The organism is Streptomyces tyrfis (genome assembly GCF_037034285.1).
Classification (GTDB): Bacteria; Actinomycetota; Actinomycetes; order Streptomycetales; family Streptomycetaceae; genus Streptomyces.
Map to the genome: position 1 here is coordinate 1 of NZ_JBAGJZ010000024.1, position 57671 is coordinate 57671.

A 57671-nucleotide genomic window follows, 5' to 3' on the forward strand; every position below is an offset into this window, starting at 1 on the left:
GGGGGCTCGCCCGCAGCTCAATACGACTTACTACCGCCCTCGAAGCGCTCTCAATCGTCATGATCATCACACTGTGTTCACCGAACGTATGAGCTAGCGTTCCGGGGCATGATCAACATCTCGCCCCCTCTCGACCAGGCCGCTCCCACCGCGGCGGCACTGACACGGGCGCTCTTCGGCGAACAGCTGGAGGGTCTCCACGAGCCCTGGCGCAAACTCTTCGGCACGGAGCCGTTCCGGTTCCGAGAAGGCCTCTCGCCCGACGAACGGGCCGCGCTCTCCTACGAGCGGCTGCGCCTGATCAACGAGGCCCTCGACAGCCCCGAGGAGTTCGTGGCCGACGTGGAGCGGCTCACGGCCCTGCACGAGTGGGTCGGGCCGGTGGACGCGGGGCTGGGGACCGTGGCGAGCATCCACTACAACCTCTTCCTCGGCAGCCTCCTCGACCACGCCGCGGGGCCCGAGCGCGATCTGCGCGAGTTCGCCGGATTAAGGCGTATCGGCACCTTCCTGTGCACGGAGGCCGGTCACGGCAACAGCGCCGGGCAGCTGGAGACCACCGCGGTCTACGACCCCGCCGCGCGGGAGTTCGTGCTGCACACCCCCCATCCGGGCGCCCGCAAGTTCATGCCGAACACCAGCCCCGCCGGCGGCCCCAAGACCGCCGTCGTCGCGGCCCGCCTCATCACGGACGGCGAGGACCGGGGCGTCTTCCTCTTCCTCACCCCGCTCGGCGACGAGAACGGCGTTCCCACGCCGGGCGTGGGGATACGCAGGCTGCCGCAGACGGCCACCGCGCCCGTCGACCACTGCGTCACCTCCTTCGACCGGGTCCGGCTGCCCTACGAGGCGCTGCTGCAGTCCGATCACGGCCGGCTCACCCCGGAGGGCGACTTCAGCAGCTCGGTGGGCAGTCCCCGCAAGCGGTTCCTGCACTCCATCGGCCGGGTCACCCCCGGCAAGCTCTGCATGAGCGGCTACAGCCTCGGGGTCACGCGCCACGCCCTCGCCGTGGCCGTACGGCACTCCCACACCAGGCGGACCTCCGGCGTGACGGCCGGCGGGAGCGTCCCGCTGTTCGCCCACCGCAGCCACCACACCCCGCTCGTCGACGCCATCGCCACCACCTACGCCGCGACGTTCCTGCACCGCGCCGCGGTGCGGCGGTGGGCGCGGGCGACGGAGTCCGAGCAGGAGAACGCCGAGCGGTTCGCGGCGGTGGCCAAGGGGTGGATCACCTGGCGGGCCCGCGAGGTGATGACCGAGTGCCGCGAACGCTGCGGCGCGCAGGGCCTGTTCCTGGCCAACGGGATCGCGGGGCAGCTGGCGGCCAACGAGGGGACCATCACGGCGGAGGGCGACAACCTCGTCGTCTGGGTCAAGGCAGCCGGCGAGATGCTCCTCGGCCACTTCACCCCGGAGGAACGGAGTGACGCGCCGCCGGAGTCCCGCGACCTCGATGACCCGGCCTTCCTCCAGGAGCTGCTGGCGGACATCGAGCGCGTCTGGCACCTGCGCGCCCGTACCCGCCTGCGCGGCGCGGCGGCCGGCAATCCCCTCAACCGGTGGAACGCCGCCGTCACCCCGGCGCTGGAGCTGGTCGACGCCTACGCGCACCGCCAGGCCGCCCAGGCCCTCCTGGACGCGGCGGCCGACACCGACCACCCCGAGGCCCGGCGTCAGCTGACCCTGCTGCACCGTCTGTTCGCCCTGCGGCGCGTCGTGGCTCACGGCGGGGACCTGCTCGCGGAGGGATATCTCACCGGTGACCAGGTGAGGCGGCTGCCCGACGCGGCCGAGGACGCCGTCGAGGACCTCGTCCCCGAGGCCGTGACCCTCGTCGACGGATTCGCCGCGATGGACGAGGTCCTCCTCGACCACCCGATCAACCGGCCCGAGGCCTTCGAGGGCGTCCTGCCGCCGCGCTGAGAGCCCGGCCGACCGGCCCGGGGTCGTGCCGTCACGCCGCCGTCCGGCCGCACCGCAGGCGGCGGCGTGACGGCACGGCCCCGGGACCGCCCGCGAGGGGAGGGGCGCCCGCCGGCGAGGACGGACCGGCCCTCAGCGCGGATCGTCGCCGTCCGCCTCCTGCGGGGACACGTCGTGACGGGCCATCTGGGCGGCGATGTCCTCCAGGTTCCGGATCAGCGCCTGTGCCGAGGGGCCCAGCGCGCGGGCGGCCGACAGGGTCAGTCCGACGCTGTGGCCGATCGGGTCCAGCGGCACCGCCAGACGCGTGATCCGGGGGTCGTCGCGCACGATCAGTCCGGGAAGCGCCGCCACGACGTCCGTCTCCAAAAGGAGTTGACGTACCGTCAGGAACGAGGTGGTCTCGACCCGGTTCATCGGCAGCGGCATCCCGTGCCGGGCGAAGAACTCCTCCATCTCCCGCCGCAGCGCGGTCTCGGCGCCCGGCAGGATCCATGGGTAGTCCGCCAGGTCGGCCAGTTCCACGGTGTCCCGCCCGGCGAGCGGGTGCGCGGCGGAGACCACGAGCTCGACCGACTCGTCGTAGAGCTTGCGCCGCACGATCCGCTCGTCGGAGGGGACGGTGAGCCGGCCGACGACGAAGTCGATGCGGCCGGCCTCCAGGTCCAGGAGCAGCGCCTCCGGCGACGCCTCCCGGACGATCACCGTGAGACAGGGGCGCTCCTTCTTGATCTCGGCGATGGCCCTCGGGAGGAGCACGTTGGACCCGGCCAGGTGGGTGCCGACGATCACGGTGCCGCGGTCGGCGTCGGCGAGCTCCACCACATGGCGCCCGGCCTGCGCCAGCTGGGCCAGCACCGCCCGGGCGTGCTCGGTGAACGCCTCGCCGAAGACGGTGGCGGTGACGCCCCGGGGGCCGCGCTCGTACAGCGGGACGCCGAGGATGTCCTCCAGCTCGTGCAGGCTGCGGGTTGCGGCCGGCTGGGTGACGTGCAGCTCCGCGGCGGCCCCGACGACGCTGCCCTGCCGGGACAGCGCGTCGACGAGGACCAGGTGGCGGAACTTCAGCCGCCCGTCGAGGAGGCGCGGAATCTTCACGCCCCGACTCTATCCGCGCCGTCCGCCGGTTCACCGGACGGGAGGCTTCCGACGAATCGGGCCGGGGCCGCCGCGGTCACGGACCGAGCCGGGCCCGCCCGGGAACCGGACAGCACGGCGCTGCGGCGGCGGGAAACGGCCCGGCCGCGGCCGGGAACGGCACGGCGGACCGGCGGCCCGCACCGGCGACGCGCTCCGCGCCCCGTACCGCTCATCCCGCGCGCCCCGTACCGCTCATCCCGCGCGCCCCGTACCGCTCATCCCGCGCGCCCCGCGCCCCGCCGGGCTCCGGCGGGGCCCGCTATCCGACGGCCTTCGCCGCCGCCCGTCCCGCGGCCCGGCCGGAGAACATGCAGCCGCCGAGGAAGGTCCCCTCCAGCGAGCGGTAGCCGTGCACCCCGCCGCCGCCGAACCCGGCCGCCTCCCCCGCCGCGTACACGCCGGGCAGCGGGTCGCCGTCCTCGGTGAGGACCCGGGAGGACAGGTCCGTCTCCAGCCCGCCGAGCGATTTGCGGGTCAGGATGTTCAGCCGCACGGCGATCAGCGGACCGGCCGCAGGGTCGAGGATGCGGTGCGGCGCGGCCGTCCGGATCAACCGGTCGCCGAGGTACGCCCGGGCCCCGCGGATCGCGGTGACCTGGAGGTCCTTGGTGAAGGGGTTGGCGATCTCGCGGTCGCGGGCGATGATCTCGCGGCGCAGCGCGGCCTCGTCGATCAGCGGCTCGCCGGTGAGCGCGTTCATCCCGCGGACCAGCGCGGACAGGTCCTTCTCGACGACGAAGTCCACCCCGTGGTCCATGAACGCCTTCACCGGCGCCGGTACGTCCGCACGCGCCCGGCCGATCACGCCGCGGATCGACTTCCCGGTCAGGTCGGGGTTCTGCTCGGAGCCGGAGAGCGCGAACTCCTTGCCGATGATCTTCCGGTCGAGGACGAACCAGGTGTGCTCGTAGCCGGTCCTCATGATGTGTTCGAGGGTGCCCAGCGTGTCGAAGCCCGGGAAGAGCGGAACGGGCAGCCGCTTGCCGCGGGCGTCCAGCCAGAGCGAGGACGGGCCGGGCAGGATCCGGATGGCGTGCTTGTCCCAGATCGGGTTCCAGTTCTCGATGCCCTCGGTGTAGTGCCACATCCGGTCGCGGTTGATGTGGTGGGCTCCCGCCTTCTCCGCGACGCCGAGCATCAGCCCGTCCACATGGGCGGGAACGCCGGAGATCAGCTTCGCGGGCGGGGAGCCGAGCCGCCGCGGCCACTGCTCGCGCACCAGGTCGTGGTTGCCGCCGATGCCCCCGGAGGTGATGATCACCGCCTGGGCCCGCAGTTCGAACGCGCCGGTCGCGGTCCGGCTGCTCGCGGTGCCGCGGACCGCAGCGCTGGGCTCCAGGATCTCGCCGGTCACCGTGTCGACGACGCCCCCGGTGCGGCCCAGTCCGGTGACCCGGTGGCGGAAGCGGAACCGGACGAGGCCCCGGGCCGCGCCCGCGCGGACGCGGCGCTCGAAGGGGGCGACGACGCCGGGGCCGGTGCCCCAGGTGATGTGGAAGCGGGGCACGGAGTTCCCGTGGCCGTTCGCGTCGTAGCCGCCGCGCTCCGCCCAGCCGACGACCGGGAAGAGCCGCAGCCCCTGGGCATGGAGCCAGGACCGCTTCTCACCGGCCGCGAAGTCGACGTACGCCTCGGCCCAGCGGCGCGGCCAGCGGTCCTCCTCGCGGTCGAAGCCGGCCGTGCCGAGCCAGTCCTGGAGGGCCAGCTCATGGCTGTCCCTGACCCGCAGCCGACGCTGTTCGGGCGAGTCGACGAGGAAGAGCCCGCCGAAGGACCAGTGCGCCTGGCCGCCGATCGACTGCTCGGGCTCCTGGTCGAGCAGGATCACCGACCGGCCCGCGTCGACCAGTTCGGCGGTGGCGACCAGACCCGCGAGTCCCGCCCCGATCACGATCACGTCAGCGTCGTACGCCATGGGTTCCGTCCTTGTCGGAGAGCTCCGGCCTGGCAGGGTGGCGGTCCGGCGCGAGGGCCGGAAGTTACCCGCGCGTCAGATCCTCCGCACCGGCCGCCGCGACGTCAACCGCCCGGTCGGCGGCGCTTCGGCCGCGTCCGCCGGAGGCAGGCGCTATCGTCGGAACACATCACCCACTTCTGGCCTGTCTCGAGGTAGAAGCGTGTCGGTGCTGGTCGTCGTACTCGCCGTGAGTGCCGCCTGCTGCCTGGGATTCGGCTTCGTCCTCCAGCAGGCCGCCGCTTCGCACGCCCCGAGGAGCGACTACCTCTCCCCCAGGCTGCTGCTCGACCTGATGCGGGTGCGCAGCTGGCTGGCCGGGATCGGGCTGATGGTCTGCGGCATGGTGCTGGGGGCGCTGGCCCTGGGCCGGGGGGAGTTGTCCGTCGTCGAGCCGCTGCTCGCCACCAATCTGCTCTTCGCTCTGGCCCTGTCGCGCCACCGCACCGGGCAGCGGCTGGGCCGGCAGGGCTGGGCCGGGCTCTGGCTGCTGGCCGGCGGGGTCACCGCCTTCCTGGTGGCGGGCGAGCCCCGGGGCGGCGAGGCGGTCACGGACCCGCTGCGGCACTGGCTGGTCATCGGCGTGGTCGTGGGCGTCGCCCTGCTGCTCACCGCGTTCGCCAAGCGTCACAGATCCGGGGCGGCCCCGGCGCTGCTCGCGGTGGCCGCCGGACTGCTGTACGGCCTGCAGGACGCGCTCACCCGGCTCACCGGTCAGCGGATCTCCGCCGACGGGGTCATGGCCGCGGCGACGACGTGGCAGCCGTACGGGGTGGTGGTGCTGGGCGTGACGGGGCTGCTGCTGGTGCAGAGCGCGTTCGAGACGGGCCCGCTGCGGGTCTCGCTCCCGCCGCTGACCGCCGCCCAGCCGCTGGCCGGGATCGCCTGCGGGGTGGGCTTCCTCGGCGACCGGCTGCGGACCGACGCGGTCGCGCTGGCCTGGCAGGCGTCGGGGCTCGCGGCGATCGTCGTCGGGATCGTGCTGCTGGGGCTGCATCCGGCCATGCCGGAGGGGCGGGTGGGCAGGCACCGGCACAGACGCCTCCAGCCGAACTGACCGGCGGCCCTCGGAGAACGGCGGCTCGGTCGTCAACATCTCCTCGGCCGCCGGGCCGATGGGCCTGGCCATGACCTCCAGCTACGGCGCGTCGAAGTGGGGCGTGCGCGGACTGACCAAGATCGGCGCGGTGGAACTGGGCACGGCCGGAATACGGGTGAACTCCGTCCACCCCGGCATGACCTACACGCCGATGACCGCGACCACGGGCATCCGGCCGGGCGCGGGCGACTACCCGAACACCCCGATGGGCCGGGTCGGCGAGGCCCGGGAGATCGGGGAGGCGGTGGTCTTCCTGCTGTCGGACGCCGCCTCGTACATCACCGGCGCCGAGCTGGCCGTGGACGGCGGCTGGACGACGGGACCGACCGTGAAGTACGTCATGGGCCAGTGATCACCGAGGTACGTCACGGGTCGGTGATCACCGAGGTACGTCACGGGTCGGTGATCACCGAAGTACGTCACGGGCCCGGTCGCCGTCGCCGTCGGCGGCGGCGGCGGTCCGCGGCCGGACGGCCTGTTGTTGGATGAGGGGCATGACTCCTTCTGACGAGATCCTGGACGTCGTCGACGAGAACGACGTGGTCGTGGGGCAGGCCCCGCGCGGTGAGGCGACCGCGCGGGGCCTGCGCCATCGCTGTGTGTTCATCGAGGTCAGGGACGCGGCGGGCCGGCTGTTCGTGCACCGCAGGACCCCGGCCAAGCTGGTCTTCCCGTCCCACTACGACATGTTCGTCGGCGGGGTCGTCGGGGCGGGCGAGTCCTACGACGAGGCGGCGCTGCGGGAGGCCGAGGAGGAGCTGGGGGTACGCGGGCTGCCGCGCCCCGAGCCGCTGTTCAAGTTCCTCTACGCCGACGCCGAGCATTCCTGGTGGAGCCGGGTGTACCGGGTACGGTGCGAACTGCCGGTGGATCCGCAGGCGGAGGAGGTCGCCTGGCACGCCTTCCTCACCGACGCGGAGGTGGAACGCCGGCTCGGCGAGTGGGAGTGGGTGCCGGACGGCCTGGAGGCGTACCACCGGCTGCGCGCCCTCCGCGCGGGCGACGCGGCCCGCTGAGCCCGGCCGACGGCCGGCACGGCCTCGGCGGAGGGACCGGTGACCGGTGACCGGTGACCGGATGCCCCGGCGGAGGAGGGGCGAGCGGCGGAACGGCGATGGACGGAAGAACGGCGAACGGGTTTCAGGCGTGAACGATTTCGTACGGGCGCTGCGGCTTTGGTTCGCGCCGCAGCGCGTCCGCGAGGAGGGCGAGACCCCCGACTACCGGTTCTCGCTCGCCAACGAGCGGACCTTCCTCGCCTGGCTCCGGACGGCCCTCGCGCTGATCGGAGGCGGTTTCGCGGTCGACCAGTTCCTCCCGGAGCTGGCGTGGGCCGTCCGGGCGGGTCTGGCGCTGGCGCTGCTGGCGGCGGGGGTCCTGTGCGCGCTGCGGGCGGTCAACCACTGGGTGCGGTGCGAGCGGGCGATGCGGCGCGGTGAGGACCTGCCGGTCTCCCGGTTCCCGACGCTGCTCGGACTCGCGGTCGCCGTGGTCGCGGTGGCGATGGTGCTGGTGGTCCTCTTCGGCTGGGAGAGCCGGTGACGACCGGTGCGCGCGACCCCGGCCTGCAACCGGAGCGGACCAGGCTGGCGTGGCGGCGCACCACCCTCTCCTGCACGGTGGCGGCGCTGCTGGCGGTCCGCCAGGCCGTGCACGGCGGGAAGCCGGGACCGGCGGCGCTCGTCGCCGTGGCGCTGAGCGCGCTGGCCTGGCTGGGCTTCCTGCTGGTGGCGCAGCGGCGGGTGACCGGGATGGCGGCGGCCCGGCCGGGCCCGCTGTCGGCGCGGGGCGCGCTGGCCGCGTCGGCGTGCGTGATCGCCCTGGCGGTGTTCGCCGCGGCCATGATCTTCTGAGATCTTCCGAGCCCCCGGCCGCCGCCCTCGTGAGCCCGGCCGCCACGTTCGTAGAGCCCGGCCACCGGGCTCGTGAGCCCCGGCCGCCGCTCGCGCGCCACGCCTTCGCGTCCGCGCACCGCGCACCGCGTACGCGCGGCGCGCTCGTACACCGCCTCGTCCGCATCGGCCGGGCCGGGCCGGTGACGCGGCGCGCCCGCTCGACCGTCTTCCTCCCCTCCCCCGGGCCGACGTCACTCCGTGACCGTCGGCCCGCACCGGTCCCCCGCGCACCGGATTCCGGCGGCCCACTGGACGACATACCGACTGGTCGGCATCATGAGACACCGATCGTCTCTCACCCGGAGGTGCGCACCATGAGCCCAGTCCACCCGCCCGGCCTCGACCTCGAACGGCTGCGCGGACACCTCGACCGCGAGCGGCCGGGGCTGGTGAGCGGGCCGCTCGAAGCCCGGCTGGTGGAGGGCGGCCGGTCGAATCTGACGTATCTCGTGACGGACGGCGCCGGCCGCTGGGTCGTGCGCAGGCCCCCACTGGGGCACGTGCTGGCGACGGCGCACGACATGAGGCGCGAGCACCGGGTGATCAGCGCCCTGCACCCGACCGCCGTCCCGGTGCCCGGACCGCTGCTGCTCTGCGAGGACGACGCGGTGATCGGCGCGCCCTTCTATGTGATGGAGTACGTCGAGGGCACCCCGTACCGCACCGCCGAACAGCTCGCTCCGCTGGGCCCCGAGCGCACCCGGGCGGCCGTGCTCGGCCTGGTGGACACCCTCGTCGAACTCCACGCGGTGGCCCCGGAGGCCGTGGGGCTCGGCGACTTCGGACGGCCCGACGGCTTCCTCGACCGGCAGCTGCGCCGCTGGGGCAAGCAGTTGGCGGCCTCCCGCGACCGCGAGCTGCCCGGCGTCGACGAACTGCACTCCGCGCTCGGCCGCGCGCTGCCCGACTCCCCCGCGCCCACCGTCGTGCACGGCGACTACCGGCTGGACAACGTGCTGATCGGCGCCGACGACCGGATCACGGCCGTGCTCGACTGGGAGATGTCGACGCTCGGAGACCCGCTGACCGATCTCGGTCTGCTGGTGATGTACAGCTCCGACCTCGGCCTCGCGGACTCCCCGGTCTCCACCACCAGCGGCGCCCCGGGCCACCCCGCCCCCGCCGAGCTGATCGAGCGGTACGCCGCCCGGTCGGGACGGGACGTCTCCGCCCTCTCCTGGTACACCGCGTTCGCCTGGTTCAAGCTCGCCGTGATCCTGGAGGGCATCCACTACCGCTACACCCTGGGCCAGACGGTCGGCGCCGGTTTCGACCGGATCGGCGACCTCGTGCCCGTCTTCATCGAGCACGGCCTCACCACCCTCCAGGAAGGCTGACCCATGGACTTCGCGTTCGACGCGCGCACCGAGGAACTGCGCGGCAGGCTGCTCGCCTTCATGGACGAGCACGTGTACCCGGCCGAGCGGACCGCCGAGGAGCAGCGCGCGCTCCTGTCGTCCCCCTGGGAGACTCCGCGGGTCGTCGAGGAGCTGAAGGCCGAGGCGCGCAGGCAGGGGCTGTGGAACCTCTTCCTGCCCGACGCCGCGTACGGAGCCGGGCTGACCAACCTCCAGTACGCGCCGCTCGCCGAGATCACCGGCCGCTCGCCGCAGTTGGCGCCGACCGCGCTCAACTGCGCGGCCCCGGACACCGGGAACATGGAGGTGCTGCACCAGTTCGGCTCCGACGAGCAGAAGAAGCGCTGGCTGGAACCGCTGCTCGCCGGGGAGATCCGCTCGGCGTTCGCGATGACCGAGCCCGAGGTCGCCTCGTCGGACGCGACGAACATCGAGACGCGGATCGACCGGGACGGCGACCACTACGTCGTCAACGGCCGCAAGTGGTACATCTCCGGGGCGATGAACCCGGACTGCGCGATCTTCATCGTGATGGGCAAGACCGATCCCGACGGCTCCGACGTGCGCCGCCAGCAGTCCATGGTCCTGGTCCCGCGCGACGCCCCCGGCCTCGACGTGCGGCGCGCCATGCGGGTGTACGGCTACGAGGACCACTCCCACGGCGGGCACGCCGAGGTCGTGTTCGAGAACGTGCGGGTGCCCGTGGCGAACCTGATCGGCGAGGAGGGCGGCGGCTTCGCGATCGCCCAGGCGCGGCTGGGTCCGGGCCGCATCCACCACTGCATGCGGCTGATCGGCATGGCCGAGCGGGCGATCGAGCTGATGTGCCGGCGGGCGGTGTCCCGTACGGCCTTCGGCAAGCCGCTGGCCCGGCAGGGCGTCGTGCAGAACTGGATCGCGGACGCCCGGGTGACGGTGGAGCAGTTGCGGCTGCTGGTGCTGAAGACGGCGTGGCTGATGGACACGGTGGGCAACCGGGGCGCGCACACGGAGATCCAGGCCATCAAGATCGCCACCCCGCGCGCGGTGACCGGGATCCTCGACCAGGCGGTGCAGCTGTTCGGCGCCGGCGGGGTCGGCCAGGACTTCCCGCTGGCCGAGCTGTGGGCGGCGGCGCGGACGTTGCGCCTGGCGGACGGGCCGGACGAGGTGCACCAGCGGTCGCTGGCGCGGCGGGAGATCAAGCGGTACCTGTAGGTCCGCGGGACCGCGCGCTCCGGTGCGGGACCCGTCGGGACACGCGGTCCGCCGCCGTCGCGCCCTCAGGGGCCGGGCCGCTCCGCCGCCCGGCCGGCGGTGATCCGGTCGAGCACCGAGGTGTAGCGGGCGCGCCGGTCGGGGCGGGCGTGGTCGGCGGCCCGGCGGAGGGCCGGGACCGCCGCCGGGCCCAGCGCGACGAGCCCCTCGGCGGCGGCCCCGCGCACGAGGGGGTGGGCGTGCGCGAGCAGCGCGGTCACGGCCGGGACCGCGGGCGTCCAGCCCGCCCGGCAGAGCGTGCGGACGGCCATCCGCACCACGTCGGGCCGGGGGTCGTCCAACAGGAGCGCGGTGTGGTGCAGATGGGCGGCGCGGTCCAGCGTCGCGCGTGAGGTCCGGTGGGCGCGCAGCCGGACCTCGCCCCGGGGGTGGAGCAGCAGTTCGCCGAGCAGGGCGCGCAGGGCCGGGTCCCGGTCGGGCTCCGGGCCCGGGTGCGTCTCGGCGAGTTCCTTCAGGGCCCGGCAGGCCTGGTCCGGTGTCCCGGTGCGGGCCAGGTCCAGCAGCGCGGGCCGGGACGGGCGGTGCGGAGCCGCGGCGGGGGTACGGGCGCGCAGGTCCTCCCGTGCCGCGTCCCGCCGTACCGCGTCGGGGCCGCGCAGCGGGCCGTCGACGAGGACGAGCCGGTCGGCGAGCGCGTCGCGTCCTTCGGCGCGCAGCCGCTCACGGGCGCGGGTCAGCGCGGGGGTGCGCAGCAGCCTGCGGCCGAGGAGCAGGTCGAGGCAGCCCAGGGACCCGGCGTCGAGCCGGTCCTCGACGGCCCTCGCGAGGGCGTCGGCGGGATGGGCGCGCAGGGCGTCGGCGAGCGCGGGCCGCTCCGCGGGCGAGGCCTGCTCCCACCACTCCAACAGCAGCGGCAGCAGCGCTTCCCGTGCGGTCGGGTCGAGCTTCCGGGCCGCGCGGGCCACCCGCTCGCGCAGGATGCCGTCGCCGCGCAGTTCCGCCGGGTCCATGGCGGTCAGCGCGTGGGCGAGATCGCCGTCGACGGGGAGGTCGACGCGTCCGCGGAGGAACGCGTGGAGCACCGCGAGCCGCTCCCCGGGGCCGGGCCAGGTCGCCAGGGCGCGGGCGGCGGTGTCCCTGCGGTCGGCGGCGGGCGACTCCAGCATGGCCAGCAGACGTTCCCGCAGCGGCGCGGAGCGGGGCTGGTCGAGGTCGTCGGGGCGGACGCGCCGGGGCTCCGGGACCGGGGCGCGGGCGGCCTCGGCGAGGGTCCACGGCGGCGCGTCGAGCGGCTGGAGCTCCTCCATCCAGTCGAGCAGGGCGTCCCGGACCCCGGGGCCGGCGCCGCGGTGGGCGTCGATCAGCGCGGTCAGCCGTTCCCGCGAGCCGACCGTGCCGTCGTCCCGTCGGCGGAAGTCCGCCAGCGCGCCCGCGGCGCCGACCGCGTCGCGCAGCGCCTCCCGCCAGGCCCGGCCCCCGGCGGACGGGGGCGCGGCGGGGTCCGGGGCTCCGAACGCCTCGTGCAGCACCGCGGTCACGGCCCGCCAGGGGTCGGCGCCGAGCCGGGCCGACGCGAGTGCCCGGTCGAGGTCGGCGCGGAGCAGCACGGCCCCGAGGCGGCGCAGCAGCGTCAGGGTGGACCGGTGCGGCGTCGAGGGTGCGGGGCGCAGGGCCCGTACCGCGGCGACGGCGGCCGGCCCGCCGACCGCCGGCAGTGCCGGGGCGGCCTCTTCGAGCAGCGCGATCAGGTCGTGCCGGTCCCGGTCCCGCGCGGCGGCCAGGGCGTCGAGCAGGACCGGCACGGACCGGGCGCACGCCGTCAGCTCGTCGGCCGTCCGGGGCGCGGGGCAGACCCGGAGCACCAGCCGCACCACCCGCGTCCGGGACGCGGGGCGCTCGGCGGCCAGGCGGAGCCAGTCGCCGAGCAGGGGGCGCAGCCGTTCCGCCTGTCCGGGGCCGAGCGGACCGGGGCGCGCGGCGACGCGCGACGCGGTCTCGGGGTCCCAGCCGCGCACCGCGAGGGACTCGACGTCGCGTGCGGCCTCGTCGTCCGCCGACCGCCCCTCGGCGTCGGCCGGGGGCGCGATCCCGTGCCGGGCCAGGGCCGGCGCCAGATCCGCCGCCGTACCGGAGGCCAGGGCCACCCGGCGGGCCGCGATCAGTTCGAGCAGCGGCGCCGCCGCCGGGGACGCCTGGTCGTCCAGGGCGAGGACGGCGCGCGCCGCGAGGATGCCGTGGAGCCCCTCCAGGAGCCGTGCGCGGGTCCGGTCGTCCGGGGACCGCTCGGCGGCGGCGAGGAGGGTCGCGGCGTACGCGTCGCCGAGGACGGCGCGCAGGGCGGCGACGAGGGAGTCGCGCAGCCCGGGGTTGTCGTGGCGCCCGAGCTGGAACAGCAGACGGGGCACGGCGTCCGGGGCGCCCGCGCGGACCAGGGCCCGGGCGGCCGTCTTGCGGACGTTCATGTTGGGGTGGTCGAGGCGGGCGGCGATCGCCCCGGACGCCCAGTGCGCCCCGGCATGGTCCAGGGCGAGCAGGGCCTGCCGGACGGTCTGGATGTCCGGGGCGGCGGTCAGGGCGATCAGGGTGGCCGACAGCGCCTGGGCGTCCTCGCCGCCGGCGTCGCGGGCGAGCAGGGCGATGACGTGCTTGCGCACGTGCCGGTCGCGGTGGCGCAGCAGTCGGTGGACCCGGGACCGGGTGCCGGGCCAGGGCGCCCTGAGCAGTGCTTCGAGCAGGATCGCCCGCTCCTCGTCGGCGAGCCCGGGCCGGTCCAGCAGGTCGAGGACCGTGGTCGCGACGAGGGCGTGGCCCGCCTGCTCCGCGTCCTCCGCGTCGAGCAGGCAGACCGGCCGGATCGCGCCCCGTTCGTACAGTCGGCGCCCCAGGCCGTGGAGGGAGTCCAGGACCGGCCGGGGCACCACCGGCTCGGCGCCCCGCCCGTCCGCGACGTGCGCTCCGGCCGGGCCACCGGGCCACGCGTCCTCCCGCCGCCCGGCGCCGGGGGCCGAAGGACGCTCCCGGGCGTCCGCCAGGTCGGCCACCACGCGCAGCAGCAGGTCGGCGATGGCGGGCAGGGAGTCCGCGGCGCCGTGGGCGGCCGTGCGGCACAGGGTCGCCACCGGGTCGCCCGGGTCCGCACGGGCGCCCAGCACGGCCAGTTCCCGCGCGTCCGGGGCGCCGAGCCCGGCCGCCAGGCGGGGCGGCAGATCGAGCGGGTCGAGCCGGGCCAGCAGGTCCTGCCGCTGCTGCGGATCGGTCGTCAGCTGCCAGAGCAGGTCGAGCGCGCGGTGTCGTACGGCGTACAGGTGGGGGGCGGCCGGGGCCCCGGTCAGGCCCAGCCCGGCGCGCAGGGCGCGTGCCGTCCGTTCCCCGCCGACGGCCTCCAGGGCGTCCAGGGCCGGGGCGGGGGCCGAGGGCAGCAGCGCGAGCACGGCCTCCTCCGCCCCGGTGGGGCGCAGTGCGCGGATCGCGCGCAGGAACGGGCCGGGGGCGGGGGCCGACGGGAGCAGCCGGATGACCGCCGCCCCGATCGGGAGTCCGCCCACCCCCTGCCGGGCCAGCGACACCAGCAGGTCGAGCCGTCGCGGCCAGGAAGGGGCGTCGGGGGCCGCGTCCGTCAGTTCCCGCAGCGCCTCCTCCCGGCAGGTGTACAGGACCGTCGTGACCTCGTCGGCCGGTATCGCGTGGTCGGCCAGGGCCAGGCCGACGACGGCCGGCACGTGCGGTCCGGTCACGAAGTGCCCGCGGCGGTGGAGGCCGCGCAGGCAGGTCACCGCGGGTCCGCCGAGGAGCAGCGGATCGCTCGCGGCGAGCGTCGTCAGGGCGCCGACGGCGTCGCGGTCCGCCGACTCGCCGAGCAGTTCCATCGCCCGTCGGCGTGTGTCCGGCGCGAGTTCCGGGGTGTCGAGGGCTCGCCACAGCAGCTCCTGGTGGCCGTGGCGGGCGGCCGCCGTCAGTGCGGCCTCGGCCGTGCCGGGCCCGTGCGACGGGTCGGCGGCGAGGAACGGGGCCAGGCGTTCCGGCGGCAGGGGTTCCGTCGCCGCCCAGGGCTCGCCGAGTTCGCGCAGGGCGTCGGCGACGACCGGGTCGCCGTCCGCGCCGAGCAGGGCGGTGAGCGTCCGCCGCACCCGGGCGGGCGCCAGGAAGCCGGCGCGCAGTCCCTGGCGGGCGAGCCGGAGTGCCTCGGCCCGGAGCACCGGGTCGCCGCTCCCGGCGAGTTCCTCCACGAGCCGGGCGGGCCGGGGCGCGCGGGTGAGCTCGGTGTCCCGTATCGCCTGGTAGAGGAGTTCGCCGCGCGGTTCGTGGCGGATCACGGACGGTTCGTGGAGGAGGTCCGCGCGCAGCCAGGCGATCCTCACCCGGGCCGGCAGGGCGGCCGTGCGCCATGCCGGACGGGGGCGGTCGCGCAGATACGGGGCGAGGCGCTCGTACAGCCCGGCGAGCAGCAGATCCGGCTCCGCCCGCCCCGTCAGCGTCCCGGGCAGCAGGGCGGCGAGCCGCCCGCCCTCCGCGTCGTCGAACGGGCCGCCGGACGCGAGGTGCTCGTCGAGCAGCACCAGCCCGGTCCCCCGGAGGTCCGGGTCCTCGTGCCGGATCAGGCGTCCCAGCACGGCGGGTTCGCGGCGCCCGGCGTCCAGGAGTCCGGTCAGGCGGTCGGTGTCGCCACGCCGTACGGCGTCGTGGATCTGTGCGTCGGTCAGCGTCCTCACCGTCGGATGCTAACGACGGTGTTTCCGGGGCTGCCATTGGATTGGCGCGGGGCGGGAGCCGGTGCGGCCCGTGCCCCTCGCCGACGTCGTCGGTTCCCGCCGCGCCCCCGCGGTCCGGCGGCCGGGGCCCTCGCCGAACGGCCGGCCGCCGCTCCCGGACGGCACGGTGCGGACGTCCGGGCCTCTCCCGGGGCGCCCGCTCAGACGACGACCAGCCTGATCAGCGCCCAGATGATGACCAGGTCCAGCGTCATCACGCTGATCGCCCACAGCGGGTAGTACGGAATGAACATGAACTGGGTGACCAGGCTGATCGCGGCGAGCCCCACACCGGCCGAACGGCCCCAGCTCCTGGCCCCCAGCACGCCGAGGCCGCCGACCAGCAGCGCGATCCCCACGACCAGGTGGATCCAGCCCCAGGTGGTGAGGTCGAACCGGTACTCGTAGTGCCTCGGCACGCCGTAGAGGGTGTCGCGGGCGATGCCGGTGATGCCCTGGAGAACGCTCAGCACCCCGCTGAGGACCAGTGCCACGCCCACGAACCTCGCCGCCGCGGCCGGCACTCCGCCGTGCCTGGACCCTGTCACATCGCGTCGCGCACCACTGGGAATGTCCGCCATGGCTGTCACCTTTCGTCCTGGTGCGGGCCGTCGCCGCACCGCGCGGCGCGGTGGCGGAAACCGGCGGCGTCTCCGCCACGGTGTACAGCGTGGGCCCCGGGCCCGCGCGGGGCGACCGCACCGGGGCCATCCGGGTGCGCGGGACGCCCGGGACGGCGGGCGGGGGCGGCGGACGCGGGCGGCGGGCGTTCAGGGACGCAGGGCGCGGAGCAGCAGGTCGGCCAGGTGGTCCGCGACCTCCTGCTTGCCGAGCGGACCGTCGGGCCGGTACCAGGTGGACAGGTGGTGGACCGACCCGAAGTGGTAGTCGACTATCAGGTCGGCGGGGGTGGCCGTGGAGAACACGCCTGCACGCTGCCCCTCCTCGACCAGGGCGCGGAAGCGCTCGTGGTAACGGCGCCGTTCGGCCCGTACCCGCTTGTTCTTCTCGGGGCTCAGGTGGTGCATGGAGCGGAAGAAGATCGCGGCGTCGTCGAGATTCTCGATGGTGGTGACGACCACGTCCGCGGCGGCGTCGCGCAGGCGCTTCTCCACCGGGGCGTCGGCGTCCGCGAAGGCGTCGAGGCGCTCCTGCTGGAGCCGGAGCACCCGGGCGTACACCTCCTGGAGGAGGTCCTCCTTGGAGCCGAAGTAGTGGTAGAGCGCGCCCTTGGTGACGCCCGCGGCCTCGACGATCTCCTGGACGGAGGTGCGGTCGTAGCCCCGCTCGGCGAAGAGCCGGGTGGCGGCGGCGAGCAGCCGCTGGGGCACGGGGGCCGGCTCCTCCGGTTCCCCGTCCGTCACCTTGGCCATGACCGCCACCTTCCTTTCCGTGCCGTGCGCGGGTCCGCGCCGCGCGTGAAGCGGTCTACCGGAGGGAACGCGGTTCCCGCCCGAGGATCTTCCCACCCGCCGCCCCGGGGCCCCGCCCGGACCCCCGACGGGGCCGGCCCGTGGTATAGGAGGCGCCGAACGGCCCTCAGGCGCCGCCGGTCTCCTCCCACTTCCGTTGCAGGTGGTTCATGCTGCCGAGCCAGCGGTCGGGGTCCCCGGCACGAGCCTGGTGGAAGCCGGCCACCTCGGGGTGCGGCAGCACGAGGAAGCGGTCCTCGGCCATGGCGGCGAAGAGCGCGTCGGCGACTGCCTCCGGCTCGATGGCGGTGGGCGCCAGCACGAGTTCGCCGGCCGATCCGGCGGCGGTCAGCATGTCCGTGCGCACGCCCTGCGGGCAGATGGCGTGGACCTTGACGCCGCGGTGGCGGTAGGTGAGCGAGAGCCACTCCGCGAAGGCGACGGCGCCGTGCTTGGTCACGCTGTACGGCGCGGCGCCGATCATCGTCAGCAGCCCGGCCGCGGAGGCCGTCGAGACGAACCGGCCGCCGCCGCGTTCCAACCAGTCGGGCAGCAGCGCCCGGGCCGCGCGGACCTGGGCCATGACGTTGACGTCCCAGGCGGCGGCCCAGACCTCCTCGTCGGCGAAGGCGTCGCCGGGCGAGGCCAGGCCCGCGTTGGCGCAGTAGACGTCGACGACGCCGTCCAGCGCGTCGCGGGCGGCGTCCAGGGTCAGCGAGGCGTCGCCGGCGACCGCGACGGCCCCGGTCTCCTCGGCCAGCTTCGCGATCCGGGCCCCGTCCAGGTCGTTGACCACGACCCGCGCGCCCTCCGCGGCGAAACGGCGGGCCAGCGCTGCCCCGATGCCTCCTCCGGCCCCCGTGACCACCACGCCCGCGCCCCGCACCGTGCCGCCCATCGGTCCCCGCCTCTCTCCACCGGTCGCCCCGACAGACTAACCAGTCGGTATGCCGGAGCGAAAGAGGGCCGTCCCCATGCGGGGGCGCCCCCGCCCCGTCACGTCGCGTCGCGTCGCGTGGGGGGAACGCCACCGCAGCCCCGCCGGTCGTACGGGGCCGTCGCCGCCGTCTCCCCCTCGTCCCCGTCGCCCGAGGGCCGCCGTCGTCACACCCGTCACGTCCGACTCGTTCCGTACGGCCTGATCGCGCGCTAGCGTGCGTGCCCATGACAGTGGTCGCGATCATGGAGGTAGCCGAATGAGCCTGTCCAGACGTGGTTTGCTGGCCGCCGGCGGCGCGGTGGGCGCCCTCACGGCGACGGGCGCCGGCAGCGGGGCCGCGGCCGCCGCCCCCGCGCCCGGCAAGGGGCACGGCAACGGCCGCGGGCCGGTCCGCACCGGTTTCGACCGGCTGGCGGCGGACGGCTACGCCCTGCTGAAGGGCCGCCGCGTCGGGGTCGTCACCAACCCGACCGGGATCACCATGGACGCCCCCTCCCGGAACGGCTCCGGGGCACGGGCGGTGCGCCACATCGTCGACGTGATGCACGCGGACCGCCGGGTGGACCTGGTCGCGGTCTTCGGCCCCGAGCACGGCTTCCGCGGCACCGCGCAGGCGGGCGGCTCGGAGGGGCGGTACGACGACCCGGCGACCGGACTGCCCGTCTACGACACGTATCTGAAGAGCGGGCAGCCGCTCGCGGACGTCTTCACCGCGTCCGGCGTGGACACGGTCGTCTTCGACATCCAGGACGCGGGCGCCCGCTTCTACACGTACATCTGGACCCTGTACGACTGCATGGAGGCGGCGGCCCTCGCGGGCAAGCGGTTCGTGGTGCTGGACCGGCCGAACCCGGTGACCGGGCGGGCGGCGCTGGGCCCGGTCCTGGACCGGGCGTTCGCCACCTTCGTGGGCCGCCGGGAGATCGCGCAGGCGCACGGCATGACCGTCGCCGAGCTGGCGCTGCTGTTCAACGCGGAGTTCCTGGACCGGCCGGTGGACCTGCGGATCGTGAAGATGTCGGGGTGGGAGCGCTCGGACTTCTTCGACGCCACCGGCCTGCCGTGGGTGCCGCCGAGCCCCAACATGCCGACGCCGGACACCGCGCTGGTCTACTCGGGCACCTGCCTGTTCGAGGGCACGAACCTCTCCGAGGGGCGGGGCACGACCCGGCCGTTCGAGCTGCTGGGCGCGGAGGGCGTCGACCACCGCTGGGCGGACGCGGCGAACGCGCTGGAGCTGCCGGGGGTCGCGTTCCGCGAGGCGTACTTCGCGCCGACCTTCTCCAAGTTCGAGGGGCGGACGGTCGGCGGGGTGCAGCTGCACGTGCACGACCGCGCCGCCTTCGACCCGGTGCGCACCGGCATCGGGCTGCTGGTGACGGCGAAGCGGGTCTGGAGCGGCTTCGAGTGGCGCTCCGACAACTGGATCGACAAGCTCACCGGCAACACCCGGGTGCGCACCATGATCGACGCGGGGGCCGGGACCGACGAGGTGGTGGCGGCCTGGTCGGCGGACCTCGCCGCGTTCCGGGCCGTCCGCGGGCGGTACCTCCAGTACCGGTGAGGTACCGCTGACCGCGTGCCGGGGCGGGTCCGTGACCGCGGGACCCGTCCCGGCACGCCGGTCCGGTCGCCCGGGGGCCGGGCGGAGGTGCCGGTGACGCCCCGGCCGGCGCTCGCCGGCCGGGGCGGGGGCTCACCGGTGGGAGGGGAACTCCACGACCTGCTGGTACGTCGGCCGGTTCTGCCAGTGGAGGGACTTCTGGGAGATCCCGCCGAGCGGCCGGTGCACGATCGAGTCCGCGCACCACTGGTCGCCGGCCTTGCAGGTGTCGTCGCCGGGGTAGACCTCCGCGGCCGGCTTCGCCGCCGCCTGCTTCAGCGAGCTCAGCAGCACGTCGCGGCAGCCGTCGAGGTCGCCGCCGCCGCAGTAGGTCTTCGCCAGCGGACCCTTGACCGGCTGTCCCAGCACCTGGCGCAGGTCCTTGTCCACGAAGCCCCACCAGCCGTACTGGAACGCCGATCCGCTGTGCGCGCCGCTGGCGCCGTGCGCGGCCGACGGCGACTCGTCGGTGGCGAGGCTCGCGGTCAGCGCCTGGTACAGGCCGTCGCCGAGGCCGGGCCGGAACTCGGCCTCGACCAGCGCGGGCCACCACGCGTCCATGATCCGTACGGCGTCGGCGTGCGGGTAGGCGTGCGAGCCGGCGGCGCCCTCCCGGCGCTGCGAGCCCGACGCCCGCCAGGACTCCAGCTGCTGGACCACGCCGTTCAGTTCGGGATCGGTGACCGGCCGGGACCGGATCACCTTCAGCAGCTCCGGCAGCAGCTGCTCGCCGCGCAGGTCGGTGACCGCCGCCTCGGCCATGGCCCGGGTCAGGGAGGCCCGGGTCACCCCGCCCTGGTCGACCAGCTTCGCCACCCGGTCGTCCAGCAGATCGCCCCGGTGCACCGCGCTGAGCCCGAAGCCCGCCGCGGCGTAGCCCTCGGCCTGCTTGTTGTTCCAGGAGACGTAGTAGTCCTGGCCGCTGGAGTTCGGGTGCTCGGCGAAGGGGGTGTACGCGGCGGTGTTGGCCGCCGGGTCGAAGTCCTTCCACTCGTAGGCCCGCTCGGCCCGCACCGGCAGCGCCGGGTCGACGCCCGCCGCGCGCACCGGGTTCATGCCGCTGTTGTAGTAGGCGGCGGTGCGGGAGTCGGCGTAGAACCAGTTGAACGCGTAGTCGATGTTGCTCGCCGCGCGCTGGAACGAGGCGGCGTCCTTGACGTAGTCCGGATCGTTGAGCATCTGGAAGCCGATGATCGAGTCGGCCTCGTGGCGGTAGGTGCTGCGCAGCGAGGTGTACGCGACGGGCTTGCCGCCGACGGTGGCGCGGTGGGTGACGATGCCGTAGTGGGTGCGCCGGACCTGCATCCGGTAGGACCCCTTCGCCGTCGAGTCGGCGACGGTCGGCGTCCAGGAGTTGGCGCGCTCCAGCGTCTCCATGACGGTGCAGGCGCCGCGGTAGAGGTAGTGCGTGGAGTCCTTGGCGGGCGTCGAGCCGTCGGGCTCGCACAGCTCGACGGCGTAGGTGTCGGTGATGTCCTGGCCGGCCGAGGTGGCGCTCCAGGCATAATCCTGGCCGCGGCCCATCTGGACGTACATGCCGACGCCCGCGAAGGAGACGCCGCGGGCGCTGATGCCCGGCCCCTGGAGCTCCTGGAGCATCATCAGCTGCGGGGCGAAGTATCCGGTCTGCGGGCCGAAGACGGCGATCGGGTTCCCGCTCGCGGTGTGCGCGCCGGAGACCAGCAGGGCGTTGGACATCCCGCGCTTCTGGGCGCCGGGGCCGGAGCCGGGCAGCGAGCCCTCGGGGATGACGCCGTCGTCGAAGATCCCCTGGGCCTTCTCGAGGTTCGCGGGTGCCTTGACGGGAGCCTTGCGGTCGGTGCCGGCGGAGCCGGTGCGGTCGTGGATCAGCTGCTCGGCCGTGACGGAACCGGCGTCGGGCAGTGCGGTGCCGCGCGCCTGGTCGGGCTTCCCGGCGTACGGGAACCTGGTGCCGTCGTGGACGGTGAGGACCGCCTCGGGGTCCTCGCGCTGGCGGAACGACTCCCAGACCCTGGTTCCCTCGGCCACCCCGTACTTCTGCTGGGCGGCGAGCAGCGAGAGCGCCGCCTGCACCTCGCCGCCGCCACCGCCGCCGAACTGCCCGCCGACCACGGAGGCGATCGAGATCAGGTCGGTCAGCTTGAACGGCTGTATCTCGCCGACGTTGGTGATGGCGTCGATCTTCCCGGTGAGCACGTACTCGCCGGGGAAGTAGCGGCCGTTCTTGGACTTCTCGCGGTAGGCGTTGATGCCGTCGACGTACGCCTGGGCATCGGCCATGGCCTGCTCGCCGCGGGCGCCCTCGTGCGTGCGGATGTGGTCGACCTGGGCTTCGAGGTCGGCCTCGGTGTACGGGGCCTGCGGCCAGAACTGCTGCTCCAGGCCCTGGTTGGCGAGCGCGCCACCGGCGAAGGAGGTCAGTTCGCCGCGCCCGATGTGCCGGAAGAGGTCCATCAGCCAGAGCCGGTCCTGGCCGGCGGCGTATCCGGCGCCGAACTCGGTCCCGTAGCGGGTGGTGCCCTTGATGTGCGGGACGCCGGTCGCCTTGTCGCGGGTGATGGTGACGTCGTCGCGCGGCGAGGTGACGGATTCGACCTGGTCCTTCGGGACGCCGAACGAGGCGTCGCCGAAGAAGTCGGTCAGCTTCTTGTCGGTGAGACCGCCGTAGCCGGCCACCAGGCCGTTGTAGCGGTCGAGTTGGTCGTCGCTGTGGGCGGGATGCGTGCCGAACGCCTTGTTGCCGAGGATCTCGACGAGCGTGGCGTTGCCGTTCTCGCCGGGCGGCAGGATGTCGTCGCACTGCCCCTGGCAGTGGTCGGTGACGGGCGTAGGTTCCGCCGCCGCGGCGCCGGACTGCGGCGCCGCGGCCAGCAGAGTGGTGCCGAGAGCGAGGACCGCCGCCGCCGCGGCGGCTCTGGACATGACGGTGCGTGGGGGCATACGGGCTCCTCCGAGTGGCCGATGCGCCGGAGGTTACCGGCGGTACGACCCGTCGGTAAGGTGAACAACGGTCACCTTCTCCGAATCGTCACATGTCCTGGATCGGCCGCCCGCCTGACTGCCAGTCATCTCACTTTCCGGACACTCTTGCGCGTCCCGGGATCGGAATCGGGTGCCCGTTCGTCTATCTCTTGACGCCGAAGTACGAGCGACGGAGGTGGTGGCGCAGTGGCCGGATTCCGGAGTCTTGCGAGACAGGTCCGCGATCCGCTGGGAGACCTGGCGCTGCGGCGGTATTCGCTGCGCAAGTGCCTGGAGCGGTTCGCCCCGTACGGGCACCGGGCGACCTGGGATCATCTGTGCACGCGGCACGGCATCGAGCCGGAGGACAGGTCCCCGGATCCGGCGCGGCTGGTGGGCGCGCTGGAGGAGCTGGAGGCGGCGCGGGCCGTCTGGCTCGACTACGAGGCGTCCTTCGCGGAGCGCCGCAGGCGGGAGAAGCACGACGGGCTGCGCAGACCTGGTGCTTTCGACGACTGGCACCGGCGCGCCTGGGGCGGTTACGGGGTCGCGCGGTGCGCGGATCCGGCCGTGCACCCCTCGGCGCCGCTGGCCGAGGTCGTCGGCAGGCTGATCGCGGCCCTGGAGTCGGGGCCGGGCACGGGCTGCCCGGTGTGCGGGTGCGCGGACATCGTGTGGCGGCCGGACCCGGTGTGCGAGCAGTGGACCGGCCCGGTCTGCGCGGGGTGCGGCATCCTGGTGCCCCGGCCGGTGCTCACGCCGGGCACGCTGGCGCGGGCCCGGAGCTCGCGGCCCCGGGACCTCGCGTCGGCGGCGTGACCGGCGCGGGGCGACCCGCCGCGGGCCCGGCCCCTACGCCCCGCCGTCCTTCCGCGGCTCTCCGGTCCGCCGGCCTCCGGCCGCCGGGCGCTCCGGCATCAGGCGCGAGCCGCTGATCCGCCGGCCGGAGACGTCGTCCGGGTTGGAGAGCACACAGGTCTCCAGGGACAGGCAGCCGCAGGCGATGCAGTCGGTGAGATGATCCCGCAGCCGCCCCAACTGCTCGATTCTTTCGTCGAGTTCGGAGCGCCAGGCCGCCGAGAGCCGCGCCCAGTCGTCACGGGTCGGGGTGCGTTCGTCCGGCAGCTCGGCGAGGGCGGCCCTGATCGTGGCGAGCGGAATGCCCACCCGCTGCGCCGCGCGGACGAACGCCACCCTGCGCAGCGCGTCCCTGGTGTAGCGGCGCTGATTGCCACTGGTGCGGCGGCTCCTGATCAGGCCCTTGGCCTCGTAGAAATGCAGGGCCGAGACGGCGGCGCCGCTGCGCGCGGAGAGCTGGCCGACCGTGAGTTCCTGAAGTGTGTGTGGGATCTGGGGCACCCCTCCAACCCTAAGGGCTGTCGCACCCCTGGGCCCCGACGCCGAGCACGCACCCGGGACCGGCCGCCGAACCGCCGCCGCCGGGGCGGACGCGGGCCGCGCGGCGCTCGGTGCACGAGGGGTCTCCCGGGAAGGGCCGCGGCGCCGGACCGTCGCGCCGGACCGTCGTTGACAGGAACGCACCCGCCAACGATGCTGAGCAAGCGCTTGGACAGGCCGGGCCGGAGGGCGCCGCCCGTCGGGCCGGTTCCCCTCCGCGGGCGCGCGACGGCGGACGACCGAGAGCGGGAAGGGCAGGTACCAGGGACATGGCAGAGCCGAGGATCTTCACGTCCGCGCAGGAGCTGCGCGAGGCGGTGGACGAGCAGCTGGGGTACAGCGACTGGCTGGCGGTCGACCAGAAGAGGATCGACCTGTTCGCCGACGCGACCGGCGACCACCAGTGGATCCACGTGGACCCGGAGCGAGCCGCGGCCGGGCCGTTCGGCACGACGATCGCGCACGGCTACCTCACACTCTCGCTGCTGCCGGCCCTGGTGCCGCAGGTCATGCGGGTCGAGGGCATGAAGATGGGGATCAACTACGGCACCGACAAGGTCCGCTTCCCGGCCATCGTGCCCGTCGGCTCCCGGCTGCGCGCGACGGCCGTGCTGAAGCGCGTCGAGGAGGCCGGGGGCGGGGTCCAGGTCACGGCACTCGTCACGGTCGAGCGCGAGGGCGGCGACAAGCCGGTGTGCGTGGCCGAATCGGTGTCGCGCTACTACTTCTGACCGGCGCGTTCGTCCCGGCCGGACGGGCGCCGGATCCGCGCCGGTTCCGGCGCGCCCGTTCCCGGCCGGGTCCCGCCCGCCGCCAGGCCCTGCCCTCGAAGTGCCGTCGTTCGGCCGGAGACCGGGCGGTGCGGCGTCTGACGCTTCCCGGGCGCCGCACGGCAGGCGGCAGCCCGGAGACAGGCCCTAGCTAGGGGGTGTCTGACACATACCTGCGGTGTCGCGGGGTCCGGCACGCACGCTCGCGGCGTTGCCGAACCGCCCACATGGCTCCGCCACGCAGACGCTCCGGCGCCTGCGATCGCACGCACCGGCCCCCGCTCCTTCTCCCGCACTCATTCATCAGACACCCCTAGCGCTCGGCGCCGACCATGCGCAGCACGAGACCGGCGTAGAGTTCGCCGACCTCGTCCGGCGTCCGGCTGCCGCGCGTGTTGAACCAGCGCGCCACGTCGATGCAGAGCGAGAGCACCGCGAGCGTGGTGCCGGGGACGTCGGCGACGTCGAACTCCCCCGCTCGTACGCCCTCGTTGATGATCCGCCGCACCACCGCGTCGGTCCTGCGGCGCAGTTCGACGATCTCGGTTCGGTGCTCCTCGCCGAGCGCGTCGAGTTCGTACTGCACCACGCGGGCCGTGGTGTGCCGCTCGGCGTGCCAGCGGACGAAGGACCGCACGGCCTCCGCGAGCCGTTCCGCGGCGGTGCCGTCCGCGTCGGCGGCGGCCTCCAGGACGGCGAGGGCGCGGTCGTGGCCGATCCGGCTGATCCGGTGGAGGAGCTCTTCCTTCGTCTTGAAGTGGATGTAGAGCGCGGCGGGGCTCATCCCCGCCCGGCCCGCGATGTCGCGCGTGGTGGTGGCGTGGTAGCCGCGCTCGGCGAAGGCGTCCACGGCGGCGACGAGGAGCCGCCGGGCCGCCTCGGGCGTCACCTCGGCCCACGGCGCGCCGTCGCCGTCGGTCTCCTCCGCCGTGCTCATGATCACTCGCCCCTCTCGTCAGCAGGACGAACACCATACCGCGAACCTGAGCAAGCGCTTAGGCCGACTTCGGGGGCGCCCCCGGCCCCCTTCTTCCGGCCGCGCCCGTACCGTCCCCGGTGCGCGGGAACGTTTCGGCGGCCGTCGAAGCGTCCCGGGCGCATCCTGGAGGACATGGCACGCATGGCACATCCCGATCCGGCCGCGCCCCTGCTCGCCGCCCTGGCCGCCCTCCTCGCCGACGAGACCCGGGCGGCCTTCTGCCTGGCCCTGCTCGACGGCCGCGCCTGGACCGCGGGCGAGCTGGCCCGGTACGCCTCGGTGGCGCCGTCCACCGCCAGCGAGCATCTCGGCAAGCTCGTCGCGGGCGGGCTGCTGGCCGAGGAGCGGCAGGGCCGCCACCGCTATCTGCGGCTCGCCGACGAGCGCGCCGCGCACCTGGTCGAGGACCTGGCGGCCCGGGTCGCCCCCGACGCGGCGGCCGGCCGGCCGCGCACCCTGGGCGCGGCGAGCGCCGGCAGCGCGCTGGCCCGCGGCCGCACCTGCTACGACCATCTCGCCGGGCGGATCGGCATCGCGATCGCGGACGCGATGACCGCGCGGGGGCTGCTGGAGCAGGACACGGGTTTCGCCCTGACCGCCGACGGCGTCCGCTGGTTCGGATCGCTGGGCATCGCGCTGGACGCCCGGTCACGGCGTCCGCTCGTCCGCGGCTGTCTGGACTGGACCGAGCGCAGGCCGCATCTGGCGGGCCTCGCGGGCGCGGCGCTGTGCCGGCACGCGCTGGACGCCGGGTGGTGCGTACGGATCGGGTCCGGCCGCGCGGTGCGGGCGACGGCCGAGGGGGAACGGGCGCTGCGCGAGTGCCTCGGCATCGAGCCGTCCATCCTTCGGTAGAGGCCGAACGGTCACGATCCTAGGGTCGGATCCATGACCGCTTCCCCCTCCCCCTCGGCGCGCCCCGCGCCCCTCCGTGACTGGCGGGCGCCCGCCGCGGCCTGCGTGACCGTGCTGCTGTGGGCCTCCGCCTTCGTCTCCATCCGCAGCGCCGGCGCGGCCTACTCCCCCGGCGCGCTGGCGCTCGGCCGGCTGCTGGCCGGTTCCCTGGCGCTGGGCGCGCTTCTGCTGCTGCGGCGCGAGGGGCTGCCGCCGCGGGCCGCCTGGCCGGGGATCCTGTGGTCCGGGCTGCTCTGGTTCGGGCTCTACACCGTGGTGCTCAACCAGGCAGAACGGCTGGTGGACGCGGGCACGGCGGCGATGGTGGTGAACGTCGGCCCGCTGCTGATCGCGCTGCTGGGTTCCCGGGTGCTCGGCGAGGCGCTGCCCAAAAGGCTGCTGGCGGGCATGGGGGTGTCGTTCGCGGGCGCCGTCGTGGTGGGGCTCTCGATGACGGGGCACGGGGACGCCTCGGTGCTGGGGGTGGCGCTCTGCCTGCTGGCAGCGGTGGCGTACGCGGGCGGGGCAGTGGGGCAGAAGCCCGCGCTGCGGCACGGTTCGGCGCTGCAGATCACCGCGTTCGGCTGCCTGGTGGGCGCCGTCGCCTGTCTGCCGTTCTGCGGGGCGCTGGTCTCCGACGCCGCCCGGGCGCCCCTGGGCGCCACCCTGAACATGGTCTATCTGGGGCTCTTCCCGACCGCGCTGGCCTTCACCACCTGGGCCTACGCGCTGGCCCGGACCACCGCGGGCCGGATGGGCGCCACCACCTACGCGGTGCCCGCCCTGGTCGTGGCCCTGTCCTGGCTGCTGCTGGACGAGGCCCCGGCGCCGCTCGCCGTCGGCGGGGGCCTGCTCTGCCTGGCCGGGGTGGCGGTCTCCCGGATGCGTACGCAGACTGGCCCCACGCGGAAGAACCCGGCAGGGCCGGTGGAGGGACGTCGAGATGACGCGCAGCGCCAAGGAACCGCACGGCCGTGGGCGGGCCGGTAAGAAGCCGGCCAGGAAGAAGTCGGCCGGGCCGCCGCCCGCCGAGCCCACCGCGAGGCGGCCCGGGGCGTCCCCGGAGGAGGCGGCCGGGGAAGCGGGCGGCCGTGAGCGGCCGGGGAGCGGAGCGAACAGATCCGGGGCCGGGGCCGGGTCCTGGGACGCCTCGCCGGACGGCCTGGCCGAGGCCGCCCGCCACGGCGGCCCCCGGCTGCGCGGCTTCGGCGTGGTCGACAGCGGCGATGACGACCCCGTCCTGGTGACGCCCGAGGGGCGGGCCCGGGACGCCTGGCGCGAGGACTACCCGTACCCGAACAAGCTCGGCCGGAAGGCGTACGAGAAGTCCAAGCGCTCCCTCCAGATCGAGCTGCTCAAGCTCCAGCACTGGGTGAAGGAGCACGGCGAGCGTCTCGTCATCCTCTTCGAGGGGCGCGACGCGGCCGGCAAGGGCGGCACGATCAAGCGCTTCACCGAGCACCTCAACCCGCGCGGCGCCCGCGTGGTGGCGCTGGAGAAGCCCACCGAACGCGAGCGCACCCAGTGGTACTTCCAGCGGTACACGGCCCATCTGCCGTCCGCCGGGGAGATCGTCCTGTTCGACCGCTCCTGGTACAACCGGGCCGGGGTCGAGCGGGTGATGGGCTTCTGCACGCCGCGCGAGTACCTCGAGTTCATGCACCAGGCGCCGGGGTTCGAGCGGATGCTCACCCGGGACGGCATCCATCTGGTGAAGTTCTGGTTCTCGGTCTCGCGCAACGAGCAGCGCAACCGGTTCATGATCCGGCAGGTCGATCCGGTCCGGCAGTGGAAGCTGAGCCCGGTGGACCTCGCCTCGCTCGACAAGTGGGACGCGTACACCGAGGCCAAGGAGCTGATGCTGTTCCACACGGACACGGCGGACGCCCCCTGGACGGTGGTGAAGAGCAACGACAAGAAGCGGGCTCGGCTGGAGGCGATCCGGCACGTGCTGCACCGCTTCGACTACCCGGACAAGGACGCGGACGTCGTCGGGGAGCCGGACCCGCTGATCGTCGGCCCGGCCTCCCGGCTCTTCGAACGGGGTGAGATGAACGCCCGGCTGCTCGCCACGGGACGGGCGGAGCACGGACCGCGGCAGGGGGAACACGGGCCGGAACGGTCGGGACAATGACAGGAACGGTCGGGACAAGGACAGGGACGGGCTGAGCACGGACCCCGGCAGAGGGAGCACGGGCCGGTGAGGTGACCCGGGCGGGGCCCGCCACCGTCGTTCCCGGCCCCGGCAGCGAGCCCGGCGCGGCGGATTCAGGGCGGCCGTGCCCCGAGGCCGGGCGGCCGTGCCCCCCGAGGCCGGGCGCGACGGTCCGGGGCCGGTCGGGCCGGTCCGGGGCGACCGTCCGGGCGACGGGTCAGACGCTGCCCAGCGGCTCCTCGGCTCCCGGCCGCGCGCCTCCGGCGCCGGAGCCCTCGAACTGGGTGCGGTACAGCTCCTCGTACCGGCCGCCGGCCGCGAGGAGTTCGTCGTGGGTGCCCCGCTCCACGATCCGCCCGTCCTCCACCACCAGGATGAGGTCGGCGGACCGCACGGTGGACAGGCGGTGGGCGATGACGACCGCGGTGCGGCCGGTGAGCGCCTCGGTGAGGGCCTCCTGGACGGCCGCCTCGGAGGTGTTGTCCAGGTGGGCGGTGGCCTCGTCGAGGATGACGACGCGCTGACGGGCCAGGAGCAGCCGGGCGATGGTCAGCCGCTGGCGTTCGCCGCCGGAGAGCCGGTAGCCGCGTTCGCCGACGACGGTGTCGAGCCCGTCGGGCAGCGAGGCGACCAGCCCGTCCAGGCGTGAGCGGCGCAGCGCGTCCCAGAGCTCCTCCTCGGTGGCCCCGGGCCGGGCCAGCAGCAGGTTGGCGCGGACCGACTCGTGGAAGAGGTGCCCGTCCTGGGTGACCATCCCGAGGGTGTCGCGCAGGCTCTCGGCGGAGAGGTCGCGCACGTCGACGCCCCCGATCCGCACCGCGCCCTCGTCCGTGTCGTACAGGCGCGGCAGCAGTTGCGCGATGGTGGACTTGCCCGCGCCGGACGAGCCGACGAGCGCCACCGTCCGCCCCGGCTCGGCGCGGAACGAGATGCCGTGCAGCACCTCTCCGCCGTCCCGGGTGTCGAGGGCCGCCACGTCCTCCAGCGAGGCGAGGGAGACCTTGTCGGCGGACGGGTAGCCGAACCGCACCCGGTCGAACTCCACGGAGACCGGGCCCTCCGGGACCGCCCGCGCGTCCGGCTTCTGGTCGATCAGGGGCTTGAGGTCGAGGACTTCGAAGACCCGCTCGAAACTGACCAGGGCGCTCATCACCTCGACGCGCGCCCCGGCGAGCGAGGTGAGCGGCGCGTACAGCCGGGTGAGCAGCAGGGCCAGCGCGACGACCGCGCCCGCGTCCAGCCGTCCGCGCAGCGCGTAGAAGCCCCCGAGCCCGTAGACCAGGGCCAGCGCCAGCGCGGATACGAGGGTGAGGGCGGTGATGAACGCGGACTGGGCCATGGCCGTGCGGATCCCGATGTCGCGCACCCGGCCCGCCCGGGCGGCGAACTCGGCGGACTCGTCGGCGGGGCGGCCGAACAGCTTGACGAGGGTGGCGCCGGGCGCGGAGAACCGTTCGGTCATGCGGGTGCCCATCGCGGCGTTGTGGGCCGCGGCCTCCCGTTGGAGTCCGGCCATCCTGGCGCCCGTCCGCCGGGCCGGGAGGACGAAGACGGGCAGCAGCACCAGCGCCAGCGCGGTGATCTGCCAGGAGAGGGAGAGCATGACGGCGAGGGTGAGGAGCAGTGTCACGACATTGCCGACGACGCCGGACAGCGTGTTGCTGAAGGCGCGTTGGGCCCCGATGACGTCGTTGTTGAGGCGGCTGACGAGCGCGCCGGTGCGGGTGCGGGTGAAGAAGGCGACCGGCATGCGTTGCACATGGTCGAAGACGGCGGTGCGCAGATCGAGGATCAGCCCTTCGCCGAGGTTCGCGGAGAGCCAGCGGCCGAGCAGCCCGAGTGCCGCCTCCGCGAGGGCGATCGCGGCGATGAGCAGGGCCAGGCGGGTGACGGTGCCGGTGTCCCCGCCGGTCACGATGGCGTCGACGACGCGTCCGGCGAGTACGGGGGTGGCGACCGCGAGCAGCGCCGTCGCCACGCTCAGGGTGACGAAGAGGGCGACCCGGCGCCGGTGCGGGCGTGCGAAAGCGGCGATGCGCCGCAGGGTGGCCCGGTCGAAGGGGCGTCGGTCCGCTTGCGCGTTCATGACGTTGTGGAGCTGTGTCCATGCGGTGGCTTCCATGCTCATGGCGAGAACGTACGACCTCCAGTGGACTTGAGGTCAACGGCCGGGCCGCCGCGTGCCCGTGGACGTTCCGCGGCCCGCCGACGGGCGGGGCGCCGGGCGCCCGGGAGCGCCGGGTCCGCGCGGGCCCCGTGTCAGTCCAGGACCTGGGCCAGGTACGCCCGGAGCAGGACGCGGGTCTCGGCGACGATGGCGTCGTCCCCCGACGGATCGGTGCGGAAGGCGAGCCGGAGGAGGGCGTCCGCGGCCTCGACGCAGACCAGGACCGTGCGGAGCAGGTCCGCGTCGGGGGCGCGGCCGAGGTGTCCGGAGAGGAGTGCGGTGAGGCGGCCGGCCACCCGGTGGTTGGCGTCGTCGGCCGGGTCGTCGCCGGGGGCGGGGGCGGCGAAGTCGACGAGGGCGAATCCGGCCACGGTGCGTTTCGTCGTCAGGTACTCGTCCAGGACCGCGTCGATGGCGCTGCGCCAGTCGGCCGCCGGGATGACGGCGAGTCGGCCGGAGACCCGTTCGGCGTAACAGTCCAGATTGCGGCGGGCGAGCGCGTCGGCCAGGGCGCGCTTGTTGGAGAAGAACCGGTAGACGGAACCGATGGGCACCCCCGCGCGGACGGCCACGGCCCTGGTGGACAGCCGCTCGTACCCGATCTCGTCGAGGAGTTCGGCACAGGCGTCGAGTATCCGGGCGAGGCGCTCGGCGCTGCGCCGTTGTACCGGCGCGCGGCGCAGTCCGGTGTTCGCTTGGGGCACGGGCTCCATGATGCCGTGGGTCTCCTTCGCCGGGGAGCCGGGGCCGCCGGACGCGCGGGCCGCGTCGGGCGTCGGGCGGGGCGGCCCGTCGGCGGCGCGTCGGGGGCGTCCGGGCCCGGCGTCGGGGCGGCTCGGCACGGACGGCCGCCGGCCGACGCTCCCGGACGGCGGGCGGAACGGCGGGGGCGGGCGGGCGCCCGGGACCCGTCCGGAACTCTTCGCGCGCGGCATGCCCGGGAGAGCAGGGCATCGCCCACGTCCTGAAATCCTTGGCGCCTCCCCGGATGGCGTTGACGCGCCCACCTCTGATTCCTACGGTTGTCCATAGGATTCCTTCGGCACCGGGAGCACGCGCATGAGTGGCATCGAGCAGGCGAGGAAGACGGCACAGGGGCTTGAGTACTCGCCCGGCTTCGGCAACGAGCACAGCTCGGAGGCGGTCCCGGGGGCGCTGCCGCACGGCCGCAACTCGCCGCAGCGCGCGCCCCTCGGGCTCTACGCGGAGCAGCTGAGCGGCTCGGCCTTCACCGAACCGCGGGCGCACAACCGCCGTTCCTGGCTGTACCGGATCCGCCCCTCGGCCGCCCATCCGCCGTTCACCCGCGTCGACAACGGCACGATCCGCACCGCCCCGTTCACCGAGACCGTCCCGGATCCCAACCGGCTGCGCTGGGACCCGCTGCCCGAGCCCGCGGCCGGCACGGACTTCCTGGCCGGTCTGTGGACCCTCGGGGGCAACGGCGACGCGGCGCGACGCGCCGGCATGGCCGTGCATCTGTACCACGCCAACACCTCCATGACCGACCGGGTGTTCAGCGACGCGGACGGCGAGCTCCTGATCGTCCCGGACCACGGCGGCCTGCTGCTCCGTACCGAACTCGGCCTGCTGCGCGTCGAACCGGGCCATGTCGCGCTGATCCCCCGGGGGGTCCGCTTCCGGGTGGAGCTGCTCGACGCCGCCGCCCGCGGCTATGTCTGCGAGAACTACGGCCGCCCCTTCGTCCTCCCCGACCTCGGGCCGATCGGGGCCAACGGCCTGGCGAACGCCCGGGACTTCCTCGCCCCCGTCGCCGCGTACGAGGACGAGGACCGACCCGTGGAGGTGGTCAACAAGTTCTGCGGGAACCTCTGGTCGGCGACGTACGACCACCCCCCGCTCGACGTGGTCGCCTGGCACGGCAACCACACCCCGTACGTCTACGACCTGCGGCGCTTCAACGTCATCGGGTCGATCAGCTACGACCACCCCGACCCGTCGATCTTCACGGTGCTGACCTCGCCGTCCGACACCCCCGGACTGGCCGGCGTCGACTTCGTGGTGTTCGCGCCCCGCTGGCTGGTCGGCGAGGACACCTTCCGGCCGCCGTACTTCCACCGCAACGTGATGAGCGAGTACATGGGCCTGATCGAGGGCGCGTACGACGCGAAGACGGCCGGGAAGGGCGGTTTCGTGCCGGGCGGCGGCTCGCTGCACAACATGATGTCGGCGCACGGACCGGACCGGGAGACCTTCGACCGGGCGAGCGCGGCGGAGCTGAAGCCGCAGAAGATCGACGACGGCCTGGCCTTCATGTTCGAGACCCGCTGGCCGGTGACGGCGACCGCGCAGGCGGCCGGCGCCGGCCATCTGCAGCGCGGCTACGACGACGTGTGGCAGGGTCTGAGCCGCAACTTCAGGCCGTAGCCGGCGGCGGCGACCGCCGCCCGCGGCCCACGTGTCGTCGCGTCCGCCGCGTCGCAGTACGGAGAGACCAGGTGACTCAGGTGCCTCAGACGCCCCGGACATCCCACGCAGATCAGGCGGCCCGGACCGCTCCCTCGGCCCAGGCGTCCCAGCCGTCCCAGCGGCCCCAGGGCCCCGCCTTCGCCCCCGACTCGCTGGTCCTGAACCGCAAGCTGCCGCTGTGGTACCAGGTCTCGCAGTCGTTGCGCGCCTCGATACTCGGGCGCGCGCGGGACGCCTCGGAGCGGCTGCCGACCGAGGAGCAGCTCGCCGCGCACTACGGCGTCAGCGTCCTGACGATGCGCCAGGCCCTCAAGGAGCTGGAGACGGAGGGGCTGATCAGCAGGCACCGGCGGCGCGGCACGTTCATCGAGCCGCGCGCCCGCCGGGTGTCGCCGGTCCGGCTGCTGGGCTCGATCGATGCGATCGTGGCCCAGCAGTCGGGCGAGCGGACCTCGGTCCTGGACCACGGTCCGGTCGCCGTGCCCGGCGATCTCACCGAGCACTTCCCCGACTGCGCGGAGGTGTTCGGCTACCGCAGGCTGCGCCGCGACGGCGACAGCGACGAGCCCACCAACTGGGCCGAGAACGCGGTGCATCCCGAGGTGGCGGCCCGGCTCGACGTCACCGACCTGGAGCGCTGGCCGATGACCAAGGTGCTGCGCGACCGTCTGGGCGTCCGGATCGCGCGCATCACCGACACAGTCGAGGCCCGCCTCGCGGACCCGGTCACCGCCGAGCTCCTCCAGGTGCCGCTGCTCAGCCCGATCCTCTTCTACACGGGGGTGACGTACGAGGAGGGCGGCCGGGTGGTGGACGTGGCCCGGATCCGCTACCGGGGCGACCGGTTCTCCTTCTCGGTGACCGTGGAGGCCCACTGACCCGCCGCCGCGGCCGTACGGGAGCCGGCGCCCGGGGCGGCGGCGCACCGGCCCCGCCGCCCCGGGCGCGGCTACGATGCCGGGGAGGCGGTCGGGCGTGGCGACGGGGAGGACGACACGGTGACAGCACGGGCGGCGGGCGGCTCCGGTGACGCCCGGGGCGACGGCGCTCCGCTCCTCGACGATCTGATGCCCTGGTCCGTGCGGCCGTTGCGCACCGGGCGCGCCTGGGTGACCGCGCCCGACGCCGCCTCGCTCCGGGCGCGCTGGGAGCGGCTGGTGCGGGCGCCGGACGAGGAGCGCGAGCGGCTGTTCCGGGTCACCCGCGCCCGTACGCCGCGCACCTCGGCGGCGGCCCTGCCGGGGCAGGCCACCGGCACCGGCCGGTTCGACCGCGAGGACGGGCCGTGCCCGGAGCCGGTGCGGATCGCGCACGGCCCGTTCGACGAGCAGTGGCTGCTCCCCGACCACCGGCTGATCGACGCCGCCCGCCCCGAGCTGTGGCGGGTCGCCGACGAACGTCAGCTCTTCGCCGTCGAGCACGGGTACGTCCCGCAGGACACCGGGCCCGCGCTGTCCGTGACGGCGCTGCTGCCGGACGGCCACTCGCCCGCCGGGCGGCCTGGCCGGATCCGGCCGCTGTACCGGCGTCCCGGCGGGCTCGAACCCAACCTGGCGCCCGGGCTGCTCGCCCTGCTGCGGGAGCGTCACGGGGAAGGGGTCACCGCCCGTTCCGTGCTGGCGTGGATCCTCGCGGCGGCCCGCCACTCCCCCGCCGGGTGCGTGGTGCCGCTGCCCGCCGACACGGCGCGCTGGTCGGCGGGGGTGGAGCTGGGGCAGGAGCTGCTGCGGTTGCAACTGCGCGGGGCCCGGGGCGGGGAGCGTCCCCGGCTGCCGGGCGGGCGGCGGCCCTATGTGCGGGCCTCGGTCCCGCCCGTGCCGGCCGCCCTGGAGTACGACCCGGCCGATGAGGCCCTGGTCCTGGGCACGGGCCGGATCTCGCCGGTGCCGGCCGGGGCGTGGGAGTTCCGGGTGGGCGGGGTACGGGTGCTGGAGCTCTGGTTCGGACGCCGGTCGGCGGCCGGGGCGGAGGGCGCGAACGGCCCGGACGGAGCGGACGGCCCGGACGGTCTGGAGGCGATCCGGCCGCGCGTCTGGCCCCAGGAGTGGACCTCGCAGCTGCTGGAGCTGGTCACCGTGCTCGCCCTGCTCGCCGAACTCCGGCCCCGGCAGGAGGGCCTGACGGACGGCCCGGATCTCACCGCGGCCGATCTCCGGGCGGCCGGCGTGCTGCCCGTCGCCGCCGCGGCCCGCCGGCCCGCTTCGGTGCTCGACCACCGGGAGGAGGGCCCGGACGGGCAGTTCGCGCTGCTCTGACCGCCCGGAGGGCCCGCCGCCCCGACGGACGCCGCCGTCCGCGCGGGGCTACCGGCCGAAGGAGTCCAGCACCCGGTCGAGCGCCCGGTCGAAGACCCCGTCCAGATCGATCGGACCGGGGTCCTCGGCGAAAGCGGCCGCCAGCCGCGGATATCTCCCGCTCGCGATCTGGCCGACCAGGTAGTCGGTGCGCACGGCGTGTTCCTGCTCCTCGGACCAGGGCAGCGACCGGCTGCGCTCCGCCGTGGCGATCTCGTTGGACACATAGGTGGTGACGACGCCGTTGACCATGGCGATGAGTTCCATCTTCTCGCCGAACCGCGCGTCGACCCCGTCCAGGCAGCTGAGCGCGTACTCCAGGTACCGCAGGACATTGGGGCTGAAGCCGTAGACGGGTGACATCAGCCGGGGCATCCAGGTGTGGCGGTGCATCATCGCGCGCGCCTGACGGGCCAGCGCGATCAGGTCGGCACGCCAGTCGCCGGAGGGCTCCGGGTACGCGTAGCCGGCGCTGACCGCGTCGAACATCAGCTCGTACAAGTCCTCCTTGCGCGGCACGTAGTTGTAGAGCGACATGGTGCCGCAGCCGAGTTCCGCCGCCACCTTCCTCATGGACACCGCGTCGAGGCCCTCCGCGTCCGCGATGCGGACCGCCGCCGCCGCGATGTCGGCACGGCTGAACGCGGGCTTGGGGCCGCGGCCCGCACGCTCGGGGCGCGCCCAGATCACTTCGGGTACAGCGGGACGCCCCACCATCGATCACCACCTCTCCCACCATCGTAGTTACGTACACCGTACGTAGTGCGGTACGGTGGGCCGCATGACAACTACGTACGCTGTACTTAGTGAAGGTCTGGAGAAGCGCTACGGCGAGGTCCACGCCCTGCGCGGGCTCGACCTGGCCGTGGCCGAGGGCACCGTCTGCGGGGTGCTGGGGCCGAACGGCGCGGGCAAGACCACCGCCGTGCGGGTGCTCACCACGCTGACGGTCCCGGACGGCGGGAGCGCCCGGGTCGCCGGCCACGACGTGGCGCGCGAGGCGCACGCGGTGCGCGCGGCGATCGGCGTCACCGGGCAGAACGCCTCGGTCGACGGCGAGCTGTCGGGACGGCAGAACCTGCGGCTGTTCGCGAAGCTGCTCCGATACCGGGGCGAAGCCGTCCGCTCCCGCGCCGACGAACTGCTGGAGCGCTTCGAGCTGGCGGAGGCCGCGGACCGCCCGGCCCGCACCTATTCGGGCGGCATGCGCCGTCGGCTGGACCTCGCGGCCAGCCTGCTCACCCGCCCCCGGGTGCTCTTCCTGGACGAGCCGACCACCGGGCTCGATCCGCACAGCCGCAACCAGATCTGGGCCGCGGTCCGGGACCTCACCGACCGGGGGACGACCGTCCTGCTCACCACGCAGTACCTGGAGGAGGCCGACCAGCTGGCCGACGACATCGTGCTGATCGACCGGGGCCGCGCCGCGCACCGCGGCGCCCCCGCCGAACTGAAGGCGCTGATCGGCGCCTACGCCGAGGTGGTCGTCGCCGACGCGGAGGCGCTCGTCCCGGCCGCCGGCGTCCTGGACCGGCTCACCGGCGCCGAACCGGCCCTCGACCGGGAGCGCCGCACCGTCGGCGCGGTCACGACCGACACCACCCTCACCCTCCCCCGGCTCGTCCGCGCGCTCGACGCGGCGGGCGTGCCCCTGGTCGACGCGAGCCTGCGCCCGCCGACCCTCGACGAGGTCTTCCTCAGGCTGACCGGCCGGAGCGCCGCCCGCACATCCCCGCCCCCGAAGGAGACGGCAGCATGAGCACCGCCACCGCGCCCGCCCCCGACCGCCTCGCACCGGCCCCGGCGGCCGGCGCCCTGGCCGTCCTGACCCGCCACCTCCAACGGATCAAGGCCGCCCCCGGCGTCGTGATCCTGACGCAGACCATGCCGATCACGATGCTGCTGTTCTTCGGCTACGTCTTCGGCAGCGCCCTCGCCGTGCCCGGGCAGGAGTACCGCGCGTTCCTGGTGCCGGGCCTGCTGGCGGCGACGGCGGCGAACGGCGTCATGACCGGGATGTTCCAGGCGTCGCAGGACTGCCACCGCGGGGTGATGGACCGTTTCCGCACACTGCCGATGAGCCGGTTCGCCGTGCCGTTCGGCCAGACCGCCGCCGACCTGCTGACCACGGCCGCCGGCATGGTCCCGCTGCTCCTGGCCGGTCTGGCGGTGGGCTGGCGGATCGAGGGCGGCCCGTTCGAGGCCCTGGGGGCCTTCGGGCTGCTGCTCCTTCTCCGGTTCGCCACGTCCTGGCTGGGCTGCTGGCTGGGCCTGCTGATCCGGGACGAGGAGGCGGCCGGCCAGCTGGGCAGCGCCACCTTCGTCCTGCCGCTGCTGTCGAACGCGTACATCCCGACCGACAACCTGCCGGGGTGGCTGCGCACGGTCGCGGAGTGGAATCCGATCAGCGCCATGGCCACCGCCGCCCGCGCCCTGTTCGGCAACGCGTCTCCCGCCGCCGACGCGGCCTGGCCGGTCGCCCACCCGGTGGCCGGGACGCTCGCCTGGTCGCTGGCGCTCCTCGCGGTCTTCGTGCCGCTGGCCGTACGGCGTCACGCGCGCGGCGGCGAGTGACCCCGCGCGCCGCGCGGCGGTCCCCCGGGCGGGCCGGGACCGCCGCTCGCCGGGAACGGGAGCCCGCTGCCGCGCTCAGGCGTCCGGCAGCGGGCGTCCGGCGCACACGCCGAAGCGCCGCCGCGGCCCCGGGGATGACGGGAGGACGGACGGCGGTGTACGGCCGGTACGGAACGGACGCCCGGTCACCCCGGGCCGGGGACCCGCTCATGGGCCCCGGCCGGGGAGGGCCCGGGGCGGGACTCGGCCGGGAGGCCCGGGCGGGTCCGATGAGCGGTGGTGACGGGCCGTCGGGTCAGTGGTGGTTGCCGAAGAGCGAGCGGCGCAGCCGACGCAGCGGCGCGAAGAGCGAGACCCGCGCGCTTCTGCTCCGGCGGCTGTGGCCCGCCTCGCGCGAGGTCAGCTCGCGCATCAGCAGCGTCGCCTCGGCGACCTCCCGCTGGGGCACGGCGGGACCGCCGAGCACCGCGAGATGGCGGTCGAGGCGCGAACTCGTCGCACCGCTCCCGCATGTGATGGCAGGCACGCGTGGCCTGCTGCGGACCGCTATCTGTTCCATGTCACTCCCCACCCGTACGAGGGCACCCGGCCCGGGCAGGCTAACCCTATCCCCCCGTGCCGACACTCGTGTATCCCGGCCACGGGATCGGGCGCGCCCGTCCGGCGGCCGGCCGGCACGAGCCCCATGGGGCCGATTCCAGGGCGAGTTGGGCGGAACGGGACGGTTCCCGCCCGCCCCGGACCGGCCGCTCGCCCGCCCCGTACCGGCGGGCGGCCGGTCGGAGACCCCTGCCGCCGGGGGCCTCCCGCCCGTCGGACCGGCCGACGGGCCCGGCGTGTCGCCATGGCTCGGGATCAGGCCGCCGCGTTGAAGGCGGGCAGGTAGCCGCCGGACTGCCCGGCGGCCGTGGGGTGGTACGACTCACCGATGTTGAGCCAGTTGACGCTGTGCAGCCAGGCGTCCCCGGAGCAGATCTCGTGCCCGGCGAACTTCCCGGCCACGTCGACGAAGGCGAACCCGTGGTCGGCGGCGCGCTTCGCGGTCGTCGTGTTGAGGTAATCGGCGGCGTCGTTGATCGCGGACCGCACCTTGTCGCTCAGACCGACGACGCAGCTGCCGCCGATCTTGTAGAAGCGCGGGTAGCCGAGGACGACGACACGGGCGGACGGGGCCTTGGCGCGGATCGCCGAGTACACCGAGTCGAGGTTGCCGGGCAGGGTCGAGCCGACGTAGCCGCGGGCCGCGGCGATCCGGTCGAGGCAGGTGGCCTCCGACTGGAGCACACAGGTCGTCATCACATCGGCGAAACCGGCGTCGTTGCCGCCGATGGAGATCGAGACGAGGTCGGTGGAGGAGTTCAGGGACCCGAGCTGACCGGACTTCACGTCTCCGGTGCGGGCCCCCGAGCAGGCGGCGAAGGCGAAGGACGCGGGCGAGTGGGCGGCGGCCCAGAGCTTGGGGTACGCCTTGGCGCTGCGCTTGCAGTCCCCGCTGGCGCTGTCGTAACTCCCGGACCCGACACCCGAGGAGTACGAGTCGCCGAGAGCCACGTAGTCGACCCCCTGGACGGACTGCGCGGCGGAGGCGGTGGCCGCTCCGGTCAGCGCGAGCACGGCGCCGAGCAGGAGCGAGGACGAGAACGCCGCGAGTCTGGACATCTTCATGGGAACCTCCGTTGGACCGGCCGGCAGGATCTCCGCCGCGGTCTGCCGAGTCCGTGGTAGCAGCACCCGCACCCTGTCCGGAAGTGTGCATGCCAAGTTGCTTCAAGGAGTTCTTCCGCGCGCCCCCCTGATGTCGTGTCATGTCCGCGAACACCTGTCCGGGCGGGGAGAAAGGCGGCGAAACCCGGGTGCGCCGGGACTTCCCGTGCCGGATCATGGGCGCCATGTCCGCCACCCCTGAGTCCGCGCTCCCGATCCGGCTCACCCTCGACGACGGCGATTCGCCGTCGGATGTCGTGGACGCCCTGTTCCTCGGCCGCTTCGCGACGGGCGAGCAGCCCTACGCGCACGCCGCCACCCTCGAACGGGTCAAGCCCGACGCCACGCTGCTGCCGCCGTCCGCCACGGTGCTGCGCGCCACCCGGGACGACGACCGCAGCGCCACGCTCGCCGAGGGCGAGGGCTGGACCCTGCTCGTCTCCCGGTGGAGCCGCGGCGCGGACGTCACGGTCACCGCGACCAGCCCCGAGCTGGCGCGCGAGATCCTCGCCCGGGCCACGGACGGAGTGCGGGACGAACCCGAACCCCAGCCCGAGAACGTGACGATGGGCTTCTGGTACGTGTCGCCGCGCCGCGGCCCGTACCGCACCACCCGGCAGATCGCCGCCGGCTCCTGGGACGAGGTCCGCGGCAACTACACGGCCCCGGTGGCCGACGCCCTGGACCGGCTGATGAAGGTGACCCCCGACGACATCGCGGGCCGGCTGCTCCTGCTGCACGGCCCGCCCGGCACCGGCAAGACCTCCGCGCTGCGCACGCTCGCGCGTTCCTGGCGGGAGTGGTGCCAGGTCGACTGCGTGCTCGATCCGGAGCGGCTCTTCAACGACGTGGGCTATCTGATGGACATCGCGATCGGCGAGGACGAGGGCACGGCGAAGGGCCGGTGGCGGCTGCTGCTCCTGGAGGACTGCGACGAGCTGATCCGCGGCGAGGCCAGGCACACGGCGGGCCAGGCGCTCTCCCGGCTGCTGAACCTCACCGACGGACTGCTGGGCCAGGGCCGCAACGTGCTGGTCGGCGTCACCACCAACGAGGATCTGGAACGGCTCCACCCGGCCGTGGTCCGGCCCGGCCGCTGCCTCGCCAGGATCGAGGTGGGCCCGCTGACCCGTCAGGAGGCGGTGGGCTGGCTGGGCGCCGAGGAGGGACTCGGCCGCGACGGCGCCACGCTCGCCGAGCTGTACGCGCTGCGGCGCGGCGGCGGTCCCGCGTCGGTGCCGCGGCAGGACTCCGGCGCGGACGCGGGCCTGTACCTCTGATCCTGCGGCCGCCGGGTGCGCCCCGGCGAGCGGCGAGGACGGCCCCGGCGGCCCCCGGGGCCGCGACGGCGCCCGCCCCCGCGCCGGATCCGGGCGACGGGCCGGCCGCGCGCCGGCTCAGCGCTCCGGATACGCCGCCCGCACCGCGTCCTCGGCCAGGGCCAGCGCCTCGGCCCGGGACAGCCCGAGCCGCCGGGCCTGCTCGGCGTACTCCCGTGCGGCGGCCGCCGCGTGACGGTCCGCCGCCTCACCGGCCGGGGCGATGAACGTGCCGTTGCGGCCGCGGGTCTCGATCACCCCGTCGGCCTCCAGCACCCGGTACGCCTTGGCGACGGTGTTCGCGGCGAGGCCGAGCTCCTCGGCGAAGCCGCGTACGGTCGGGAGTCTGAAACCGACGGGCAGCGCGCCGGAGCGGGCCAGTTCGGAGATCTGGGTGCGCAGTTGCTCGTACGGGGCGGCGCCGGAGTCCGGGTCAAGGACGATCTTGAGAGTCACGCGCCGATTCTCCCGCATCGCCGGCGTCCGCCGCCGTCCCGCCGACGGAAAATCAGAGGCGGTCCCCGTACCTCCCACGTAGCGTCCCGCCCATGACTGTCCTCGTCCGCGACTTCCTGCCCGCAGACGCCGCTGCCTGGGCGCGCGTCGGGCATGCCGCGATGCCGTACATCGTGACCACCCCCGAACACGCCGTCTTCGACCTGGCCTCCGCACGGCCCGAGGAACACCGTCGGCTGCTGGTCGCCGAGGAGGACGGGGAGATCATCGCGATCGCCCGGGCCGGCCTCGTGCCCGACAGCCCGGAGCCCGGCCTGGCGTTCTGCGACCCCTTCACCCACCCGGACCGCACCGGACGCGGCGCGGGCGGACTGCTGCTGCGGACGGCCGAGGAGCACCTCGCGCTGCAGGGGGCGCACACCGTCTGCTCCTGGGTGCTCGACACGCCGTCGAACCGCGCCTTCGCGGAACGGCGCGGCTACACGCCGAGCCGTTCGTCGCACTTCCTCCGCCTCGATCTGGCGGGCGTCGAACTGCCGCCCCGCCCGGCCGTCCCGGCGGGCGTCGAGCTGCGCACGGCGGCGGACTTCGCGGACGACCCGCGACCGCTCTTCGAGGCGGACGCCGAGACCACGGCCGACGAGCCCAGCGACACCCCGGCCGAACTGTCCGCGTACGACGACTGGCTCCGGCAGACCTGGCACCACCCCCTGTTCGACCGCGAGCTCACGTCGGTCGTGACGGTGGACGGAGAGGTGGCGGCGTTCTCCGCGGCCCGGACCGACGGCCGGACCCGCTACATGTCGGGGATGACCGGCACCCGTCGCGCGTTCCGCGGCCGGGGGCTGGCGAAGCTCGCCAAGCATGAGTCGCTGAGCCGGGCGCGCGCGGCCGGGTACACGGACGCGTACACCGGCAACGACGCGGGCAACGGCCCGATGCTGGCCGTCAACCGGTGGTTCGGCTACGAGATCTGCGCCGAGGAGGTGCGGTATGTCCGTGAGCTCGGCTGAGTCCTCGCTCGTGATCGCCCTGGTGAAGGCCGGCCGGACCAAGATCAGGTATCCGGCGGCCCCGGTCCGCGACGACGGCGTCCGGATCACCGTGCGGGCGCCCTGGGCGGCCCCGGGGGTGCGCGACTTCGGCTTCGTGCGCTTCGAGCCCGGCGACGTGTTCACCGAGCACTACTGGCGCGACCGCTGGTTCGCCGTGAAGGAGGTCCGGACCGGCGCGGGCGTGCTCAAGGGGTGGTACTGCGACATCACCCGCCCCGCCGTGCTGCGGGACGACGAGCTGGTGGTGGAGGACCTGGACCTCGACCTGTGGGTGTCGGCCGACGGGTCTTCCGTGCTGCGGCTGGACGAGGACGAGTTCGAGGAGAGCGGTCTCGCCGCGCGCGATCCGGCGGCCGCCGACGCGGCCCGGCGGGCGCTGGACGAGCTGGAGCTGCTGGCCCGTACGGAGGGTCTCGCGGCTCTGCTGGCCTGACGCTCCGGGACACGGACCGCCCGCTCCGGCTCCCCGGGCCGGGGCGGCGGCCGGCGGGGACGTGCACCCGGCGCGGGGCGGCGGTGTCCGGGACCCGATCGGGGGAACACCGCGTCCGTGATCAGCCGCTGATCTACAGTGCTCAGGTCAGTTCCCCACCTGGTGACCTGAGAAGGAATCACGGATTATGCCCACTGAGACGTTCGAGTTTCAGGTGGAAGCGCGCCAGCTTCTGCAGATGATGATCCACTCGATCTACTCGAACAAGGACGTGTTCCTGCGCGAACTCGTCTCCAACGCCTCCGACGCGCTCGACAAGCTCCGGCTCGAAGCACTGCGCGACGACTCGCTCGGCGCGGACGTGTCCGACCTCCACATCGGCATCGAGACCGACCGGGAGGCCCGCACCCTGACCGTGCGGGACAACGGCATCGGCATGTCGCACGACGAAGTGGTCCAGCTCATCGGGACGATCGCGAACTCGGGCACCGCGACGTTCCTGCGGGAGCTCAAGGAGGCCAAGGAGTCCGGGGACTCCGCCGCGGCCGAGGGGCTGATCGGGCAGTTCGGGGTCGGCTTCTACTCCAGCTTCATGGTGGCCGACGAGGTCACGCTGCTGACCCGGCGCGCGGGCGAGACCGAGGGCACCCGCTGGACGTCGACGGGCGAGGGCACGTACACGGTCGAGACCGTCGACGGCGCCCCGCAGGGCACCTCGGTGACGCTCCGGCTCAAGCCGGAGGACGCCGAGGACCGGCTCTACGACTACGCCTCCCCGTGGAAGATCAGGGAGATCGTCAAGCGGTACTCGGACTTCATCACCTGGCCCATCCGGATGGCCCCGGAGACCGCCGACGACGCGCCGGACTCCGAGAAGGGCTCCGACGACGCCCCGCGCGAGCCCGAGACCCTCAACTCGATGAAGGCCCTCTGGGCGCGCTCGCGCGACGAGGTCTCGGACGACGAGTACCACGAGCTGTACAAGCACATCAGCCATGACTGGATCGACCCGCTCGAGACCGTCCGGCTCCAGGCGGAGGGCACCTTCGAGTACCAGGCGCTGCTCTTCATCCCGTCGCACGCGCCCCACGACCTCTTCATGCAGGGGTACAAGCGCGGCGTGCAGCTCTATGTGAAGCGCGTCTTCATCATGGACGACTGCGAGGCGCTGATGCCTCCGTACCTGCGGTTCGTCAAGGGCGTCGTGGACGCGCAGGACCTGTCGCTCAACGTGTCGCGCGAGATCCTCCAGCAGGACCGCCAGATCCAGATGATGCACCGGCGCCTCACGAAGAAGGTGCTGTCGACGGTCAAGGACATGATGACCGCCGACCCGGACCGCTACGCCACGTTCTGGCGGGAGTTCGGCCGGGTCGTCAAGGAGGGGCTGCTCAGCGACTTCGAGAACCGCGACGCCATCCTGAGGATCGCCTCCTTCGCCACGACCCACGACGAGGACGCGCCGACCACGCTCGCGCAGTACGTGGAGCGGATGAAGGAGGGGCAGGAGCACATCTACTACCTCACGGGCGAGTCCCGGCAGGCCATCGAGAACTCCCCGCACATGGAGGCCTTCCGGGCCAAGGGCGTCGAGGTGCTGCTGCTGACCGACCCGGTCGACGAGGTGTGGGTCGAGGCGGAGCCCGAGTTCGACGGCAGGCAGCTGCGGTCCATCGCCAAGGGCGAGGTCGACCTCGGCACCGAGGAGGAGAGGAAGGAGGCGGCGGCCGAGCGGGAGAACCAGCGGCAGGAGTACGCGGACCTGCTCTCCTGGATGACGGAGCGGCTCGGCGAGACCGTCAAGGAGGTGCGGCTGTCCTCGCGCCTCACCGTCTCGCCCGCCTGCGTCGTCTCGGACGCGCACGACGTGACGCCCGCCCTGGAGAACATGTACCGCGCCATGGGCCAGCCCGTCCCGCAGGTCAAGCGCATCCTCGAACTCAACCCGGGGCACCCGCTGGTCGGCGGCCTCAACCGGGCGTACGCCGAACGCGGCGAGAAGGACGCCACCGGCCTGGAGGAGACGGCCGAGCTCCTCCACGACCTGGCGCTGCTGGCCGAGGGCGGGGAGCTGAACGACCCCTCGCGCTTCGTCCGGCTGATGGCCGACCGCCTCGAACGGACCCTGTGACCGAGAGCCCGCCACGCCACCGGCAGGGGTGACGTCCCCGGCCGGTGACCGCTCTCCCGATGCCCGCCGGGGCCGCGCCCCGGCGGGCATCCGTCAGTCCCGGGCGCGTTCCCGCACATCGGTGTACGGCTCCGGCTCCCGCGGGGCCGGGCGGGCGCGTCCGGCCCCGGCGACCAGCTCCACCTCGTACCCCGCCGCGTCCTCCAGGTAGGCGGCGACGTGCTCGTCCCCGCCCGCGTGCGGGTAGCGGTCCGGGAAGAGCTGCCGCCAGCCGTGCTCCGGGGCCTCGGCCACCAGGGCGTCCAGAGCGGCCCGGTCCCGGACGTGGAACGCCAGGTGATTGAGCCCGGGGCGGCGCCGGTCGTGGGTCTCCCCCGTCAGATCGGGCGACTGCTCCACCACCACATAGGCGTCGCCGCGCCGCCAGCTGCGCCCGTGCTCCCAGTGCTGGTACGGGACATGGCCCAGCCGACCGAGCAGCCACCCCCATCCCCGCTCGGCCGCCGGCAGGTCGGGCACCCACAGCTCGATGTGGTGCACCCCGCCGGTGCCGTCCTCCGCGACCGGCAGCGGGACGGCGCGGCGGACGCCGTGCGGCTCGTACGCCACCGGGTCGCCGTCCTCGTGCCAGTGGATCAGGAAGCGCTCCCCCGCCCGGTAGCCGTCGAGCCCGGCCCGGCAGTAGGCGACGACGTCGTCCGGGAGCGCGTTCAGCGGGAACCACGCCAGCTCGGAGCACTTCTCCGGCTCACGGTTGTACGGAGGCCGGGCGGGGTCGTGCTCGGCCTCGAAGAACCAGCCCGTTCTGGGGCTGCCGCCGGGGCCCCGGTGCTGCATGACCAGCGCGACCCGCAGCTCGTCGGGGCCGAGTTCGATCCCGGTCTCCTCCGCGGCCTCGCGGATCACCGCCTCGCGGACGTCCTCGCCGTCCTCGACGTGTCCGGACGGGCAGTGCAGCAGCCCGTCCGCGTATCCCGTGCCGGACCGGCGGGCGAGCAGGACGTCGGCCCCTCGGCGGAGGATCAGGTGCACGTCGACGACCTCGGTGTGCCGCCGGGGCGGCTCGGCGCGGGCCACCAGGGCGTAGCGCTCGTCGTCGACCGGGCCGCCCCACAGGTCCGGGTCGCCGGAGAGGCGTTCGTGGTGGACGCGGTCGGTGAACTCCGCGAGCAGCCCGGTCAGCCGCTCCGCCGGCAGGCCGGCCCCGTCCCGGGCGCCCTCGATCAGGACCAGCCGGCCGCCGGGCCGCAGCAGACCGAACCACCGGCGCAGGGCCGCCGCCGGATCGGGCAGCAGCGGGAGCACGTGCCGGACCAGGACCACGTCGAACCGCTGCCCGCCGACCGGGGGCCGGACCGCGTCCCCCACCAGCACCTCGGCGCCGGTCCCGGCGAGCTTGGCCCGCGCCCGCTCCACCATGCGCGGCGACCGGTCGACCGCGGTCACCCGGTGCCCCTGCCCGGCGGCGAGCACCGCGAGACTCCCGGTGCCGCACCCGAGGTCGAGCACCTCGGAGCGCGCACCGGGCAGCCAGTCCTCCAGCCGCCGCGCCCAGGCGTGCCGGACCACCGGGTCGAGCAGCCCGTGGCCGGGCTCCTCGTCGAAGGAGTCGGCCGCGGAGTCCCAGTCGATCGTCGTCATGGGTCGATCGTGCCATCCGCCACTGACATGGATACTCATAGGCGATTCTGTCGGAACCTGCGGACTCGCAGGCACAGAACGAAGGCACCGGCGCCGACCTGCCGCATCGGCCCGGATCGGCGCTTACCCCGTCCTCGGAAATGCTCCGGCCCTGTTTGATTCAGCCGACGACCGAGGCGCAGGTGGTCGGGGTGGCGTGGGCGGGGTCGAGGGCGTTGGCCACCTCGTGGTAGGCGATCCGGTCGAGGAGACCGACCGCCACGTGCTCGGAGAGGTCGAGCGGGCACAGGTCCTGGAGCAGGACGTTGCGGACGTTCGGGCCGTCCAGGAACTGCGTGCGGTACGGGGTCACGACCTCGTCGTACTTGGTCGCGATGACCGTGTACCGGACTCCGGGCACGGTGTCGCCGCCCGCGTTGAGCTTGGTGAGGAAGGGGGAGCCCGCCACCTGGTCGGCGAGGGCGGGGGTGTCGGTGTTCAGCAGGTGCTCCACGCCGGGGAAGTAGGGCAGGAGCCTCGTGAGGCCGAGAAGGGTGGTGCCGTGGTTGTCGGGGGCTATCCCGACCAGGGCGTTCACCTTCGCGGCTCCGCCGAGGAACTTCAGGTAGTAGTTCGGCATCATCCCGCCCTGCGAGTGGCCGACGAGGTCGGCCTCGGGCGCTCCGGTGGCGGTGAGCACCTTGTCGACGAAGGCGGCGAGCTGGCCGGCCGACTTGTCGATCGGGCCGAGGCCGTTGAAGAGCGGTACGCCGGGCAGCTGCCCGTAGTCCAGGGAGTAGACGCAGTATCCGCGGTTGACGAGGTAGGGGGCGAGGGCCAGCCAGTTGTCGATCGAGTTCCCGAAGGTTCCGTGGACCAGGACGACGGGCCGGGGGTGGGCCGTGGAGGGCTTGCAGGAGTAGTCGTTCCAGCCGCGCGAGGTGGCCGCGGCGGCGGTGGGGGCGGCCGCAGCGGGTTCGGCGGCGGCCGCGGCCGCGGGGGTGGCCGCGGCGGCGAAGGCGAGGAGCAGCGCGGCGAGGGTTCTCCGGGCGCGGCGGACGCGCGGCGCGCGTATCCGGGGCAGCATCGTGTGGTCTCCTTGCGGCTCGAGGGAGTTGCGTCGGGGGTACGCCCTGCGGCCCGGACCACAAGTTCTGATGGCTGTCCTGCTGTGTGTCAGACCAAATTACGCACGGGTAGGGTGGCATGGGAAGTTACGCGTCGGTAAAAACTGATGGCGCGTCAAAACACCGAAGGGCAAGGCAAGGGCGGGCTCAGTGGGGCGCGAGGCGTCCCGGCATCACGGCCTGCGGGCCGTACTTGTCGCGCAGCCGGTCCGCCACCGCCTCGATCCGGCGCGCCCGTTCGTCCGCCGGGTCGAACGACAGCTGATGCGCGGCCCGTTCGTCGTCCATCAGGCCCTCCGCGCGCAGCGCGATCCCCCGGACCCGGGCCCGTTGCAGTCCGAACGAGTCATGGATCCGGTACGCGAGGCCGGTGAGCGCCGCGGAGTGGGCGGTGGGTTCCGGGAGGACGCGGGTGCGGCTGAGGGTGGCGTACCCGGTCCGGGAGGCGTGGCGCACGAGGACGGTGAGCTCCCGGCACACCTGCCCGTCCCGACGCATCCGGGCGCCCAGCTCCTCGGTGAGCGACAGGAGTGCGCGGCGCTGCCGTTCCGGGTCCAACTCGTCGTACGGGAAGGTTCGTTCGGCGGCGATCGACCGGGCGGGAGCGCCCGGCGCCACCGCCGTGCGGTCGATGCCGTGCGACCGCTCCCACAGCTCCCGCCCGGTCCGCGCGCCGACGATCCGTTGCAGGGTGCCGAGCGGGGTCGCCGCGATCCGGCCGACGGAGTCGAGCCCGTAGCCGCGCAGGGTGCGGGCCGTCGCCGCGCCGACGCCGTCCAGCGCCGTGGCCGGCTCGGCGGCGAGGAACCCGGCCGCCGCGCCCCGGGGTACCACGAAGGTCGTTCCGGGGGCCGCCCGGCGGGCCGCCATCCGGGCCAGCATCGGGTTCTCCCCCGCCCCGATCACGCAGTCCACGCCGTGCAGCGCGAGCGCCCGGACCCGGATCACCGAGGCCAGTCCTCTCGCGTCCCGGCCGAAGTAGCGCAGCGCGCCGCGCACGTCGGCGAGCGCCGCGTCGGGCCGGACCGCCTCGACCGACGGGGTGAACGTGCCGAGCAGGGCGAGCAGTTCCTCGTAGCGGACGCTGTCCGGGGGATCGCCGCCGACCGTGCGGAACCGCAGGTACAGGATGCCCGGCGGGTCGGCCTCCGGTGTTTCCGGTGTCTCCGACTTTTCCGGTGTTCCTGCTGGCTTTTCCGGCGGGCCCCACGTTCCCGGTGATTCCGGTGTTCCCGGTGATTCCGGTGTTCCCGGTGATTCCGGTGTTCCTGGTGTTCCCGGCAGGTTCCGGTCGATGCCGCTCATCCCGCGCTCCCCGGGCTCTGGTGCCACAGTTTCCGGCCGGTGGCGACGCCCTCGCCCGGCGGCTGGAGGTCGGACCAGGGGTTCATCTCGTACCCCGTCGGCAGCCGGACGCGACGGCCGTCGCCGGTGGGCGCGGGGGTCCCGGCGGCGGGCGTCCCGGGCGGCGTGCCGTCGGCGGTCGAGGGCTCCCGGGCCGGGGATTCCCCTGCCCGGGGCTCCTCGGCCCGGGGTTCCTCGGCCAGCCGGGCGGCGACCGCGTCCAGGCCGCCGGTGCGCCGCAGTTCGGCCAGTTCGGCCAGGTTCCAGGCGGCCGAGCCGACCACGCTCAGGCTCCGCGCCCCGCGCCGCTGCACCACTCCGCGCACCAGCAGCAGCCAGGAGTGGAAGACCGTGTGCGCGCAGGCGGCGTGACTGTCGTCGAAGAAGGCCAGGTCGACCAGGCCGGTGCCGTCGTCCAGGGTGGTGAAGACGACCCGGCGGCCGGAGCGGACCGGCGGGGTCTGGGTGGCCGCCTTGGCGCCCGCGACCAGCACGGTCTGGCCGTGCCGCGCCTCGCGCAGCCGCCTGGCGGAGACCGCGCCCAGCTCCTTCAGGAAGGCGTGGTGATCTTCCATCAGATGGTGGGAGACGTCCATGCTCAGGACGCCCAGTTCGGCGCTGAGGCGTTCGGCCTCGTTGAAGTCGGGCAGCCCGACGGCGCCGGTCCGGCGGCCGCCGCCGAGCGGAAGCTGCTCACCGGCGACGGAGGAGGCGCCCCGCTGGGTGCGGCGCAGCTCTGACAGGTGCAGCAGCAGATCGCGGCGGTTGGCGCCGAACGCGTCCAACGCGCCGACCTGGGCCAGCCGTTCGGCGACCGGCCGGCCCGGCCTGGCCCGCTGCCAGAAGTCCCGCAGCGAGGTGTAGGGCTGCCCGGCCTCGATCCGGGCGACCTCGGCCCCGCTGATGCCGTGGACGTCCGAGAGCGCGAGCCGCACTCCCCAGACCCCGGAGCCCTCCCCAAAGTCCTTCCCGGAGGTCCCGGTCCCGCCCCCATCACTGGACACCAGTTCGATTCGATGAGTGGCGGCCGAGCGGTTCACGTCCAGTCCCAGCACCGGCACCCCGCGCCGCCGCGCGTCCGCGAGCAGCAGCCGCTTCGGGTACATGCCCGGGTCGTGGGTGAGCAGCCCGGCGTAGAAGGCCGCCGGGTGGTGCGCCTTGAGCCACGCCGACTGGTACGTCGGCACGGCGAAGGCGACCGCGTGCGCCTTGCAGAAGCCGTAGCTGCCGAACGCCTCGATGATCTCCCAGGTGCGGGCGATCACCTCGGCGTCGTACTTCCGTTCCGCCGCCCGCCGCGCGAACCACACCCTGATCCGGTCCTGCGATTCGGGGTCGGAGAGCCCTCGCCGCACCCGGTCGGCCTCGCCCCGGCCGCAGCCGGTCATGATGTCGAGCATCTCGATGATCTGTTCATGGAAGACGACCACCCCGTACGTCTCGCGCAGCGGGCCCTCCAGGTCCGGGTGCGGGTAGCGGGCGGGCGTCCGGCCGTGCCGGGCCTCGATGAACGGCCGCACCATGTCGGCGGCGACCGGTCCGGGTCGGAACAGCGAGATGTCGACCACCAGGTCGTGGAAGTCGGCGGGCTGGAGCCGTCCGACCAGGTCGCGCTGGCCGGGCGACTCGATCTGGAAGCAGCCCAGCGTCTCGGCGCTCCTGATCAGCCGGTACGTCTCGGGGTCGCCCGGCGGCAGGGCGTCCAGGTCCACGGCCCGCCCCGAGGCCCTCTCGACCTCGGCGACCGCGTGCGCCATCGCCGACTGCATCCGCACGCCGAGCACGTCGAGCTTGAGCAGCCCCAGGTCCTCCACGTCGTCCTTGTCGAACTGCGCCATCGGGAAGTGCTCCCCGCTGGTGGGGACGACGGGCGTCCGGTACGTCAGGGAGGCGTCCGAGAGCAGCACCCCGCACGGGTGCATGGCGACGCCGCGCGGCAGCGCGTCCAGCGCCTCGACCAGTTCCCAGAGCCGCCCGTAGCGGTCCTTCTCCCGTGCCACGTCGCGCAGTTCGGGCAGTTCGGCCAGGGCCGCGCGGGCGTCGCGGGCCCGGATGTGCGGGAACGCCTTGGCGAGCCGGTCGGTCTCGGCCGGGTCCATGGAGAGCGCGGCGCCGACGTCCCGGATGGCGTGGCGCACCCGGTAGGTCTCGGGCATGGCGACGGTCGCGACCCGTTCGGCGCCGAAGCGTTCGATGATCGCGCGGTAGACGTCGAGCCGGCGGGCGGATTCGACGTCGATGTCGATGTCGGGCAGCACGGGCCGGCGCGTGGACAGGAAGCGCTCCATCAGCAGCCCGTGTGCGACCGGGTCGGCGTGCGCGATCCCGAGGAGATGGTTGACCAGGGAGCCCGCACCGGACCCCCGTGCGGCCACGCGCACCTTCATCGCCCGTACGTCGTCGACGACTTGAGCGACCGTCAGAAAGTAGGAGGCGAAGCCGTGGTAGGCGATGATGTCCAGTTCCCGGCGCATCCGCTCCCAGTAGTCGCGCCTGCGGTCGTAGCCGTGCAGCACCATGCCGGCGGCGGCGCGGGAGGCCAGCACCCGCTGGGCGGTGCGGTGGGCGGCGCCGACCAGGTGCGGTTCGGGGAAGTGGACGGCGCCGAGACCGAGGTCGCTCCGGGGGTCGACGACACAGGCGTCGGCGGTGCGCCGGGTCTCCGCCAGCAGCCGCGCCCCGGTGCCCCGGCCGAGCCCGGCGGCGGAGGCGATCCGTTCGGCCGTCTCCGCCATCGCGCGGGGGGCCTTCAGCCAGCGCTCGCCGCCGTCCAGCGGGGCCCGGCGGGGGTCGAGGGGGACCAGCCGGCGCGCGGCGTCGAGCACATCGGCGACCGGGCCCTGCCCGGGGTCGGCGTACCGGACGGCGTTGGTCAGCACGGCCCGCACCCCCTGCTCGGCGGCGAAGCCGACGGTACGGGCGGCGAGCCGCAGCGATCCGGGACCGGTGCCCTCGCGCCCGTGGTGGACGGCTTCGAGGCGCAGGTCGTCGCCGTGGATCTCCCGCCAGGCGGCGAGCAGCTCGGCGGCCCGGTCCGGGCGGCCGGCGGCCAGCGCCCTGCCGACGTCGGAGGCGGGGCCGAGCAGGACGACGAGCCCGTCACCGGGCAGCGCGGACCGGTCGAGCAGGGGCTGCCCCGCCGCCCCCGTACCGGCGCCCACGCCGGCCCTCGCACCGGGCGCGGCTCCCGCGCCGGCGTACGCGCCCCCCGCAGTCGCGGTGCGCGGCCCGGCGCCGGCGTGCGCGGCGGTCACGAGGCGGCACAGTTCCGCCCAGCCCCGCGCGCCGTCCCGGGCGAGAAAGGTGACCCGTGGGGCCGATTCATCGACAAAGGCGCCGCCCCGGACCGGGGTCCGCAGCCGATGCGCGCCCGCGCCCTCTCTCGTGCGCTCCGCCCCCGCGATCCCCGCGGCGGGCCCCATCGCGAGGTCCACTCCGAAGAGCGGCCGCACCCCGGACCGCTCGCACGCCTTGGCGAACCGGACCGCTCCCGCGAGCGTGTCGCGGTCGGTCAGCGCGAGCGCGTCCATCCCCCGCTCCGCGGCGCGCTCCACCAGCCGGTCCGGGTGCGAGGCCCCGTACCGCAGGGAGAACCCGGAGACGGTATGCAGATGCGTGAACCCTGGCATCCGCACCTCCTGGACCGTTCCGTCGCTCATTCACCCCCTCGTCTCCACCATAGACCAGGTTTCGAACGTTCGTACGATATACGAAGCGGGCAGGGCCGGGGCGCCCGGAGCCGACCGGACGCCACGCCTCGCGGGCCCCTCGCAGCGAAGGTCGAGCGTTGCCGGCGAAGCCTGGCGACCGCCAGGTTCTCTCAGCGAAGGTTGAGTGGCGGCAGAGGCCGGGGCGCGTGAGGACGTGGTGGGGATCGCCTCCCAGCCGTTCTGATCGCACTGGCGCGGCGGCGACGCGAAGCGACGGCAGCCGCCCGACTACTTCGTACGGCCGGCCGACGGTCGCGCCCGGATCGTCGATCTCCACGTCGAGGACCGCGTCGACGAACGGGCTGCGGAGGCATGCGCCGCGACCGGGCGGGCCTGTTCGGCGCCGGGCTGGGAGTTCGTGCACGCCGGGGTGCCGGATCCGGCGTTCATGGCGAATCTGCGGCGACTGGCGGCCGGCGGCTGGCGGCTGGCGGCTGTAATGAATTGCCGCATCTGTTGACACCGGCGCCATGGCTCAGCGCGGCAGCGAGGCCGGCGCGCATGGGGATGCAACGGCGACAGTCTCGTCGCTTGATCCCTCTGATCCCTCGCCGCTTTCACGTGGCCTTCGGCGATTTCTACAGACCGTCCAGTCGCCTGGTCACCGTGTCGAGCGTCGGCCAAGGAGGACCCGCGCGCAGCAGGCGCAGGAATTCCTCTCCGAACCGCCTCCCATTCGGAAACTGGTCGCCGAGCTCCCAACGCCACGCGGCGACCATCGCGATAACGAGCTGCCGACACTCGTCCAGCAGCCCTTGGTCAACGCTTGGATAGTGCTCGCAGACCGCCTCGGGAACATGGGCGAGATCGAACTCGACGGGTCCACGGCAGCACGTCTCGAGGTCGATGAACAACGGGCCGTCCTTCGTGCTGAGCACATTGCCCGGATGCGGCTCGCCGTGGAGCAGCTGCTCCACGGCGCCGCGGTCGTCGATCGCCCGTCGCAGGCTTGCCAGCCTGCCGCCGAGGAACACGCGGTCCGCGTCGGCGAGCTCCGGCGAGCGATCCGGGTCGGCGACGACTTCTTCCGCCTCCGTGATCCGGTCCGTGAACCTCGGGCTCGGCACGTCGACCTCGCGCATGCCGTCGTGCAGCCGCTCCAGCGCCTTGGCGTAGTCGACTGGTGAGGTGCGAGGTGTCACGGGCTCGTAGTAGGTCCACAGCGTCACCGCGAAACCATCGCGCGTGTACACACGCGGGTCCGCCCGAGGCTCCAAGGGACACACCGGGCATCCGGCCTCAGTGAGCCGCTGGGCGAGATCGACTTCGAACTGTGCGACCTCTTGTCCCACGGGGGCGACCCGGGCGAAGACGTCGCATGGCGTCAGCCGCAGTGCCAGCTTGTTCGAGTTGTGAAGAACGGTTGCGTCGTCGGCCGGCAGGCCGAGCGATGCGGCGACCGAAGTCGCAGCCGCGATCGCACGCGTGACGTCGGTCATATCCACCCTCGAATCTTGGCATGGACGAGCGAGGCGATGAAGCCGGCGAGGGCGACGTCGACCAGCGCGGCCAGGCGCCGGCTCCCGCGGCTCGGCACACCAGCGGAGATCGATCACTCGACCTTCGCCGAGAATCGCTCAGCCCTCACTGCGGCAGGTCACCTCGCATGCACGCCCCCAGCCGCGCTCGATTCACCCATTCGGCCTAGTCATTTCTGCACAAACGACCGACACCCCCCACCATGGGCGGAATGAATTTCGTCGATGAAGTGAAGAACTCCGTCACCCCACGAGCCGCGGTACTCGTCATCGGGGTGCTCGCCCTGCAACTGCTGTTCATCACTTCCTATGTCGGAGCCCTGCACAAGCCGAAACCGACGGACGTCCCCTTCGGGGTCGTCGCGCCCCAGCAGATGTCCGCGCAGCTCCTGACCGAACTGAAGAACCTCCCGGGCGGCCCGCTGGACGCCCGCGCGGTCGCCGACGAGGCCACCGCCCGCGAGCAGATCCTGAACCGCGAGATCGACGGCGCCCTGGTGGTCGACCCCACCGGCACCACGGACACCGTCCTCGTCGCCTCCGGCGGCGGCACCGCCATGGCCGACACCCTGACCAAGATCCTCACGAAGGCGGAGGAGGCCCAGCAGCGCACGGTGCGGCCGGTGGACCTGGCCCCCGCGTCCGCCCAGGACTTCAACGGGATCTCGTCCTTCTACCTGGTGGTCGGCTGGTGCGTGGGCGGCTATCTCTGCGCCTCGATCCTGGCGATCAGCGCCGGCGCCAAGCCCGCCAACCGGCAGCGCGCGCTGATCCGGACCGGCGTCATGGCGCTGTATTCGGTGGTGGGCGGAATCGGCGGCGCGCTCATCATCGGCCCGGTTCTCGGCGCGCTGCCCGGAAGCTTCTGGGGCCTGTCGGGGCTGGGGGCGCTGACCGTCTTCGCGGTCGGCATGCTCACCCTCGCCCTCCAGGCGCTCACCGGCATCGTGGGCATCGGCCTGGCCGTCCTGATCGTGGTGATCGCGGGAAACCCGAGCGCCGGCGGCGCCTTCCCGCTGCCGATGCTCCCGGACTTCTGGCGGGCGATCGGCCCGGCGCTGCCGCCGGGGGCCGGCACCTGGGTGGCCCGTTCGATCGCCTACTTCAAGGGCAACGCGATCACCGGGCCGCTGCTGGTGCTGTCCGCCTGGGCGGCGGCGGGCACGCTCGTCACCTTCCTGGCCGCCCTGCGCCGCACCCCGCAGGAGCTCGCCGAGGCCCGGCCGCCGCTCGGCTCGGTGGTCGACGACTGACCCCACTCTTCGCGTCCGGGGCCCCCGAACCCGAGCAGCGGCTGCTCCCGAAGCCGACCGCGGAGAGGGGGACCCCGGCTCACGCGCCGCGGTTCGCCGCGTCGTGCGTCGGGCCACGCAGTCACTCGACGACCTGGACGCAGTCGGGCTTGGGAAACGGCATCACTTCCCAGCCCATGGGCCATCCTCGTGGCCCATGCTCCCTCCTTCGGCTTCGAGGAGGCGTCGAGGCCGCCTCGCCCGGGCATGAAGGCGTACCGCCGCTCGCTGAGCCCCCGCCTCGGGATACTGTCCGCTTGTTCGAAAAAGACAGTTGCAGACCCCGGAGTACGCACGCGCGGTCTTCGCCTCCCTCTATCCGCCGTTGGAGGAGGAGCAGATCGAGGAACGGGTCGCGTCGCGGATCGACCGGCAGAGGATCTTCGACCGGAAGCCCAGGCCGATGGCCAACTTCCTGCTGGAGGAGAGCATTCTGCACCGTCCGATCGGGGGCCGCCGGGTGCTCCGCGAACAGCTTCTGCACCTGCGACGATGCGCCGGACTCCCTTTCCTGGGACTGCAGATCGTGCCGACCGACCGCGAGATGCACGCGGCCCTGGACGGCCCGATGGTGCTGCTGGAGACCCCCGATCACGATCAGATGGCCTATATCGAGGGGCAGCGCGTCAGCTTCCTGGTCGACGACCTCGACGAGGTCAGCGTCTTCCATCGGAAATATGGGATGCTGCGCTCTCAGGCGCTCCCTCCCGAGCAGAGCATGCGCCTCTTGGACGACTTGCTTGGAGAGTCATGACTTCCGCAGCACACCCCGACCACGACCTCGCACTCATCTGGTCCAAGTCCAGTCACAGTGGCAGCGAAGGCGGCAACTGCGTCGAGGTCGCCTATGACTGGCGCAAGTCCAGCCACAGCGGCAGCGAGGGCGGCGACTGCGTCGAGGTGGCCGCCCGTCCCGCCGCCGTCCACGTCCGCGACTCCAAGACCGCCGACGGTCCCATGCTCACCGTCGCGCCCGCCGCCTGGACCGCTTTCCTCGCCGGCGCCGTCTGACTCCACGTCATCATCATGTGAGACCGAGCGAGTCGGGCGCGCCGCGCCCGCACCACGACGGAGGTGGCACGGAGCACGAAGCCGGGTGCCAACTGATCGCCTACGACCGGCCGGGTTACGAGCGCCCCGACCGACAACCCTGAACGTGTAGGGGTCTGCTCGGTTCATCGAACAGCTGCGGGGAGAGACATGAGCATGGAGCAAGTTGCGGGGAACGCCGACGAGCTGCACTGGTTCAAGAGCAGCTACAGCGGATCGGACGGCGGCGACTGCGTGGAAGTGGCCGCCGACCACAACGCCGTACGCGTACGGGACACCAAGGCCCGGGGCGACGGGCCGGCGCTCCGGATCGGCCTCGGCGAATGGGCGGCATTCGTCGCGTTCGCACGCGGGTAGTCCTGGCGAGGGGCCCGGGCGGCACCACGATCGCGCCCCTTGAACACCTCCTCCTTTCTCAACACGCCGTCCCTATAAGGGCTCTGATGAGTCATCATCATTTGGGGGCGGGGAAGCCGGGCACGCCGTGCCCGCACCACGACGGAGGAGGCACGGAGTGCGAAGCCGGGTGCGCGCGGAGGACGGGCGGCATCTGATGGTGGAGCGTCTGGGCGATCCGCGCGGCAGACCGGTCTTCCTGCTGCACGGGATGCCCGGCAGCAGGCTCGGCCCAGCCCCGCGCGGCATGGTGCTGTACCAGCGCAAGACACAACTGATCGCCTACGACCGGCCGGGCTACGGGCACTCCGACCGGCTGCCGGGCCGCTGCGTCGCCGACGCCGTGCAGGACGTGCGGGCCATCGCGGACCATCTCGGCCTCGAACGGTTCGCGGTGGTGGGCCGGTCCGGCGGCGCGCCGCACGCGCTGGCCTGCGCGGCGTTGATGCCCGAGCGGGTGACCCGTACGGCCGCCCTGGTCGGGCTGGCGCCCTGGGGCGCCGACGGGCTCGACTGGTTCGAGGGGATGGCCGCCTCCAATGTGCTGGCGTACTCCACCGCGGCGACCGACCCGGACGGGCTCGCGGAGTCCTTCATCTCGCGGTCCGCGGTGATCAGGAAGAATCCGGTCCGACTCATCGACGACCTGCGCCGGGAGCTGACCGAATCCGACCGGA

General features: G+C 74.0%; 46 protein-coding genes and 2 pseudogenes (1 of these 48 running past the window's edge). 28 read left to right on the plus strand and 20 right to left on the minus strand.

What is annotated here, in order from left to right; translation table 11 throughout:
- Positions 1-108: 108 nt before the first annotated feature.
- Positions 109-1929: an acyl-CoA dehydrogenase family protein gene (locus WA762_RS19450; protein WP_335937148.1), complete on the plus strand. Its 1821-nt coding sequence runs from the start codon at positions 109-111 to the stop codon at positions 1927-1929.
- A 132-nt stretch (positions 1930-2061) separates the two neighbouring features.
- Here WA762_RS19450 and WA762_RS19455 read toward each other — a convergent pair whose 3' ends face one another.
- Together WA762_RS19455 and WA762_RS19460 are read right to left on the minus strand one after the other, a co-directional pair.
- The gene (locus WA762_RS19455) at positions 2062-3027 is read right to left on the minus strand and encodes a LysR substrate-binding domain-containing protein (protein ID WP_335937149.1); all 966 of its coding nucleotides are present in this window, start codon (positions 3025-3027) and stop codon (positions 2062-2064) included.
- A gap of 301 nt (positions 3028-3328) precedes the next feature.
- On the minus strand, positions 3329-4984 hold the full coding sequence (locus WA762_RS19460; RefSeq protein ID WP_335937150.1) for an FAD-binding dehydrogenase: 1656 nt from the start codon (positions 4982-4984) through the stop codon (positions 3329-3331).
- 202 nt (positions 4985-5186) lie between these two features.
- On the opposite strand from WA762_RS19460, the gene WA762_RS19465 reads away from it, so the two are divergent.
- The 7 genes and pseudogenes from WA762_RS19465 (at position 5187) to WA762_RS19495 (ending at position 10572) form a co-directional block, all read left to right on the plus strand.
- Positions 5187-6080 carry a DMT family transporter gene (locus tag WA762_RS19465; protein ID WP_335937151.1) on the plus strand — a complete coding sequence of 298 codons (894 nt, stop codon included), beginning with the start codon at positions 5187-5189 and terminating at the stop codon, positions 6078-6080.
- A gap of 19 nt (positions 6081-6099) precedes the next feature.
- Positions 6100-6474, plus strand: a pseudogene (locus WA762_RS19470) (SDR family oxidoreductase); the annotation flags it as partial.
- 142 nt (positions 6475-6616) lie between these two features.
- Positions 6617-7138 carry an NUDIX domain-containing protein gene (locus WA762_RS19475; protein ID WP_335937152.1) on the plus strand — a complete coding sequence of 174 codons (522 nt, stop codon included), beginning with the start codon at positions 6617-6619 and terminating at the stop codon, positions 7136-7138.
- 130 nt (positions 7139-7268) lie between these two features.
- Complete coding sequence (locus WA762_RS19480; RefSeq protein WP_335937153.1) at positions 7269-7664, plus strand: YidH family protein; 396 nt, start codon at positions 7269-7271, stop codon at positions 7662-7664.
- Positions 7661-7975: a DUF202 domain-containing protein gene (locus tag WA762_RS19485; RefSeq protein ID WP_335937154.1), complete on the plus strand. Its 315-nt coding sequence runs from the start codon at positions 7661-7663 to the stop codon at positions 7973-7975. Before WA762_RS19480 ends, WA762_RS19485 begins: the two co-directional genes overlap by 4 nt.
- Positions 7976-8331: 356 nt before the next feature.
- Positions 8332-9354 (plus strand): phosphotransferase family protein, encoded by a 1023-nt coding sequence (locus WA762_RS19490; protein ID WP_335937155.1) that lies wholly within the window; start codon positions 8332-8334, stop codon positions 9352-9354.
- A gap of 3 nt (positions 9355-9357) precedes the next feature.
- Positions 9358-10572, plus strand: coding sequence for an acyl-CoA dehydrogenase family protein (locus WA762_RS19495; protein ID WP_335937156.1), 1215 nt, complete (start codon positions 9358-9360; stop codon positions 10570-10572).
- 65 nt (positions 10573-10637) lie between these two features.
- On the opposite strand, the gene WA762_RS19500 is transcribed toward WA762_RS19495, so the two are convergent.
- The 4 genes from WA762_RS19500 to WA762_RS19515 form a co-directional block, all read right to left on the minus strand.
- Complete coding sequence (locus WA762_RS19500; protein ID WP_335937157.1) at positions 10638-15281, minus strand: HEAT repeat domain-containing protein; 4644 nt, start codon at positions 15279-15281, stop codon at positions 10638-10640.
- 200 nt (positions 15282-15481) lie between these two features.
- Positions 15482-15814, minus strand: coding sequence for a DUF7144 family membrane protein (locus WA762_RS19505; protein ID WP_335937158.1), 333 nt, complete (start codon positions 15812-15814; stop codon positions 15482-15484).
- A 276-nt stretch (positions 15815-16090) separates the two neighbouring features.
- Positions 16091-16693 carry a TetR/AcrR family transcriptional regulator gene (locus WA762_RS19510; RefSeq protein WP_335937159.1) on the minus strand — a complete coding sequence of 201 codons (603 nt, stop codon included), beginning with the start codon at positions 16691-16693 and terminating at the stop codon, positions 16091-16093.
- A gap of 166 nt (positions 16694-16859) precedes the next feature.
- Positions 16860-17630, minus strand: a complete 771-nt coding sequence (locus WA762_RS19515; protein WP_335937160.1) for an SDR family oxidoreductase — start codon at positions 17628-17630, stop codon at positions 16860-16862.
- Positions 17631-17928: 298 nt separating this feature from the next.
- Here WA762_RS19515 and WA762_RS19520 point away from each other — a divergent pair, with 298 nt between their 5' ends.
- Entirely contained in the window at positions 17929-19236 is a 1308-nt protein-coding gene (locus tag WA762_RS19520) for an exo-beta-N-acetylmuramidase NamZ family protein (RefSeq protein WP_335937161.1), read from the plus strand.
- Between the two features lie 132 nt (positions 19237-19368).
- On the opposite strand, the gene WA762_RS19525 is transcribed toward WA762_RS19520, so the two are convergent.
- Entirely contained in the window at positions 19369-22197 is a 2829-nt protein-coding gene (locus WA762_RS19525; RefSeq protein WP_335937162.1) for a penicillin acylase family protein, read from the minus strand.
- A gap of 228 nt (positions 22198-22425) precedes the next feature.
- On the opposite strand from WA762_RS19525, the gene WA762_RS19530 reads away from it, so the two are divergent.
- The gene (locus WA762_RS19530; RefSeq protein WP_335937163.1) at positions 22426-23037 is read left to right on the plus strand and encodes a hypothetical protein; all 612 of its coding nucleotides are present in this window, start codon (positions 22426-22428) and stop codon (positions 23035-23037) included.
- A 33-nt stretch (positions 23038-23070) separates the two neighbouring features.
- On the opposite strand, the gene soxR is transcribed toward WA762_RS19530, so the two are convergent.
- Entirely contained in the window at positions 23071-23577 is a 507-nt protein-coding gene (soxR, locus tag WA762_RS19535; protein WP_335937164.1) for a redox-sensitive transcriptional activator SoxR, read from the minus strand.
- Positions 23578-23885: 308 nt separating this feature from the next.
- Here soxR and WA762_RS19540 point away from each other — a divergent pair, with 308 nt between their 5' ends.
- Entirely contained in the window at positions 23886-24347 is a 462-nt protein-coding gene (locus WA762_RS19540; RefSeq protein ID WP_335937165.1) for a MaoC family dehydratase, read from the plus strand.
- Positions 24348-24699: 352 nt separating this feature from the next.
- Here the strand turns inward: WA762_RS19540 and WA762_RS19545 are convergent, their stop codons facing one another.
- Complete coding sequence (locus WA762_RS19545; RefSeq protein ID WP_335937166.1) at positions 24700-25323, minus strand: TetR/AcrR family transcriptional regulator; 624 nt, start codon at positions 25321-25323, stop codon at positions 24700-24702.
- A 183-nt stretch (positions 25324-25506) separates the two neighbouring features.
- Here WA762_RS19545 and WA762_RS19550 point away from each other — a divergent pair, with 183 nt between their 5' ends.
- Genes WA762_RS19550 through ppk2 form a run of 3 tightly spaced genes read left to right on the plus strand, consistent with a single transcriptional unit; the run spans position 25507 to position 28393 of the window.
- Positions 25507-26220 (plus strand): ArsR/SmtB family transcription factor, encoded by a 714-nt coding sequence (locus WA762_RS19550; RefSeq protein ID WP_335937244.1) that lies wholly within the window; start codon positions 25507-25509, stop codon positions 26218-26220.
- Positions 26221-26253: 33 nt separating this feature from the next.
- Positions 26254-27249 carry a DMT family transporter gene (locus tag WA762_RS19555; RefSeq protein ID WP_335937167.1) on the plus strand — a complete coding sequence of 332 codons (996 nt, stop codon included), beginning with the start codon at positions 26254-26256 and terminating at the stop codon, positions 27247-27249.
- Positions 27203-28393 carry a polyphosphate kinase 2 gene (gene ppk2, locus WA762_RS19560; RefSeq protein WP_335937168.1) on the plus strand — a complete coding sequence of 397 codons (1191 nt, stop codon included), beginning with the start codon at positions 27203-27205 and terminating at the stop codon, positions 28391-28393. Before WA762_RS19555 ends, ppk2 begins: the two co-directional genes overlap by 47 nt.
- 238 nt (positions 28394-28631) lie before the next feature.
- On the opposite strand, the gene WA762_RS19565 is transcribed toward ppk2, so the two are convergent.
- Together WA762_RS19565 and WA762_RS19570 are read right to left on the minus strand one after the other, a co-directional pair.
- On the minus strand, positions 28632-30542 hold the full coding sequence (locus WA762_RS19565) for an ABC transporter ATP-binding protein (RefSeq protein ID WP_335937169.1): 1911 nt from the start codon (positions 30540-30542) through the stop codon (positions 28632-28634).
- 131 nt (positions 30543-30673) lie between these two features.
- A complete protein-coding gene (locus tag WA762_RS19570; RefSeq protein ID WP_335937170.1) occupies positions 30674-31294 on the minus strand; it encodes a TetR/AcrR family transcriptional regulator in 621 nt (206 codons plus the stop codon).
- A gap of 346 nt (positions 31295-31640) precedes the next feature.
- On the opposite strand from WA762_RS19570, the gene hmgA reads away from it, so the two are divergent.
- The 3 genes from hmgA (at position 31641) to WA762_RS19585 (ending at position 35266) form a co-directional block, all read left to right on the plus strand.
- Positions 31641-32969: a homogentisate 1,2-dioxygenase gene (hmgA, locus tag WA762_RS19575; protein WP_335937171.1), complete on the plus strand. Its 1329-nt coding sequence runs from the start codon at positions 31641-31643 to the stop codon at positions 32967-32969.
- Between the two features lie 194 nt (positions 32970-33163).
- Positions 33164-33889: a GntR family transcriptional regulator gene (locus WA762_RS19580; protein ID WP_335937245.1), complete on the plus strand. Its 726-nt coding sequence runs from the start codon at positions 33164-33166 to the stop codon at positions 33887-33889.
- 120 nt (positions 33890-34009) lie between these two features.
- Positions 34010-35266, plus strand: a complete 1257-nt coding sequence (locus WA762_RS19585) for a type ISP restriction/modification enzyme (RefSeq protein ID WP_335937172.1) — start codon at positions 34010-34012, stop codon at positions 35264-35266.
- A 48-nt stretch (positions 35267-35314) separates the two neighbouring features.
- Here WA762_RS19585 and WA762_RS19590 read toward each other — a convergent pair whose 3' ends face one another.
- Complete coding sequence (locus WA762_RS19590; protein WP_335937173.1) at positions 35315-36022, minus strand: TetR/AcrR family transcriptional regulator; 708 nt, start codon at positions 36020-36022, stop codon at positions 35315-35317.
- A gap of 64 nt (positions 36023-36086) precedes the next feature.
- On the opposite strand from WA762_RS19590, the gene WA762_RS19595 reads away from it, so the two are divergent.
- Together WA762_RS19595 and WA762_RS19600 are read left to right on the plus strand one after the other, a co-directional pair.
- Positions 36087-37064, plus strand: coding sequence for an ATP-binding cassette domain-containing protein (locus tag WA762_RS19595; RefSeq protein ID WP_335937174.1), 978 nt, complete (start codon positions 36087-36089; stop codon positions 37062-37064).
- Complete coding sequence (locus tag WA762_RS19600; protein ID WP_335937175.1) at positions 37061-37879, plus strand: ABC transporter permease; 819 nt, start codon at positions 37061-37063, stop codon at positions 37877-37879. Before WA762_RS19595 ends, WA762_RS19600 begins: the two co-directional genes overlap by 4 nt.
- 295 nt (positions 37880-38174) lie before the next feature.
- Here WA762_RS19600 and WA762_RS19605 read toward each other — a convergent pair whose 3' ends face one another.
- Both WA762_RS19605 and WA762_RS19610 read right to left on the minus strand, forming a co-directional pair.
- Entirely contained in the window at positions 38175-38438 is a 264-nt protein-coding gene (locus WA762_RS19605; RefSeq protein ID WP_335937176.1) for a hypothetical protein, read from the minus strand.
- Between the two features lie 296 nt (positions 38439-38734).
- Entirely contained in the window at positions 38735-39544 is an 810-nt protein-coding gene (locus WA762_RS19610) for an SGNH/GDSL hydrolase family protein (protein ID WP_335937177.1), read from the minus strand.
- Between the two features lie 224 nt (positions 39545-39768).
- Here WA762_RS19610 and WA762_RS19615 point away from each other — a divergent pair, with 224 nt between their 5' ends.
- Positions 39769-40863, plus strand: a complete 1095-nt coding sequence (locus WA762_RS19615) for a DUF5925 domain-containing protein (RefSeq protein WP_443080633.1) — start codon at positions 39769-39771, stop codon at positions 40861-40863.
- A 117-nt stretch (positions 40864-40980) separates the two neighbouring features.
- On the opposite strand, the gene WA762_RS19620 is transcribed toward WA762_RS19615, so the two are convergent.
- Complete coding sequence (locus tag WA762_RS19620) at positions 40981-41358, minus strand: GntR family transcriptional regulator (protein WP_335937178.1); 378 nt, start codon at positions 41356-41358, stop codon at positions 40981-40983.
- A 92-nt stretch (positions 41359-41450) separates the two neighbouring features.
- Here WA762_RS19620 and WA762_RS19625 point away from each other — a divergent pair, with 92 nt between their 5' ends.
- The 3 genes from WA762_RS19625 to htpG all read left to right on the plus strand — a co-directional run bounded on the left by WA762_RS19625 (position 41451) and on the right by htpG (position 44977).
- Positions 41451-42371 carry a GNAT family N-acetyltransferase gene (locus tag WA762_RS19625; protein ID WP_335937179.1) on the plus strand — a complete coding sequence of 307 codons (921 nt, stop codon included), beginning with the start codon at positions 41451-41453 and terminating at the stop codon, positions 42369-42371.
- A complete protein-coding gene (locus WA762_RS19630) occupies positions 42352-42846 on the plus strand; it encodes a ribonuclease FAU-1 family protein (protein WP_335937180.1) in 495 nt (164 codons plus the stop codon). The genes WA762_RS19625 and WA762_RS19630 overlap by 20 nt, the downstream gene beginning before the upstream one ends.
- A gap of 187 nt (positions 42847-43033) precedes the next feature.
- The gene (htpG, locus tag WA762_RS19635; RefSeq protein ID WP_335937181.1) at positions 43034-44977 is read left to right on the plus strand and encodes a molecular chaperone HtpG; all 1944 of its coding nucleotides are present in this window, start codon (positions 43034-43036) and stop codon (positions 44975-44977) included.
- 93 nt (positions 44978-45070) lie between these two features.
- On the opposite strand, the gene WA762_RS19640 is transcribed toward htpG, so the two are convergent.
- The 5 genes from WA762_RS19640 to WA762_RS19660 form a co-directional block, all read right to left on the minus strand.
- Positions 45071-46618, minus strand: coding sequence for a trifunctional class I SAM-dependent methyltransferase/NUDIX hydrolase/VOC family protein (locus tag WA762_RS19640; RefSeq protein WP_335937182.1), 1548 nt, complete (start codon positions 46616-46618; stop codon positions 45071-45073).
- Between the two features lie 160 nt (positions 46619-46778).
- Positions 46779-47684, minus strand: a complete 906-nt coding sequence (locus tag WA762_RS19645; protein WP_335937183.1) for an esterase/lipase family protein — start codon at positions 47682-47684, stop codon at positions 46779-46781.
- A 187-nt stretch (positions 47685-47871) separates the two neighbouring features.
- Entirely contained in the window at positions 47872-48846 is a 975-nt protein-coding gene (locus WA762_RS19650) for a DNA polymerase Y family protein (RefSeq protein WP_335937248.1), read from the minus strand.
- A gap of 179 nt (positions 48847-49025) precedes the next feature.
- Complete coding sequence (locus WA762_RS19655) at positions 49026-52697, minus strand: DNA polymerase III subunit alpha (RefSeq protein ID WP_335937249.1); 3672 nt, start codon at positions 52695-52697, stop codon at positions 49026-49028.
- Positions 52698-53356: 659 nt separating this feature from the next.
- A complete protein-coding gene (locus WA762_RS19660; RefSeq protein ID WP_335937251.1) occupies positions 53357-54217 on the minus strand; it encodes an aminoglycoside phosphotransferase family protein in 861 nt (286 codons plus the stop codon).
- A 251-nt stretch (positions 54218-54468) separates the two neighbouring features.
- On the opposite strand from WA762_RS19660, the gene WA762_RS19665 reads away from it, so the two are divergent.
- The 5 genes and pseudogenes from WA762_RS19665 to WA762_RS19685 all read left to right on the plus strand — a co-directional run.
- On the plus strand, positions 54469-55509 hold the full coding sequence (locus WA762_RS19665) for an ABC transporter permease (protein ID WP_335937184.1): 1041 nt from the start codon (positions 54469-54471) through the stop codon (positions 55507-55509).
- Between the two features lie 304 nt (positions 55510-55813).
- A pseudogene (locus tag WA762_RS19670) lies at positions 55814-56302 on the plus strand (DUF5753 domain-containing protein); the annotation flags it as partial.
- Positions 56299-56559 (plus strand): DUF397 domain-containing protein, encoded by a 261-nt coding sequence (locus WA762_RS19675; RefSeq protein ID WP_335937185.1) that lies wholly within the window; start codon positions 56299-56301, stop codon positions 56557-56559. The pseudogene WA762_RS19670 and the gene WA762_RS19675, both read left to right, overlap by 4 nt.
- Before the next feature lie 189 nt (positions 56560-56748).
- Positions 56749-56955 (plus strand): DUF397 domain-containing protein, encoded by a 207-nt coding sequence (locus tag WA762_RS19680; protein ID WP_335937186.1) that lies wholly within the window; start codon positions 56749-56751, stop codon positions 56953-56955.
- A 157-nt stretch (positions 56956-57112) separates the two neighbouring features.
- Positions 57113-57671: the 5' portion of an alpha/beta fold hydrolase gene (locus WA762_RS19685; protein ID WP_335937187.1), read on the plus strand. Its footprint extends 317 nt past the window's final position; only the first 559 of its 876 coding nucleotides appear in the window; the start codon lies at positions 57113-57115; its stop codon lies off the right edge, out of view.

Bases quoted from the DNA above. Each gene is read 5' to 3' on its own strand.
- WA762_RS19450 (WP_335937148.1), top strand. From the start codon at position 109: ATGATCAACATCTCGCCCCCTCTCGACCAGGCCGCTCCCACCGCGGCG.
- WA762_RS19460 (WP_335937150.1), bottom strand. From the start codon at position 4,984: ATGGCGTACGACGCTGACGTGATCGTGATCGGGGCGGGACTCGCGGGT.
- WA762_RS19475 (WP_335937152.1), top strand. From the start codon at position 6,617: ATGACTCCTTCTGACGAGATCCTGGACGTCGTCGACGAGAACGACGTG.
- WA762_RS19490 (WP_335937155.1), top strand. From the start codon at position 8,332: ATGAGCCCAGTCCACCCGCCCGGCCTCGACCTCGAACGGCTGCGCGGA.
- WA762_RS19495 (WP_335937156.1), top strand. From the start codon at position 9,358: ATGGACTTCGCGTTCGACGCGCGCACCGAGGAACTGCGCGGCAGGCTG.
- WA762_RS19510 (WP_335937159.1), bottom strand. From the start codon at position 16,693: ATGGCCAAGGTGACGGACGGGGAACCGGAGGAGCCGGCCCCCGTGCCC.
- WA762_RS19515 (WP_335937160.1), bottom strand. From the start codon at position 17,630: ATGGGCGGCACGGTGCGGGGCGCGGGCGTGGTGGTCACGGGGGCCGGA.
- WA762_RS19520 (WP_335937161.1), top strand. From the start codon at position 17,929: ATGAGCCTGTCCAGACGTGGTTTGCTGGCCGCCGGCGGCGCGGTGGGC.
- WA762_RS19525 (WP_335937162.1), bottom strand. From the start codon at position 22,197: ATGCCCCCACGCACCGTCATGTCCAGAGCCGCCGCGGCGGCGGCGGTC.
- WA762_RS19540 (WP_335937165.1), top strand. From the start codon at position 23,886: ATGGCAGAGCCGAGGATCTTCACGTCCGCGCAGGAGCTGCGCGAGGCG.
- WA762_RS19545 (WP_335937166.1), bottom strand. From the start codon at position 25,323: ATGAGCACGGCGGAGGAGACCGACGGCGACGGCGCGCCGTGGGCCGAG.
- WA762_RS19550 (WP_335937244.1), top strand. From the start codon at position 25,507: ATGGCACATCCCGATCCGGCCGCGCCCCTGCTCGCCGCCCTGGCCGCC.
- WA762_RS19555 (WP_335937167.1), top strand. From the start codon at position 26,254: ATGACCGCTTCCCCCTCCCCCTCGGCGCGCCCCGCGCCCCTCCGTGAC.
- ppk2 (WP_335937168.1), top strand. From the start codon at position 27,203: ATGACGCGCAGCGCCAAGGAACCGCACGGCCGTGGGCGGGCCGGTAAG.
- WA762_RS19565 (WP_335937169.1), bottom strand. From the start codon at position 30,542: ATGAGCATGGAAGCCACCGCATGGACACAGCTCCACAACGTCATGAAC.
- WA762_RS19570 (WP_335937170.1), bottom strand. From the start codon at position 31,294: ATGGAGCCCGTGCCCCAAGCGAACACCGGACTGCGCCGCGCGCCGGTA.
- hmgA (WP_335937171.1), top strand. From the start codon at position 31,641: ATGAGTGGCATCGAGCAGGCGAGGAAGACGGCACAGGGGCTTGAGTAC.
- WA762_RS19590 (WP_335937173.1), bottom strand. From the start codon at position 36,022: ATGGTGGGGCGTCCCGCTGTACCCGAAGTGATCTGGGCGCGCCCCGAG.
- WA762_RS19595 (WP_335937174.1), top strand. From the start codon at position 36,087: ATGACAACTACGTACGCTGTACTTAGTGAAGGTCTGGAGAAGCGCTAC.
- WA762_RS19600 (WP_335937175.1), top strand. From the start codon at position 37,061: ATGAGCACCGCCACCGCGCCCGCCCCCGACCGCCTCGCACCGGCCCCG.
- WA762_RS19605 (WP_335937176.1), bottom strand. From the start codon at position 38,438: ATGGAACAGATAGCGGTCCGCAGCAGGCCACGCGTGCCTGCCATCACA.
- WA762_RS19610 (WP_335937177.1), bottom strand. From the start codon at position 39,544: ATGAAGATGTCCAGACTCGCGGCGTTCTCGTCCTCGCTCCTGCTCGGC.
- WA762_RS19615 (WP_443080633.1), top strand. From the start codon at position 39,769: ATGTCCGCCACCCCTGAGTCCGCGCTCCCGATCCGGCTCACCCTCGAC.
- WA762_RS19625 (WP_335937179.1), top strand. From the start codon at position 41,451: ATGACTGTCCTCGTCCGCGACTTCCTGCCCGCAGACGCCGCTGCCTGG.
- WA762_RS19630 (WP_335937180.1), top strand. From the start codon at position 42,352: ATGTCCGTGAGCTCGGCTGAGTCCTCGCTCGTGATCGCCCTGGTGAAG.
- htpG (WP_335937181.1), top strand. From the start codon at position 43,034: ATGCCCACTGAGACGTTCGAGTTTCAGGTGGAAGCGCGCCAGCTTCTG.
- WA762_RS19640 (WP_335937182.1), bottom strand. From the start codon at position 46,618: ATGACGACGATCGACTGGGACTCCGCGGCCGACTCCTTCGACGAGGAG.
- WA762_RS19645 (WP_335937183.1), bottom strand. From the start codon at position 47,684: ATGCTGCCCCGGATACGCGCGCCGCGCGTCCGCCGCGCCCGGAGAACC.
- WA762_RS19655 (WP_335937249.1), bottom strand. From the start codon at position 52,697: ATGCCAGGGTTCACGCATCTGCATACCGTCTCCGGGTTCTCCCTGCGG.
- WA762_RS19660 (WP_335937251.1), bottom strand. From the start codon at position 54,217: ATGACCGACGTCACGCGTGCGATCGCGGCTGCGACTTCGGTCGCCGCA.
- WA762_RS19665 (WP_335937184.1), top strand. From the start codon at position 54,469: ATGAATTTCGTCGATGAAGTGAAGAACTCCGTCACCCCACGAGCCGCG.
- WA762_RS19675 (WP_335937185.1), top strand. From the start codon at position 56,299: ATGACTTCCGCAGCACACCCCGACCACGACCTCGCACTCATCTGGTCC.
- WA762_RS19680 (WP_335937186.1), top strand. From the start codon at position 56,749: ATGAGCATGGAGCAAGTTGCGGGGAACGCCGACGAGCTGCACTGGTTC.